Source organism: Blautia sp. DFI.1.216, from assembly GCF_020594215.1.
Lineage (GTDB): Bacteria > Bacillota > Clostridia > Lachnospirales > Lachnospiraceae > Blautia_A > Blautia_A wexlerae.
The window spans coordinates 115,344-171,802 of sequence record NZ_JAJDML010000001.1 but is presented as its reverse complement, the minus strand read 5'-3'; the positions used below and the strand labels follow the sequence as shown (position 1 = coordinate 171,802).

General features: G+C 42.4%; 66 protein-coding genes (2 of these 66 cut by a window edge). 60 read left to right on the top strand and 6 right to left on the bottom strand.

From position 1 onward, the window contains the following. Positions 1 to 1,352: the 5' portion of a tRNA(Met) cytidine acetate ligase gene (locus tag LJE11_RS00900; RefSeq protein WP_227295323.1), read on the bottom strand. Its footprint begins 16 nt before the window's first position; the window shows 1,352 of its 1,368 coding nt (coding positions 1-1,352); it begins with the start codon at positions 1,350 to 1,352; the stop codon falls past the left edge of the window. A gap of 252 nt (positions 1,353 to 1,604) precedes the next feature. Here LJE11_RS00900 and pta point away from each other — a divergent pair, with 252 nt between their 5' ends. The 7 genes from pta (at position 1,605) to LJE11_RS00865 (ending at position 10,846) form a co-directional block, all read left to right on the top strand. After that, a complete protein-coding gene (pta, locus tag LJE11_RS00895; protein ID WP_019161337.1) occupies positions 1,605 to 2,615 on the top strand; it encodes a phosphate acetyltransferase in 1,011 nt (336 codons plus the stop codon). Between the two features lie 231 nt (positions 2,616 to 2,846). Then, positions 2,847 to 4,037 (top strand): acetate/propionate family kinase, encoded by a 1,191-nt coding sequence (locus tag LJE11_RS00890; RefSeq protein WP_025576923.1) that lies wholly within the window; start codon positions 2,847 to 2,849, stop codon positions 4,035 to 4,037. Between the two features lie 330 nt (positions 4,038 to 4,367). Continuing rightward, positions 4,368 to 4,895 (top strand): YceD family protein, encoded by a 528-nt coding sequence (locus LJE11_RS00885; RefSeq protein WP_008704711.1) that lies wholly within the window; start codon positions 4,368 to 4,370, stop codon positions 4,893 to 4,895. Between the two features lie 4 nt (positions 4,896 to 4,899). Further along, positions 4,900 to 5,082: a 50S ribosomal protein L32 gene (rpmF, locus tag LJE11_RS00880; protein ID WP_008704709.1), complete on the top strand. Its 183-nt coding sequence runs from the start codon at positions 4,900 to 4,902 to the stop codon at positions 5,080 to 5,082. An 85-nt stretch (positions 5,083 to 5,167) separates the two neighbouring features. After that, positions 5,168 to 6,520, top strand: a complete 1,353-nt coding sequence (locus LJE11_RS00875; protein ID WP_227295321.1) for an MATE family efflux transporter — start codon at positions 5,168 to 5,170, stop codon at positions 6,518 to 6,520. Positions 6,521 to 6,672: 152 nt separating this feature from the next. Then, on the top strand, positions 6,673 to 8,889 hold the full coding sequence (locus tag LJE11_RS00870; RefSeq protein ID WP_227295316.1) for a hypothetical protein: 2,217 nt from the start codon (positions 6,673 to 6,675) through the stop codon (positions 8,887 to 8,889). A 52-nt stretch (positions 8,890 to 8,941) separates the two neighbouring features. Then, complete coding sequence (locus LJE11_RS00865) at positions 8,942 to 10,846, top strand: sensor histidine kinase (RefSeq protein ID WP_173697733.1); 1,905 nt, start codon at positions 8,942 to 8,944, stop codon at positions 10,844 to 10,846. Between the two features lie 44 nt (positions 10,847 to 10,890). Here LJE11_RS00865 and LJE11_RS00860 read toward each other — a convergent pair whose 3' ends face one another. Further along, positions 10,891 to 11,613 (bottom strand): LytR/AlgR family response regulator transcription factor, encoded by a 723-nt coding sequence (locus tag LJE11_RS00860; protein ID WP_008704705.1) that lies wholly within the window; start codon positions 11,611 to 11,613, stop codon positions 10,891 to 10,893. Positions 11,614 to 11,861: 248 nt separating this feature from the next. Between LJE11_RS00860 and LJE11_RS00855 the strand changes: the two genes are divergently transcribed. From LJE11_RS00855 to queA, 15 genes are all read left to right on the top strand, one after another. Then, positions 11,862 to 12,674, top strand: a complete 813-nt coding sequence (locus tag LJE11_RS00855) for a hypothetical protein (RefSeq protein ID WP_227295314.1) — start codon at positions 11,862 to 11,864, stop codon at positions 12,672 to 12,674. A 210-nt stretch (positions 12,675 to 12,884) separates the two neighbouring features. Then, positions 12,885 to 14,702, top strand: a complete 1,818-nt coding sequence (locus LJE11_RS00850) for an ABC-F family ATP-binding cassette domain-containing protein (protein WP_227295312.1) — start codon at positions 12,885 to 12,887, stop codon at positions 14,700 to 14,702. A 175-nt stretch (positions 14,703 to 14,877) separates the two neighbouring features. Further along, the gene (gene plsX / locus LJE11_RS00845; RefSeq protein WP_020993746.1) at positions 14,878 to 15,915 is read left to right on the top strand and encodes a phosphate acyltransferase PlsX; all 1,038 of its coding nucleotides are present in this window, start codon (positions 14,878 to 14,880) and stop codon (positions 15,913 to 15,915) included. A gap of 37 nt (positions 15,916 to 15,952) precedes the next feature. Further along, the gene (gene acpP / locus LJE11_RS00840) at positions 15,953 to 16,180 is read left to right on the top strand and encodes an acyl carrier protein (RefSeq protein ID WP_020993747.1); all 228 of its coding nucleotides are present in this window, start codon (positions 15,953 to 15,955) and stop codon (positions 16,178 to 16,180) included. A 125-nt stretch (positions 16,181 to 16,305) separates the two neighbouring features. Then, positions 16,306 to 16,989, top strand: coding sequence for a ribonuclease III (gene rnc, locus LJE11_RS00835; protein ID WP_008704699.1), 684 nt, complete (start codon positions 16,306 to 16,308; stop codon positions 16,987 to 16,989). A gap of 11 nt (positions 16,990 to 17,000) precedes the next feature. Beyond that, positions 17,001 to 20,561: a chromosome segregation protein SMC gene (smc, locus tag LJE11_RS00830; RefSeq protein WP_227295310.1), complete on the top strand. Its 3,561-nt coding sequence runs from the start codon at positions 17,001 to 17,003 to the stop codon at positions 20,559 to 20,561. Between the two features lie 15 nt (positions 20,562 to 20,576). Then, entirely contained in the window at positions 20,577 to 21,527 is a 951-nt protein-coding gene (ftsY, locus tag LJE11_RS00825; protein ID WP_055057848.1) for a signal recognition particle-docking protein FtsY, read from the top strand. Positions 21,528 to 21,607: 80 nt separating this feature from the next. Further along, positions 21,608 to 22,819, top strand: coding sequence for a threonine ammonia-lyase (gene ilvA, locus LJE11_RS00820; RefSeq protein WP_227295327.1), 1,212 nt, complete (start codon positions 21,608 to 21,610; stop codon positions 22,817 to 22,819). A 185-nt stretch (positions 22,820 to 23,004) separates the two neighbouring features. After that, on the top strand, positions 23,005 to 23,328 hold the full coding sequence (gene ylxM / locus LJE11_RS00815) for a YlxM family DNA-binding protein (RefSeq protein ID WP_008704687.1): 324 nt from the start codon (positions 23,005 to 23,007) through the stop codon (positions 23,326 to 23,328). Positions 23,329 to 23,331: 3 nt separating this feature from the next. After that, on the top strand, positions 23,332 to 24,687 hold the full coding sequence (gene ffh, locus LJE11_RS00810; RefSeq protein ID WP_008704686.1) for a signal recognition particle protein: 1,356 nt from the start codon (positions 23,332 to 23,334) through the stop codon (positions 24,685 to 24,687). A 113-nt stretch (positions 24,688 to 24,800) separates the two neighbouring features. Then, positions 24,801 to 25,046 (top strand): 30S ribosomal protein S16, encoded by a 246-nt coding sequence (gene rpsP / locus LJE11_RS00805; RefSeq protein ID WP_008704685.1) that lies wholly within the window; start codon positions 24,801 to 24,803, stop codon positions 25,044 to 25,046. Between the two features lie 63 nt (positions 25,047 to 25,109). After that, positions 25,110 to 25,340 carry a KH domain-containing protein gene (locus LJE11_RS00800; protein ID WP_008704683.1) on the top strand — a complete coding sequence of 77 codons (231 nt, stop codon included), beginning with the start codon at positions 25,110 to 25,112 and terminating at the stop codon, positions 25,338 to 25,340. Positions 25,341 to 25,484: 144 nt separating this feature from the next. Further along, positions 25,485 to 25,988, top strand: coding sequence for a ribosome maturation factor RimM (rimM, locus tag LJE11_RS00795; RefSeq protein WP_008704681.1), 504 nt, complete (start codon positions 25,485 to 25,487; stop codon positions 25,986 to 25,988). Next, positions 25,989 to 26,747: a tRNA (guanosine(37)-N1)-methyltransferase TrmD gene (gene trmD, locus LJE11_RS00790; protein ID WP_195480824.1), complete on the top strand. Its 759-nt coding sequence runs from the start codon at positions 25,989 to 25,991 to the stop codon at positions 26,745 to 26,747. Further along, entirely contained in the window at positions 26,744 to 27,769 is a 1,026-nt protein-coding gene (queA, locus tag LJE11_RS00785) for a tRNA preQ1(34) S-adenosylmethionine ribosyltransferase-isomerase QueA (protein WP_118568715.1), read from the top strand. Before trmD ends, queA begins: the two co-directional genes overlap by 4 nt. Positions 27,770 to 27,850: 81 nt before the next feature. Here the strand turns inward: queA and LJE11_RS00780 are convergent, their stop codons facing one another. From LJE11_RS00780 to LJE11_RS00765, 4 genes are all read right to left on the bottom strand, one after another. Next, positions 27,851 to 29,596, bottom strand: coding sequence for a recombinase family protein (locus LJE11_RS00780; protein WP_227295308.1), 1,746 nt, complete (start codon positions 29,594 to 29,596; stop codon positions 27,851 to 27,853). A gap of 319 nt (positions 29,597 to 29,915) precedes the next feature. Further along, entirely contained in the window at positions 29,916 to 30,470 is a 555-nt protein-coding gene (locus tag LJE11_RS00775) for a helix-turn-helix domain-containing protein (protein ID WP_128866035.1), read from the bottom strand. Between the two features lie 12 nt (positions 30,471 to 30,482). Then, on the bottom strand, positions 30,483 to 31,424 hold the full coding sequence (locus LJE11_RS00770) for a hypothetical protein (protein ID WP_227226179.1): 942 nt from the start codon (positions 31,422 to 31,424) through the stop codon (positions 30,483 to 30,485). A gap of 42 nt (positions 31,425 to 31,466) precedes the next feature. Beyond that, the gene (locus tag LJE11_RS00765) at positions 31,467 to 31,814 is read right to left on the bottom strand and encodes a helix-turn-helix domain-containing protein (protein WP_128866037.1); all 348 of its coding nucleotides are present in this window, start codon (positions 31,812 to 31,814) and stop codon (positions 31,467 to 31,469) included. A gap of 281 nt (positions 31,815 to 32,095) precedes the next feature. Here LJE11_RS00765 and LJE11_RS00760 point away from each other — a divergent pair, with 281 nt between their 5' ends. The 38 genes from LJE11_RS00760 to terS all read left to right on the top strand — a co-directional run. After that, on the top strand, positions 32,096 to 32,296 hold the full coding sequence (locus LJE11_RS00760) for a helix-turn-helix domain-containing protein (protein WP_118566457.1): 201 nt from the start codon (positions 32,096 to 32,098) through the stop codon (positions 32,294 to 32,296). Between the two features lie 42 nt (positions 32,297 to 32,338). Then, positions 32,339 to 32,815, top strand: coding sequence for a helix-turn-helix domain-containing protein (locus LJE11_RS00755; RefSeq protein ID WP_227226183.1), 477 nt, complete (start codon positions 32,339 to 32,341; stop codon positions 32,813 to 32,815). Between the two features lie 14 nt (positions 32,816 to 32,829). Next, positions 32,830 to 33,027, top strand: coding sequence for a helix-turn-helix domain-containing protein (locus tag LJE11_RS00750; protein ID WP_227226186.1), 198 nt, complete (start codon positions 32,830 to 32,832; stop codon positions 33,025 to 33,027). 14 nt (positions 33,028 to 33,041) lie between these two features. Then, the gene (locus tag LJE11_RS00745; RefSeq protein ID WP_020993751.1) at positions 33,042 to 33,188 is read left to right on the top strand and encodes a hypothetical protein; all 147 of its coding nucleotides are present in this window, start codon (positions 33,042 to 33,044) and stop codon (positions 33,186 to 33,188) included. A gap of 17 nt (positions 33,189 to 33,205) precedes the next feature. Next, positions 33,206 to 33,370, top strand: a complete 165-nt coding sequence (locus tag LJE11_RS00740) for a hypothetical protein (RefSeq protein ID WP_227226188.1) — start codon at positions 33,206 to 33,208, stop codon at positions 33,368 to 33,370. Next, entirely contained in the window at positions 33,370 to 33,723 is a 354-nt protein-coding gene (locus tag LJE11_RS00735; RefSeq protein ID WP_182466317.1) for a hypothetical protein, read from the top strand. The genes LJE11_RS00740 and LJE11_RS00735 overlap by 1 nt, the downstream gene beginning before the upstream one ends. A 152-nt stretch (positions 33,724 to 33,875) precedes the next feature. Then, positions 33,876 to 35,015 (top strand): hypothetical protein, encoded by a 1,140-nt coding sequence (locus LJE11_RS00730; protein WP_227226190.1) that lies wholly within the window; start codon positions 33,876 to 33,878, stop codon positions 35,013 to 35,015. Next, positions 35,012 to 38,839, top strand: coding sequence for a metallophosphoesterase (locus LJE11_RS00725; RefSeq protein WP_227226192.1), 3,828 nt, complete (start codon positions 35,012 to 35,014; stop codon positions 38,837 to 38,839). Before LJE11_RS00730 ends, LJE11_RS00725 begins: the two co-directional genes overlap by 4 nt. 12 nt (positions 38,840 to 38,851) lie before the next feature. Further along, positions 38,852 to 39,721, top strand: a complete 870-nt coding sequence (locus LJE11_RS00720; RefSeq protein WP_227295306.1) for a phage replisome organizer N-terminal domain-containing protein — start codon at positions 38,852 to 38,854, stop codon at positions 39,719 to 39,721. Continuing rightward, a complete protein-coding gene (locus LJE11_RS00715) occupies positions 39,696 to 40,319 on the top strand; it encodes a replicative helicase loader/inhibitor (RefSeq protein WP_227295305.1) in 624 nt (207 codons plus the stop codon). Before LJE11_RS00720 ends, LJE11_RS00715 begins: the two co-directional genes overlap by 26 nt. Before the next feature lie 4 nt (positions 40,320 to 40,323). Next, on the top strand, positions 40,324 to 41,151 hold the full coding sequence (locus tag LJE11_RS00710; RefSeq protein ID WP_227226198.1) for an N-6 DNA methylase: 828 nt from the start codon (positions 40,324 to 40,326) through the stop codon (positions 41,149 to 41,151). Beyond that, positions 41,136 to 41,819, top strand: coding sequence for a Cas9 inhibitor AcrIIA9 family protein (locus LJE11_RS00705; RefSeq protein ID WP_227226200.1), 684 nt, complete (start codon positions 41,136 to 41,138; stop codon positions 41,817 to 41,819). Before LJE11_RS00710 ends, LJE11_RS00705 begins: the two co-directional genes overlap by 16 nt. An 11-nt stretch (positions 41,820 to 41,830) precedes the next feature. Continuing rightward, a complete protein-coding gene (locus LJE11_RS00700) occupies positions 41,831 to 43,993 on the top strand; it encodes a PcfJ domain-containing protein (protein WP_227226201.1) in 2,163 nt (720 codons plus the stop codon). Next, complete coding sequence (locus LJE11_RS00695) at positions 43,993 to 44,187, top strand: hypothetical protein (protein WP_055200062.1); 195 nt, start codon at positions 43,993 to 43,995, stop codon at positions 44,185 to 44,187. Before LJE11_RS00700 ends, LJE11_RS00695 begins: the two co-directional genes overlap by 1 nt. Further along, positions 44,187 to 44,411, top strand: coding sequence for a hypothetical protein (locus LJE11_RS00690; RefSeq protein ID WP_118566466.1), 225 nt, complete (start codon positions 44,187 to 44,189; stop codon positions 44,409 to 44,411). The genes LJE11_RS00695 and LJE11_RS00690 overlap by 1 nt, the downstream gene beginning before the upstream one ends. Positions 44,412 to 44,424: 13 nt before the next feature. Continuing rightward, complete coding sequence (locus LJE11_RS00685; protein WP_227226204.1) at positions 44,425 to 44,697, top strand: hypothetical protein; 273 nt, start codon at positions 44,425 to 44,427, stop codon at positions 44,695 to 44,697. Further along, positions 44,684 to 45,235, top strand: a complete 552-nt coding sequence (locus tag LJE11_RS00680; protein WP_227226207.1) for a Holliday junction resolvase RecU — start codon at positions 44,684 to 44,686, stop codon at positions 45,233 to 45,235. The genes LJE11_RS00685 and LJE11_RS00680 overlap by 14 nt, the downstream gene beginning before the upstream one ends. A gap of 476 nt (positions 45,236 to 45,711) precedes the next feature. Continuing rightward, the gene (locus tag LJE11_RS00675) at positions 45,712 to 46,068 is read left to right on the top strand and encodes a hypothetical protein (protein WP_331466234.1); all 357 of its coding nucleotides are present in this window, start codon (positions 45,712 to 45,714) and stop codon (positions 46,066 to 46,068) included. 5 nt (positions 46,069 to 46,073) lie between these two features. Continuing rightward, complete coding sequence (locus tag LJE11_RS00670) at positions 46,074 to 46,277, top strand: hypothetical protein (protein ID WP_195382647.1); 204 nt, start codon at positions 46,074 to 46,076, stop codon at positions 46,275 to 46,277. 13 nt (positions 46,278 to 46,290) lie between these two features. After that, complete coding sequence (locus LJE11_RS00665; RefSeq protein ID WP_195382646.1) at positions 46,291 to 46,542, top strand: hypothetical protein; 252 nt, start codon at positions 46,291 to 46,293, stop codon at positions 46,540 to 46,542. Beyond that, entirely contained in the window at positions 46,539 to 46,763 is a 225-nt protein-coding gene (locus LJE11_RS00660; protein WP_195382645.1) for a hypothetical protein, read from the top strand. Before LJE11_RS00665 ends, LJE11_RS00660 begins: the two co-directional genes overlap by 4 nt. Beyond that, positions 46,744 to 47,181 (top strand): hypothetical protein, encoded by a 438-nt coding sequence (locus LJE11_RS00655; RefSeq protein ID WP_195382644.1) that lies wholly within the window; start codon positions 46,744 to 46,746, stop codon positions 47,179 to 47,181. Before LJE11_RS00660 ends, LJE11_RS00655 begins: the two co-directional genes overlap by 20 nt. Further along, the gene (locus LJE11_RS00650; RefSeq protein ID WP_195382643.1) at positions 47,178 to 47,570 is read left to right on the top strand and encodes a DUF551 domain-containing protein; all 393 of its coding nucleotides are present in this window, start codon (positions 47,178 to 47,180) and stop codon (positions 47,568 to 47,570) included. Before LJE11_RS00655 ends, LJE11_RS00650 begins: the two co-directional genes overlap by 4 nt. Beyond that, entirely contained in the window at positions 47,567 to 48,049 is a 483-nt protein-coding gene (locus LJE11_RS00645) for a YopX family protein (RefSeq protein WP_195382642.1), read from the top strand. The genes LJE11_RS00650 and LJE11_RS00645 overlap by 4 nt, the downstream gene beginning before the upstream one ends. Before the next feature lie 238 nt (positions 48,050 to 48,287). After that, positions 48,288 to 48,623 carry a hypothetical protein gene (locus LJE11_RS00640; protein ID WP_195382641.1) on the top strand — a complete coding sequence of 112 codons (336 nt, stop codon included), beginning with the start codon at positions 48,288 to 48,290 and terminating at the stop codon, positions 48,621 to 48,623. Between the two features lie 2 nt (positions 48,624 to 48,625). After that, positions 48,626 to 49,177, top strand: coding sequence for a hypothetical protein (locus tag LJE11_RS00635; protein WP_055149948.1), 552 nt, complete (start codon positions 48,626 to 48,628; stop codon positions 49,175 to 49,177). Positions 49,178 to 49,190: 13 nt separating this feature from the next. Continuing rightward, on the top strand, positions 49,191 to 49,505 hold the full coding sequence (locus LJE11_RS00630; RefSeq protein WP_008704633.1) for a hypothetical protein: 315 nt from the start codon (positions 49,191 to 49,193) through the stop codon (positions 49,503 to 49,505). A 75-nt stretch (positions 49,506 to 49,580) separates the two neighbouring features. Then, positions 49,581 to 49,934, top strand: coding sequence for a hypothetical protein (locus tag LJE11_RS00625; RefSeq protein ID WP_195382640.1), 354 nt, complete (start codon positions 49,581 to 49,583; stop codon positions 49,932 to 49,934). Next, a complete protein-coding gene (locus LJE11_RS20715) occupies positions 49,879 to 50,082 on the top strand; it encodes a DUF6011 domain-containing protein (protein WP_227226220.1) in 204 nt (67 codons plus the stop codon). The genes LJE11_RS00625 and LJE11_RS20715 overlap by 56 nt, the downstream gene beginning before the upstream one ends. Beyond that, positions 50,057 to 50,275, top strand: a complete 219-nt coding sequence (locus LJE11_RS00615) for a hypothetical protein (RefSeq protein WP_195382639.1) — start codon at positions 50,057 to 50,059, stop codon at positions 50,273 to 50,275. Before LJE11_RS20715 ends, LJE11_RS00615 begins: the two co-directional genes overlap by 26 nt. A gap of 1 nt (position 50,276) precedes the next feature. Beyond that, the gene (locus tag LJE11_RS00610) at positions 50,277 to 50,507 is read left to right on the top strand and encodes a hypothetical protein (protein WP_118566484.1); all 231 of its coding nucleotides are present in this window, start codon (positions 50,277 to 50,279) and stop codon (positions 50,505 to 50,507) included. A gap of 8 nt (positions 50,508 to 50,515) precedes the next feature. Beyond that, a complete protein-coding gene (locus tag LJE11_RS00605) occupies positions 50,516 to 51,091 on the top strand; it encodes an HTH domain-containing protein (RefSeq protein ID WP_118570985.1) in 576 nt (191 codons plus the stop codon). 198 nt (positions 51,092 to 51,289) lie between these two features. Beyond that, entirely contained in the window at positions 51,290 to 52,669 is a 1,380-nt protein-coding gene (locus tag LJE11_RS00600; protein ID WP_227295300.1) for a sodium:solute symporter family transporter, read from the top strand. Next, the gene (locus tag LJE11_RS00595; RefSeq protein WP_227295298.1) at positions 52,659 to 53,435 is read left to right on the top strand and encodes a phosphoadenosine phosphosulfate reductase domain-containing protein; all 777 of its coding nucleotides are present in this window, start codon (positions 52,659 to 52,661) and stop codon (positions 53,433 to 53,435) included. Before LJE11_RS00600 ends, LJE11_RS00595 begins: the two co-directional genes overlap by 11 nt. Before the next feature lie 49 nt (positions 53,436 to 53,484). Continuing rightward, complete coding sequence (locus LJE11_RS00590) at positions 53,485 to 54,138, top strand: ParB/Srx family N-terminal domain-containing protein (RefSeq protein WP_195277620.1); 654 nt, start codon at positions 53,485 to 53,487, stop codon at positions 54,136 to 54,138. Continuing rightward, a complete protein-coding gene (locus LJE11_RS00585) occupies positions 54,129 to 55,271 on the top strand; it encodes a phosphoadenosine phosphosulfate reductase domain-containing protein (RefSeq protein WP_195277619.1) in 1,143 nt (380 codons plus the stop codon). Before LJE11_RS00590 ends, LJE11_RS00585 begins: the two co-directional genes overlap by 10 nt. Beyond that, positions 55,264 to 55,785 carry a ParB N-terminal domain-containing protein gene (locus tag LJE11_RS00580; protein ID WP_118566490.1) on the top strand — a complete coding sequence of 174 codons (522 nt, stop codon included), beginning with the start codon at positions 55,264 to 55,266 and terminating at the stop codon, positions 55,783 to 55,785. Before LJE11_RS00585 ends, LJE11_RS00580 begins: the two co-directional genes overlap by 8 nt. A gap of 99 nt (positions 55,786 to 55,884) precedes the next feature. Further along, a protein-coding gene (terS, locus tag LJE11_RS00575) for a phage terminase small subunit (RefSeq protein ID WP_055149981.1) crosses the window boundary here: on the top strand, positions 55,885 to 56,459 show its 5' portion. 226 nt of this gene lie beyond the right edge of the window; the window shows 575 of its 801 coding nt (coding positions 1-575); its start codon is at positions 55,885 to 55,887; the stop codon falls past the right edge of the window.

The window sequence follows — 56,459 nt, the reverse complement described above, 5'->3', positions numbered from 1 at the left end:
TGTTTCTGGGACTCGTGGCAGAATTTTCTGCCGGTTTTCAGACACAGAAGTTTTTCATATAAATTGGAAGAAAAAACAGTTTCAGATAAAATCTGATTACCTTCACTGTCCAAAAGATTTTGGGCGTCCGCAAGCTTGGTGATAAGAGGAATTTGGCTGTGCTGCTTGATCTGGCTTAGCAGTTCACTGCTTTCCCTGCGGAAACCAAGAACCCTGGCAAAGGGAATCTGAGTGGGTGCAGTGTGGATATTTAATATAATATGAAGCAATGCCCTCTGTATCCTTGTCTGAGTCAATTCTCTGGTTTTTAAAACAGATACAGATTGGGAAAAGGACAACAGAAGATTCTGCTGATTTATGATTCGCCGGGCGAGATCCTCGGAAACATCCATATAGGAAGAAAGGCTTTCTACATTTTCTTTCATAAGGCAGTAAGAAAGAATAGAGTCCAGAGAATTTTCTGTGAGAAATTCACCGGAGTCCAGCGCCTTTTTGAAAACGTAAAAAGCATCTGGTGGAATCTGGGATGATAATATATTGGCAGTTTTGGTATCCGGATTCCTGACTGGATTATTTATGTCTGAGCTTGCCTCTGAATGGCCATCTCCTGGATTCTGAATAAGACTGCGTATAGCAGTTGCAGATGCAAAGAAATCAGTAGATGACTGTAAATCAGGGGAGGAGCTTGCTGAATCTCCTTCAGGGACAGTGGTTTCATGATAACCCATTCCTTCCCTGCGGATGGTAACAGGGCGGATCTGGCTGTTCAGGCGGAGAAGTGCCTTGCAGTATTCGATCCCCAGAATATTATTCGGTGTATTCAGGATCTGTGTAACTTCATTTAACAGAGGAGTAAGTACCCCGTCAAAATCGTCACCACTGAAGTTGCGCGGATTTTTAAAATATTCTGTCAATGCCTGGCTTCTGGCAGCCGGAAAAGTCAGCCCTTCGCTTAAAAAGCTTTTCAACAGTTTCTTATATTCTTCAGGTTCTTCTACAAGGATCTCAGCCAGTTCTTTCAGTGCACTGATCTCCCCTGACTCACTTCCAAAGCAGAGCATATCAACAACACCAAGGCTGTCTAACAGGGAAACACCGCCCATTGCGAAGGCTTCCGCACTTGCAGTAGAGACAGATACCGGCATTTCAAGCACAAGGTCAGCGCCGCATCGCAGAGCCATTTCTGCACGTGCGTGTTTGGAGATGAGAGCAGGAGTGCCGCGCTGCACATAATCTCCGCTCATGGCAACGATAACGTAGTCTGCTTTTAGCTTTTCTTTTGTATACCGGATCTGATATTCATGTCCTTTGTGAAAAGGATTATATTCTGCAATAATTCCTGCTGTTTTCATAAATTTACACAGATGCTCCTTTCTGAAATTCTGTAGAGTTCTCTCTTTTTTACCATATTGCATCTTAAAAAATACTTTTTTATGTCATATTCTACCATTCAGATGCTTGAAATACAAGGCTTCAGGAGGTATAATGAAGACAGCGCAGAAAACAGATTACTGTTCACTGTATATATTCGGTGAATGGTAATGACATCTGGTATACAGATATTGTGATATCAGAACTGCTATATGAAAGGAGCCATTTTAATCATGGGATTTATTGACACACTCAAAGAGAGAGCAAAAGCAAACGTAAAAACAATCGTACTTCCGGAGACAGAAGATAAGAGAACTCTGGCAGCTACAGAGAAAATCTTAAAAGAAGGAATTGCAAAGGTTATCCTTGTTGGTAACGAAGAAGCTGTTAAAAAGAGTGCAGCTGAAGACGGATATGACATTTCCGGCGCACAGATCGTAGATCCTGCTACATCAGAGAAAACACAGGGATACATTGACAAGTTAGTAGAATTAAGACAGAAAAAAGGCATGACACCGGATCAGGCTAAAGAGATTCTTCTTAACCAGTATCTGTACTATGGTGTAATGATGGTAAAAATGGGCGATGCAGACGGTATGGTATCCGGTGCATGTCACTCTACAGCTGATACATTAAGACCATGTCTTCAGATCCTGAAAACAAAACCAGGTACAAAACTTGTATCCGCATTCTTCTTAATGGTAGTTCCGAACTGCGAATATGGCGCAAACGGCGCATTTGTATTTGCTGATTCCGGTCTGAACCAGAACCCGACTTCAGAAGAGCTTGCAGCAATCGCAGCATCTTCTGCAGAATCCTTCGAACTTCTTGTTCAGGAGAAACCAATCGTTGCAATGCTTTCACACTCCACTAAAGGCAGTGCAAAACATGCTGACGTAGATAAAGTAGTAGAAGCTACAAAGATTGCAAAAGAGCAGAACCCGGAACTTGCACTTGACGGAGAATTCCAGCTTGATGCAGCTATCGTTCCAAGCGTAGGCGCTTCTAAAGCTCCTGGAAGCGAAGTAGCTGGTAAAGCTAACGTACTTGTATTCCCAGACCTTGATGCAGGTAACATCGGATACAAACTTGTACAGCGTCTTGCAAAAGCAGAAGCTTACGGACCTGTAACCCAGGGTATCGCTAAACCTGTAAATGACCTGTCCCGTGGATGCTCTGCAGACGATATCGTTGGTGTGGTAGCTATCACAGCAGTACAGTGCCAGGCTGACGACAACAAATAAGATTTCAGTCAGACCGTAAAACGGACTGAGAATTATTTCATTGACTACATAATGTTAAAGGCATCGGAGGAGATATTTCTGATTCTGATGCCTTTGATATCATTACTCATATTTCCCTGGAAATGATGAGAATAATATTATAATATGAAAGGAAAAGCTGACAGAAATATTCGAAGACTTGTGTCAGGATTATGGACAGTATTCGAAATTTGCTGCCGGCAGAATATGAAAATGAACGTATTAGTAATCAACTGTGGAAGTTCATCCCTTAAATATCAGCTGATCAACTCTGATTCAGAAGCAGTTCTTGCAAAAGGTCTCTGCGAGAGAATTGGTATCGATGGAAGATTAGTATATCAGAAAACAGGCTGTGACAAAGAGATCACAGAAGCTGCAATGCCTACACATAAAGAAGCAATCCAGATGGTACTGGATGCCCTCACAAATGATAAAACAGGCGCAATCGGAAGCCTGAAAGAAGTAAATGCTGTTGGACATCGTGTTGTACATGGTGGTGAGAAATTTGCCAAATCTGTAGTGATCACAGATGAAGTAATCTCAGCAGTAGAAGAATGCAATGACCTTGCACCACTTCATAACCCTGCAAACCTGATCGGTATCCGTGTATGCTCCGAGCTTATGCCGGGTGTACCTCAGGTAGCAGTATTCGATACAGCTTTCCATCAGACAATGCCTGCAAAAGCATATCTCTATGGTCTTCCGATCGAATATTACAAGAACTACAAAGTAAGAAGATATGGCTTCCACGGAACATCCCACAGCTTCGTTTCCAAACGTGCTGTTGAATTCCTTGGTCTTGACAAAGACAACTCCAAAGTTATCGTCTGCCACCTTGGAAACGGTTCTTCCATCAGTGCTGTAGTAAACGGACAGTGTGTAGACACAACAATGGGTCTTACTCCACTTGAAGGTGTTGTTATGGGAACACGTTCCGGTAACATCGACCCGGCTATCATGGAATTCATCGCTAAGAAAGAAAACCTTGATATCGCAGGTATGATGAACGTTCTTAATAAGAAATCCGGTCTTCTTGGATTATCCGGCGGATTATCCAGTGACTTCCGTGACCTGAACGATGCAGCTCAGAGCGGAAACGAAGATGCAGCTAACGCAATCGACGTTCTCTGCTATGGTATCGCTAAATTCGTTGGCGGATATGTTGCAGCTATGAACGGTGTAGATGCCATCGTATTTACAGCAGGTATCGGCGAGAATGCTATTCCTGTACGTGAGAAAGTTGTAAGCTATCTTGGATACCTTGGAGTTACACTTGACAAAGAAGCTAACGGAGTTCGCGGAGAAGAGATCGTTATCTCTACACCGGATTCCAAAGTTAAAGTTGCTGTAATTCCTACAAACGAAGAACTTGCAATCTGCAGAGAGACAGTAGCTCTGGTTTAATTTTCACAGATAATAAAGTGTCTGTTTTGTGTCCAAACGAGAGAAATATAACTGGATAAAAGTTATATTTATATAGAAGGGAAGGGTGCATCTGTCAGGAGCACCCTTCTTTGTGCCCGTAAGGCATGTGGAAATTACCTGATAATAATGCCGCCGGATGATGAAATAGGGTTAAGCGGATATTCGCAACCTCCGCAGGGTGCTTACTTGATTCGGTTAAAATACTTCGTAAAGGAATATTACTTGACAAAATGTGAAATTTTTCTAATTTATCGTTGACAAAAGCAGAGGCGGTATGTATAATAAAACAAGTGTGGATAGGAGAAAAGTATGCAGATACATTTATCAGATATTTCATCCAGTGAAGGAATGCGTATTCAGAAGACTGCAGAGTTTGGAATGGATACGATCACCTTTCAGTCAGGAAGCTTTCCGGTACTTGCAAAAGAACCCATAGAGCTTACGATCACGAATACAGGTGACAGAAATCTTGAGATCAGAGGAACAGGTAAGATTACCGTAGGTATTCCCTGTGACAGATGTCTGGAAGAGGTTTCAACAGAGATTCCTTTGGAGATTGAGCGAAAACTTGATATGAAGCTTACGGATGAAGACCGTGTGAATGATCTGGACGAAAGTTCTTATCTCACAGGTATGGACCTGGATGTGGACCAGCTGGTCTATCTTGAGGTACTGATGAGCTGGCCTTTGAAGGTTTTATGTAGAGAAGACTGCAAAGGAATCTGTAGCCAGTGCGGGAAAAACCTCAATGACGGTCCCTGTGGATGCGTCGAGGAACCTAAGGATCCCCGTATGGCAGCTATCAGTGATATATTTAGTAAATTTAAGGAGGTGTAACATAATGTCCATCTGTCCGAAGAATAAATCTTCCAAAGCAAGACGCGATAAGAGAAGAGCAAACTGGAAAATGAGCGCTCCGAACCTTGTAAAATGCAGCAAATGTGGCGAACTGATGATGCCGCACAGAGTATGCAAAGCTTGCGGAAGCTACAACAAAAAGGAAATCATTAAAGTTGAAGACTAATTTTTAATGGTTGCAAAGTATGGCAGGTTCTCCCGTTTGGGATGCCTGCTTTTTTGTGTATTATTTTATGGATGAGGAAAAAGTAATGAATGAGAAGGAGAAGGTAAATCAGATCACAGAAGGTGTAATCTGGAAACAGCTGCTGTTATTTTTCTTTCCTATTGTATTTGGAACATTTTTTCAGCAGATTTATAATACGGCAGATACTATTGTTGTCGGCCGTTTCGTAGGAAAACAGGCACTTGCTGCAGTTGGAGGTTCTGCCAGTCAGATCGCCAATCTGATCGTTGGCTTTTTTGTAGGGCTTTCCTCAGGGGCGGCAGTTGTGATCTCGCAGTTTTATGGGGCAAAAGATAAGAAGAATCTGAGTAAGGCACTGCATACAGCATTTGCATTCTCCATTGCAGCGGGAATTGTTCTTACTGTAGTGGGGATTTTTCTGACCAGACCTGCATTGCTGCTTATGAAGACACCTGCAGATGTAGTAGAGGACTCTGCAGTGTATCTTCATATTTATTTTGGCGGAATGGTTTTTAACCTGGTTTATAATATGGGAGCAGCCATCCTGCGTGCAGTAGGAGACTCCAAAAGACCACTGTATGTTCTGATCATTACCTGTGTGCTGAACATTATTCTTGATCTGCTGTTTGTGGTTGCGTTTGGCATGGGTGTGACAGGAGTAGCTGTTGCTACAGTTACTTCTCAGGTGATCAGTGCGCTGATCGTAACAGCAATGCTTCTGAAAACCAGAGAGATATATGTGCTGAAGATCAATCAGATCCGTTTTGACAGAAGAATGCTGTTTTCAATTCTGAGAATCGGTATTCCGGCAGGTCTGGAATCTGTAATGTATAATATTTCCAATATTGTGATACAGGTATTTGTAAATAATCTGGGAACTGACACAGTGGCGGCATGGGGAACTCTTGGGAAAATCGATGCTCTTTTCTGGATGGTGATCAATGCGTTTGCAATTTCCATTACTACCTTTGTGGGACAGAATTTCGGAGCCGGCAAATATCACCGTATGCGAAAGAGTGTGAGTGTCTGCATGGTCATGAGTATGGTCAGTTCTGCGGTGATGATCATTTTGATGTATTCATTTGCTCCCTTGATTTATCGTCTGTTTACCACAGACAGTGCAGTGATTGTCCATGGTGTTCATATGAGTCGTTTTTTACTGCCGTCCTATTTCATTTATGTGATCATAGGGATTCTGTCCGGGGCACTGAGGGGTACCGGGAAGGTTCTGGTGCCTATGCTCCTTACCTGCGGCGGTGTGTGTTCCCTGAGAATCCTGTGGCTTTTTACAGCCGGACAAATGTACCCGGGAATTAATACGATCATGCTCAGTTATCCGGTTTCATGGAGCATTACGGCAGTATTGTTTATTGTATATTATTTTATGAAATTTCCAGGAAAGAAAAAGGAGAATTAATCATTTTTCGGTACACCATTTTTCATGAAATAATGCAGTTTATCCTATGTCTGTTGCCGAAATTCACCAGATAAGGTAAGCTAAGAACAAAGGAAATTGAGAATAAAGATAACGGATCGAGTAGTAATGTAAAATGAAAGTATGAAAAAAGCATGAGAAAACAGAAAATAACAGTTCTGATTTTAATGATAACTCTGTGCCTGACTGGCATATGGGGAATGAAAAAAAATACCACAGTATGGGGCGCGGTGATCCGGGTAAATGATGTGATCGTACCGAAGGATATTCCTGCAGTAGCTGTAGAAATAAATAAAAGCAGCGAACTGATCGCTGAGAAACTGTCTCGGGTTTTCTATACAGTTTATACAGACACAGATACACTGCATATTCCGGTGTTCTGGGATGTTTCGTCTGTAAATATGAAACTGGCAGGCGTTTACACAATGAAAGGTGTACTGAAGCTTCCGCCTGAGTATGCTTTTGATGAGAGTAAAAGTCTGCAGGTACAGACAACTGTTTCTGTGCAGTACCCGGACAAACCGGATATTAATATATATTACAGGCTGACTGCGGCAGGAATCTATATATTTCCCTGGTTGAAGCAGGAAAATTTTGACTCTATGGAAGCTTATCTGAAGAAAGAAAGCGGACAGTGGATCAACCTCACTGAGGAGGGCTTTGCTCTCTGTGAAGAGGAGGGGCTGTATGTATCTAACCAGAGTATGGTTGTGGGTAATACCTATTCCCTGCTGGTAACCTATGATAATGGAAAGAAGCAGACCAATACTCTGCGGTTTCAATACCAAAAAGACGGCAGTCTTAAAATTTACGGTTATCAGCACAATCTGCTTGGAAATACACAGAAGCCTGGAAAAATCATCTGTTCTTATGATACCGGAGATGAGAAATATCTCAGCAGATGTGCTGCCTATGCAGTAAAAACGGGGGGAAGCCTGAAGCAGATTGAGAAAGAATTGAAGGAGAATGTCAGACTGAGGGTCAGTACTGCTGAAACATTTGAAAATACAGCCGAGAATCCGGAACTGATTCTGGAATCTTCCTGGGATCTGAGCCGGGTGAATAGGGAAAAACAAGGCGTGTACAAGGTAACCGGATCATTTGTGATCCCAGAGGGATATGAAGTATCTGACAGCCTGACGCTGCCAGAGGCATATGCATATCTTTCTGTACAGAAAAAAGGAGAACCACAGATTAATACCTACAGCATGCCGATGGTAGACCTGCTGGAATTTCCTATGCTGCTGGATGGATTTTCTGCAGAAGAACGCCGGAACATACAGGTTTACCTCTCTGAGAATGAGGGAAATTACCGGAAAATTGATGATGACTTGGTGGAAGTGACTTCTGATGGAATTCAGATTTATTACAGAGAGATATTAAAGAAAGGACAGAACTACCAGATCTGTGCTGTCTATGAGAAAGGGAGCACAGGAATTTATTCTTTTTCCTATAATGATGCGTTTATTGTCAATGAATACTGGCATGAGCGAAATTTTTCGGACAGAGAGGAAAAAGATCTTCCTGACATTGTGCAGAAAGCACCTGCTTCGTCAGAAGTAGTACAGGAAGAAAAGAAAGAGAATCTGAATACGGGAAGTGCCGGATATCATTATGGTGACTCTTACGGAACAGACAATAATACAGACGGACAGAATAGCAGCAGTAACAAAGCTTCTGATGCAAAATCTGCTGAAATATCGGATACAGAGAATTCCGTGACAGAGTTAAGCACCGACACCATTACTGCAGTCAGTGGAAAGAGAATACTTCTTATGATCCAACAGAATGGAAGTGCAAGGTTTGAGAAACAGGGAATCTCTGTGACATTTTCTCCGGATACAGTGAACGGATGGAAGATCAATGCAGAGGATGAAATCCAGATAGGAATCGAGAAAACGTCAGAAACTGCATTTTCTCTGCGGATTTTTGTCAGAGGTGAGGAGGTAACAGAAGTTCCGGGAACAGTGGTGGAATTTCAGGCATCTGTGTTTGGCGGAATCCAGTTACCTGAAACAGTAAAAGCGGAGGATGTGCAGGGAAATCAATATGCAGTGAATTATCAGGAAAAACAAAATGTTCTCCGTATGGAGATCAACCAGACAGGGGATTATTTTTTGACAGATGGAAAGTCAGAAAGTATAGGAAATCAGACGGATGAAGAAAGCGTGGAAGCTGTTTCAGATGGAGAAGACACAGGATTTACAGAAGAAGAGTCGGTGTCGGAAGAGAAAACAGAACAGAAAGCAGAAGCTTCCGCCAAACAGTTTCTGATGATAATACTTACATTACCGGCAGTATGTATCCTGGTGGCTGCCATTATTTTTGCAATTCGTAAAAAACGCAGATAAGCGACAGTGGAAAGGCAAACAAAGCACCTGAAAACAGAAGGAGGTGTCAGCAATGAAGAAGAACTGGAAATATTCATTACTACTTATAGTAGCTGTATTTGCATTGACTATGGGCATATTCTTTCTGTTTTACCGCTTTGATAACAAATATACGGCCAGGGGGGACCAGGCCATTCAGGGAATCCTCTATGTGCCTGATGATGATTCTGTGCATTATCTTGCCAGGGAATGGGAATATTATCCGGATGTATTGCTGACACCGCAGGAAATAAAGGAACAGAAGGAGGACTACTACAGCCGTTATGTTTCCATTGGCGAGTACGGTGGAATGGACCTGGGCGACAAAAATAAATCTCCTTTTGGAAGTGGTACCTATCGGATGACCCTGGTGCTTCCTGAAAAAGAAAAACAATATGCTATTGGCCTGACAGAGATTTTTTCTGCTTACAAGCTGTATATTAATGGGGAATTGATGGGGCAGATGGGAAATCCGGATCCGGACAATTACCAGGAGCAGATTCAGAACAGGGTATTTACCTTTGAGGGAAAAGGAACTGCAGAGATTGTGATCGCAGTGACAGACAAACATTCGGTGTCATCGGGAATTCAGTATGTGCCGGTTTTGGCTTCTCCTTTTAAAGTGAATATTATCCGCGGGTTGTCACTTATGATTGCTGTGGTATTTATGGCTTTTACATTTTTTGTCCTGATTTTTTCAGTGTATATGTATATGCGAACTAAAAAAGTGGAGTTTGGACTTTTTGCCCTGCTTTGTATCTGTGTGCTGGGATATGGTTCTTATCCGATCCTGCATTCCTTTGTTGCAGTAAAAGTACAGCCTTGTTATGGAATGGAGGCATTGTTCTATTATCTGATGTTTGCCGGTGTTATGCTGGTACAACAGAAGATCCTGGGAGGTGAGGAAAGGATTCCGGAAATTCTTGCAGGTGTGGCCGCAGCAGCCGGAGTGATGGTTTTTGTGGCAGAAATGCTGTGCAGCAGAGCCCAGTCTGCAACAGGGCTGTATCTGATCTCTAAGCTTACAGAGATTTTGAAGTGGGCAGCAGCCGGTTATCTGCTTTTCAGAAGTGTAAAGGAGATAAAACAGAAGTACAGTAATGTACTTTTAGTGGGAATTGTTGTTTATGCAGCGTCTCTGGCAGCAGACCGGATATGGAGATTATATGAGCCGATCATTGGCGGGTGGTTTATGGAAATTGGTGCAGCAGTGCTTGTAGCCAGTGTGGGACTGACTCTGTGGATGGAGCTTGCCAATGCTTACAGATTTCAGCTTACCTATGGAGAATACAGCCGTCAGATGGAACAGAAACTGCAGATACAGAAACAGAATTATGAGGAACTTACAGAAAAGATGGATGAGATCAGCAGGATGCGCCATGATATGAGACACCATCTGCGCACCATCATGTCTTACACCCAGCAGGGAAAATATCAGGAGATGATGGAATATCTGCAGGAGTATGCATCCGTTATAACAGAAGAGGAAAAGCTAATCTGTTATTGCAGAAACATGGCCGTAGATGCAGTGATCCATTTTTATGCAGGAGAACTGAGGAAGAAAGGGATTCCTTTTGAATGTGATATGATGCTGCCACAGAATATTGGCATTTCAGATACAGATCTGTGCAAAATATATGGAAATCTTCTGGAAAATGCCGTAGATGCAGTAAAAGATCTGCTACCGGAAAATAAGCCTTATGTAAAGATGCTTACAAAGGTTAAGAACAGGAAGCTTCTGATAGAGATTTCAAATCCATATTCCAATGAAATCCAGCGAAGAGAAAAAGTTTTTTATTCAACAAAGCATGAAGGCTTTGGAATCGGAACAGCGTCTGTAGCAGAAGTGGTACAACGAATGGGCGGATATGTAGTTTTTAATACAGAAGAGGGTATTTTTAAAGTAAATATCTTTCTGCCGGTGAAAACAGTACAGTAAATAAATAGTTACTGCCCGGAGGGGAAGAGGCATATCGGAAATACTTATTTATCAGAGTCTGAAGAGAATAAGTATTCCAGATATGCTTTTTTTATTGCGTTGGAGCCACGCTTGCGTACAGTAACAAGCTCCTGATTGTCCATAACAAAGCCTTCATCTGTGGATTTCTCGATGTGATCCATATTTACGATACAGCCTCTGTAACAGGAGAGAAAACATTTCATTCCCTCCAGAAGCTCTTCGAATTTCTGGAAGGTTATGTAGGAGCGTATAATGCCTGCATCTGTGGTATGTACCTGAACTGCATTGCGGTAGGTATCCACGTACAGGATGCTCCTGACAGGGATCTTTACAGGGGTACGGTCGGAGATCAGCTCTATATATCTGGAATTCTGCGACTGCCTGAACTGGATTGTTGAGAGGATCCGGCAAAGCTTCTCCGGGTCAAAGGGCTTCAGCAGATAGTAGGATGCCTGTACATCATAGCTTTCCACAGCAAAGGAATCACTGCTTGAAATAAAAATCAGAGCAGCTGTATCCCTGGCTTCGCGGAGCTTTCTGGCTGCATCCATACCGGTCATACTGCCCATATAAATATCCATAATGATCAGGTCGTAAAATCCGGGTATGTATTTAGTAAAAAAAGCTTCTGCGCTGGAATACAAATGGATGTCTGCGGATGTATTCTGGGATTCATAATAAGAAGAAATGACAGATTTTACCTGACGCAGATCTTCCTTTGAATCGTCAAGGATTGCAATATTCAAAAGGAGTACCTCCTAAATTAACTTAAACATAATTTGTATTTTAGCGTATTTTCATGAGTTATTCAAGTACGGATTCCTTACTGAAAGCAAGTAATACCATAAGTATTTATTCATTTTTCCATATTTCATGAAAAATGTCATTTAATCCCATGTATCTTGAAAATAAGACTGAAATTTTTTATAGTAAGAACATAGAAATTCAGTTTAGAAATATGTACACACATTTTAAGAAAGGATGGTAAAAAAATATGAAAAACTGGAAAAAAATAATGGCAGGTCTTTGTGCTGCTGCAATGGTAAGCTCTATGGTTGTTCCGGTATGGGCAGCAGAGGAGACTACAGAAGAAGCATCAGATGACGGAGATGTCGCAGATGTATCAGAGGCAATGTTAGGACTCTGGAAGGACAGCGCAGGAGATATCTACGGATTCTACAAAGATAATTCGTTTTTTGGTCAGTGGAAGGATGAAGAGCAGGATGTTCTTGGTGTATATGCCCTGAGTTCAGACGGAGAATATACAGCTCTGGTAATGCAGTTCGCAAATGACGACGGCACGTATGATGATGAAAATATGGTAACTTATCTGGTGCAGGCAAATGAGGAAGAGAATCTTCTGGAACTTTATGATCCGGACAGTCTGGACCTGACTGCAACCCTGGAGCCTTATGAGGCAGACGGTGATGAGTCGGATTACAATCAGACTTATCAGGATATGGGTGATATCCTGACAGAGTGTTATTCCGGCGAAACAGAAGCGGGTGAGACTTTTATTTATGCAGCTAATGAGGATGGAACTTTCTGCTCAGTACTTGTGATCGATCAGGATGATAACTATGTAAGCTTTGTTGGTGAAGGTACTTTTGATGAAGAGAATGGTACTGTGACGATTACTGATGAAGTTTCTGAGATGGCACTTACTTTTGGCGTGGCAGTGAATGATGATGATACACTGACACTGGATATGGGTGATCTTGGAAGTGCCACTGTACAGGAAGCTACGCTGGCAGTTGCCGTTCAGGGACTGAAGTATGCAGTTGAGAATGGAACTGAGATGAACTAAGCAATTCTTTTTCAGGAACAAAAATATGTGATTTTGAGGATACTCCTCTTCGGATAGATTTATTCGGAGGGGAGTGTTTTTTCTGTGCCGGGGGTTTTAGAATGGCTGGGAAGATGGTATAATGAGGAGCGAATTCTATAGTTTTTGTGGAAGTGTTACAGATGAGCAGAAACAGACAGGAAGCGAAAATTACGAGAGAGGTTTGAATTTATGAATATTCTGAATATAGAGCATGTTTCCAAGGTGTTTGGTGAGAAGGTGGTGCTGGATGATGTTTCCTACGGGGTGCATCAGGGAGATAAGATTGGGATCATCGGGATTAATGGGACCGGGAAGTCTACGATTCTGAAGATCATCGGCGGTCTGGAGGAGCCGGATGAGGGGCAGGTGATCACTCAAAATGGCCTGAGAATCACGTATCTTCCGCAGATGCCGGAGTTTCCGCAGGGAGCTTCTGTCCTGGATTATGTGGCAGAAGGAAAGTGGCAGAAGGACTGGAGTACTGAGAGCGAGGCAAGGAATGTTCTAAATAAGCTGGGAATTACAGACCATGAGGAGAAGATCGATCATTTATCCGGGGGACAGAAGAAAAGGGTGGCACTGGCAAGGACTCTGGTGAATCCCTGTGATGTGCTGCTTCTGGACGAGCCTACCAACCATCTGGATAATGAGATGGTGACCTGGCTGGAGGACTTTCTGAGAAGTTTTAAGGGCGTTGTGATTATGGTTACTCATGACAGATATTTCCTCGACAGGGTTACTAATAAGATTCTGGAGACTTCCCATGGCGGCCTTTATGCTTATGAGGCTAATTACTCGAAGTTTCTGGAACTGAAGGCAGAGCGTGAGGAGATGGAGCTTGCCAGTGAGAGGAAGAGACAGAGCGTACTCCGCATGGAACTGGAGTGGGCAAAGCGTGGATGCAGAGCCAGAAGTACCAAGCAGCGGGCACGTCTGGAACGCCTGGAGGCACTGAAGAACGGAAAGGCTCCGGTGCGTGATGCGAATGTGGAGCTGGATTCTGTTGAGACACGTATGGGAAAGAAGACGATCGAACTTCACCATATCAGCAAGAGTTTTGGTGAGAAGAAGATCCTGGATGATTTTAATTATATTGTGCTGCGCAATCAGCGTCTTGGGATTATTGGTCCTAATGGGTGCGGAAAGTCAACACTCATCAAGATTATTGATGGGATGATACAGCCGGATGCAGGAGAAGTGGAAATTGGAGAAACCATCCGCATAGGGTATTTTGCACAGGAAGTGCCGGATATGGATACCAATCAGCGTGTGATCGATTATATCCGTGACGTGGCAGAGTATATTCCGACCAGAGACGGGAAGATTTCCGCAACAATGATGCTGGAGAGGTTTCTCTTTGATTCTGCCATGCAGTATGCACCCATTGCCAAATTGTCAGGTGGTGAGAAGAGGCGTCTGTATTTGCTGAAGGTTCTGATGGAGGCGCCGAATGTGCTTCTTCTGGATGAGCCAAGTAATGATCTGGATATTCCTACACTGACCATTCTGGAGGATTATCTGGATTCTTTTGCAGGGATTGTGATCGCAGTGTCTCATGACAGGTATTTTCTGGATAATATTGTGGACAGGATTTTTGCTTTTGAGGGGAATGGACATCTGACCCAGTATGAGGGCGGATATACGGATTATACAGAGACGCTGGCGAGAAAAGGCGGGGCAGTATCTGAAGGACAGAGCACTGCAGTTGGTGCGGAAAAGAAGAAGTCGGCTCAGGCAGACTGGAAGCAGAATCGTCCCCAGAAGCTGAAATTTACCTATAAAGAGCAGAGGGAATTTGAAACTATCGATGATGATATTGCAGCGCTGGAGGAACTGCTGGAGAAGCTGGATAAGGATATGGAGGCCAATGCCACCAATTCTGTGAAGCTTCGTGAGATCATGGAGCAGAAGGAGAAGACACAGGCAGATCTGGATGAGAAGATGGACAGGTGGGTTTATCTGAATGATCTGGCGGAGCGAATCGAGGCACAAAAAAGTGAAAAGTGATTTTTTTCAGATGCTATTGACTTTGCAGAGGGTTCTTTAGTATGATACAGATTATGGAAGATTGCAGGAGCTGCTTTGCAGCGGGGCAATTTGCGGATGCCGGGTCAGTAACAGAAAATATCTTTTGATTCTGACATCTGTAAGTGAACAGTAAGTGAACAGGAGATATAAAAATATGGCAGAACAGGTCAGAGTTGTAGTGGACGCAATGGGCGGGGATAATGCCCCGGCAGAACCTGTCAGAGCTGCAGTGGAAGCTGTAACAGAGAGACAGGACATAAAAGTAATTCTTACAGGAAAACAGGAAGTGATAGATAAGGAACTGGCGAAATATTCCGGATATCCGAAGAACCAGATCCAGGTTGTCAATGCATCCCAGGTGATCGAGACAGCAGAACCCCCTGTTTTTGCAATCCGTAAGAAAAAAGATTCATCAATCGTAGTAGGTTTGAATATGGTTAAGAAACAGGAGGCAGATGCCTTTGTTTCATCAGGAAGTACAGGAGCTGTTCTTGTTGGCGGACAGGTACTGGTAGGCAGAAGTAAAGGTGTGGAGAGGCCGCCTCTTGCACCGTTGATCCCTACCACGAAGGGTGTTTCCCTTCTGATCGACTGTGGTGCCAATGTGGATGCACGTCCATCGCATCTGGTGCAGTTTGCGAAGATGGGCTCTATTTATATGGAGAACGTAGTTGGTATTAAAAATCCAAAAGTTGCCATTGTAAATAACGGGGCGGAAGAGGAGAAGGGAAATGCACTTGTAAAAGAAACTTTCCCCCTTCTAAAAGAATGCAAAAGCATTAATTTCATCGGAAGTATAGAAGCCAGAGATATCCCGGCAGGATATGCGGATGTGGTCGTATGCGAAGCATTTGTGGGAAATGTGATCCTTAAATTATATGAGGGAGTTGGTTCTGCCCTGGTCCAGAAGATCAAAGAAGGAATGATGACCAGCACAAGAAGTAAGATCGGTGCACTTCTGGTAAAGCCTGCACTGAAAGAAACTCTGAAATCCTTTGATGCAACGGAATATGGCGGAGCACCGCTTCTGGGGCTTAAAGGACTTGTGGTAAAGACGCATGGAAGTGCCAAAGCCATTGAGATCAAACATGGTATTTTCCAGTGTGTACAGTTTAAACAGGAGAAGATCAACGAGAAGATCGCAGAGCGTATCCTGGAGGATCAGGAAGTACTGAAGTCCGGAGCAGAATAGAGCAGGACAGGAACAGAAACAGGAAGGAGGGTTGAAGATGGAACTGGAGAAAATAAAAGCTATCATAGCAGAGGTTCTGAATATTGATGCAGATTCGATTACAGAAGACACTACATTTGTAGATGATCTTGGTGCAGACTCTCTTGATATTTTTCAGATTATTATGGGGATTGAAGAGGAGTATGACATTGAGCTGGATAATGAATCTGTCGAACAGATTCAGACAGTCGGTGATGCTGTTGAAGCAATTCGGACAATTAAATAAAAATGTAACTGTCCGGCAGTCTGAAATTTGACAGGAGCATAATACAGGCGCACTGAGCAGTTGCAAAAAATGATGTCGCAGGGTTGTCAGATGACAGCCCTGCGCATATGGAGAGGGTTAGAGGAATGAATAGAAAGACAGAAGAATTAGAAGAAATCATAGGATATCATTTTAAAAATAAACATTATCTTACACAGGCACTGACTCACAGTTCCTATGCAAATGAGAAGAAGCTGGGGAAGCTGGGCAGCAATGAGAGACTGGAGTTTCTGGGAGATGCTGTGCTGGAGCTGATCAGCAGTGATTATCTGTATGCAAGATTTACCCAGATACCGGAGGGAGAGCTGACAAAGAAGAGAGCCAGCCTGGTGTGTGAGCCAAGCCTTGCCTATTGTGCAAGAGAATTCGGACTGCCACAGTTTCTGTTGCTTGGAAAGGGCGAGGATATGACAGGCGGAAGAAACAGGGATTCTATCGTCTCTGATGCAACAGAGGCTTTACTGGGAGCTATCTATCTGGATGGTGGTTTTGCTAATGCAAAGGAGTTTGTGCTGAATTTTATCCTGAATGATATTGAACATAAACAGCTCTTTTATGATAGCAAGACCATCCTGCAGGAAATCGTGCAGGAAAACGGAACACAGCCGGTGGAATATATTCTGACAAAAGAAGAAGGCCCGGATCATAACAAAAACTTTACTGTGGAGGCAAGAGTAAACGGAAAAGTGATGGGACAGGGAAGCGGTCATACAAAGAAAGCAGCAGAACAGGCCGCAGCATACCAGGCGATTCGTGTACTCAGAAAATAAACAGGAGAATTATGTATTTAAAGAATATAGAGGTACAGGGATTTAAGTCTTTCGCCCAGAAGATCAATTTTGAATTTCATAACGGGATCACCGGTATTGTAGGTCCGAACGGAAGTGGAAAGAGCAATGTCGGTGATGCGGTGAGATGGGTGCTGGGTGAACAGAGTGCCAGGTCTCTGCGAGGAGGAAATATGCAGGATGTTATTTTCTCCGGTACAGAGACAAGAAAACCCCTGGGTTATGCATCGGTGGCGATCACACTGGATAATTCAGACCATAAGCTTCCGGTTGATTTTAACGAGGTTACGGTTACCAGAAGGCTTTACCGTTCAGGAGAGAGTGAATATAAGATCAACGGAAGTGCCTGCAGACTGAAAGATATCAATGAGATGTTTTATGATACAGGTATCGGTAAAGAAGGATATTCCATTATCGGACAGGGACAGATCGACAGGATCCTAAGCGGTAAACCGGAAGAGAGAAGAGAGCTTTTTGATGAGGCAGCAGGTATTGTTAAATTTAAGAGAAGAAAGAATACCACTATCAAAAAACTGGAGGAAGAACGCCAGAACCTGATCAGAGTGACAGATATCCTCTCGGAGCTTACCAGACAGCTGGAACCACTGGAGAAACAGTCAGAGACAGCAAGAGTTTATCTTTCCAAAAGAGAGACTCTTAAGGAACTGGATGTGAATATGTTCCTGATGGAGTATGCTGCTGCAGCCAAAGAACTCAAGGAACTGGAAGAGAAGAACATAATTGCGCAGAATCAGCTGAAGGATACCCAGAGTTCCTATGACCGGACCAAGGTGGAATATGAACGTCTGGAACAGGAACTGGAAGATTTAAATTCCAAAATGGATGCACTTCGCATTTCCGGTCAGGAGCAGGCAATCCGTAAACAACAGCTGGAAGGCCAGATCAATGTATTAAATGAGCAGATACTGGCAGGGGCACAGAATGAAGAGCATTATAAGGGACGTATCCAGACTATTGAGGCTGAACTTTCAGTAAGAACAGATTCAAAGAAGAAACTTGAAGAAGAAAAAACGGATATTTATGCACAGTTAAAGGCTGTCCGTAAGAAACTTTCTGAGGAAGAAGATAAATTAAGGACAGCGCAGGAGAATATGGAAGCCTGTACTCTCGAAGTGGAGAATGGCAAAAATGAGATCATTGAAATTCTGAACAGCCGCGCCAATGTCAAGGGTAAAGCCCAGAGATTTGATGCAATGATGGAACAGGCAGAAATCCGTAAGGCAGAGATCAGCCAGCGTATTCTCAGACTGAAGAGTGAAGAGGAAGAGCAGCAGACCATTCTGACTACAGCCCGGAAACAGTATGATGAGATTACATCCCAGATTGAAAATGCCAATGAGGAATGTGAACATCTGAATCTGAGTGTGATGAAGATTCAGGAAAAGCTGAAGGAACAGAACACAAAGCTGGAAGCAGAACAGACAGCTTATCACAGAGAGGCATCCCGGCTGGATTCTCTCAGAAATATCGCGGAGCGCTATGATGGATACGGAAACAGTATCCGGAGAGTTATGGAACAAAAAGAACGTGTTCCGGGAATCCAGGGTGTTGTCGCAGATCTGATCCAGGTAAACAAAGATTATGAGATCGCTATTGAGACAGCTCTTGGTGGGAGCATTCAGAATATTGTTACAGATAATGAGCAGACTGCCAAAACCATGATCGAATTTCTGAAAAAGAATCGTTATGGACGTGCGACCTTTCTTCCCATGAGCAGCATAAGTCCCAGAGGTGAGTTTACACCGAAAGAAGCACTGAAAGAGCCGGGCGTTGTGGGGATTGCCAGCGAACTGGTGTCCGTAGCTTCTCAGTATCAGCAGATCACGAAATTCCTTCTTGGAAGAGTGCTGGTAGTTGATAACATTGATCATGCCATTGCAATAGGAAAAAAATACAGACACAGTCTGAGAATGGTCACAACAGAGGGTGAATCCTTAAACCCGGGAGGTTCCATGACCGGCGGTGCCTTCAGAAACAACAGCAATCTGCTTGGAAGACGGCGTGAAATAGAGGAACTGGAAACAAAAGTAAATCAGCTGAAGCAGAATCTGACCGAAATGCAGAATGCTGTTGAGGAAAATAAAAATCAGAGAAACAGGCTTCGTGATGCCATTGCAGGATTTCAGGAAAAACTCCGTCAGAAATATATAGAACAGAATACTGCCAGAATGAATATCAAACAGCAGGAAAAGAAAGCTGAGGAGATCCGAAGCGGATATGCGCAGATCAACAGAGATCAGGCAGAGATCAAACGCCAGGTCATGGAAATCCGGCAGGATCATGACCGGATTGCCAGGGAACTGGAGAATTCAAAGCAGGATGAGAAAGAACTGGAGAGTTTTATTGAGGCAAAGCAGTCAGAACTGGATGAATGGAAAGAAGAAGAGAAGAAAATCACCCGGAAGTTAGAAGAAATCCGTCTTCAGTCATCCGCTCTTGAACAGAAAGAGAAATTTGACCAGGAAAATCTGAGCCGTCTGAAAGCAGAAATCACAGCTTTTATGACTGAGAAAGAGGATATTTATCAGTCTCTTGCTCACAGCAGTGAAGAGATGGAAAAGAAGCAGGAGATGATTACTCAGCTGAAAAAAGAGTCGGAAGAGTCTGTCCTTCATGAAGAACAGGCACAGATGCAGCTGAAAAATCTGCAGAAGGAGAAAGAGAGCAGAACTTCTCAGCATAAAGATTTTTTTGAGAAAAGAGATTATCTGTCCGGTCAGATCGGACTTCTGGATAAGGAATGTTACCGTCTGCAGGGACAGATGGACAAGCTAGAGGAGAACAGGGAAGAGCGGATTGCCTATATGTGGTCCGAGTATGAGATCACTCCCAATAATGCCGTTTCCTACAGAAAAGAGGAACTTACTGATCTTTCGCAGATGAAGCGACAGGCAGCTCAGATTAAAGATGATATCAGAAAGTTGGGACCTGTAAATGTAAATGCTATTGAGGATTATAAGGAACTTCTGGAAAGACACACCTTTCTGTCCGGCCAGTATGAGGATCTGGTCACAGCGGAGAAAACTCTGGAACAGATCATTCAGGAGCTGGATGAGGGAATGCGGAAACAGTTTTCTGAGAAATTCGGCGAGATCCAGAAGGAATTTGACAAGGCATTTAAGGAATTGTTCGGAGGCGGAAAAGGAACTCTGGAGCTGGATGAAGAGGCAGATATCCTGGAGGCAGGAATTAAGATCATTTCCCAGCCGCCGGGAAAGAAACTGCAGAATATGATGCAGCTTTCCGGCGGGGAAAAAGCTCTGACAGCTATCGCACTTCTTTTCGCGATCCAGAATCTGAAGCCGTCACCGTTCTGTCTGCTGGATGAGATCGAGGCAGCGCTGGACGATTCCAATGTTGGGCGATTTGCCGGATATTTACAGAAGTTGACGAAAAACACACAATTTATTATAATAACCCATAGACGTGGAACTATGAACGCCGCAGACCGGCTTTATGGTATTACCATGCAGGAAAAAGGGGTATCCACACTGGTTTCCGTCGATCTGGTGGAGAATCAGCTTACCCAGTAACAGGAGGAGTTTCACATGGCAGAAGAAAAGAAAGGTTTTTTTAAACGATTAGTCAGTGGACTGGCAAAGACCAGAGACAATATCGTAGCCGGATTTGACAATATTTTCAGTGGTTTTTCCAGTATTGATGAAGATTTTTATGAAGAGCTGGAAGAGATTCTGATCATGGGTGATATCGGGATCAATGCGACCACTTCTATTATTGAGAATTTAAAGAAAGAAGTTTCCGAACGTCATATTAAGGAACCGATGGAATGTAAACAGCTTCTGATCAATGAGATCAAGGATCAGATGCGTGTGGACAGCACAGAGTATGAATTTGAGAACCGCAGATCCGTAGTCTTGGTGATCGGTGTCAATGGTGTCGGAAAAACCACTTCAGTAGGAAAGCTTGCAGGAAAATTAAAAGACCAGGGCAAGAAGGTTATCCTTGCAGCAGCCGATACTTTCCGCGCAGCAGCAGGAGAGCAGCTTACTGAGTGGGCGAACCGTGCAGGTGTGGAGATCATCGGCGGACAGGCGGGAGCAGATCCTGCATCTGTTATCTATGATGCGGTGGCTGCAGCCAAAGCAAGAAATGCAGACGTACTTCTCTGTGATACAGCAGGACGTCTTCATAATAAAAAGAACCTTATGGAAGAACTCCGCAAGATTTACAGGATCCTGGAGAGGGAGTATCCGGATGCATATCTGGAGACACTGGTAGTGCTGGATGGTACCACCGGACAGAATGCCCTTGCACAGGCGAGACAATTTGCGGAGGTCGCAAATGTCAGCGGTATTATCCTTACCAAGTTGGACGGAACTGCCAAGGGAGGTATTGCAGTTGCCATCCAGTCTGAACTGGATATTCCGGTGAAGTACATTGGCGTAGGAGAAAGTATTGACGATCTTCAGAAATTCGATGCAGATGCATTTGTAAATGCGTTGTTTGATGTAGACCATAAAGAAAACCCGGACGCTTAAGATTAGGATGTACTTTCGGAGTCAAATCAAGTACAAAAAGATTCCAGGAGTACATTTAGGACAAAATGGAGGAAAAAACAATGCTTACTTTAGAGAGTTTTGAACAGGCATCAGAGATCGTAAAACAGGTCACACAGGAAACAAAGCTGATCAAGAGCAGCTATTTCAGTGAACTTACAGGAAATAAGGTTTATTTAAAACCGGAGAATATGCAGCGTACAGGTGCATATAAGGTTCGTGGTGCCTATTATAAGATCAGCACTCTTTCCGATGAAGAGAGAAATAAAGGTCTGATCACAGCATCCGCCGGAAATCATGCACAGGGTGTTGCCTATGCTGCGCATAAATATGGTGTGAAGGCAGTGATCGTTATGCCTACCACAACTCCGCTGATCAAGGTTGAGAGAACAAAGAGTTACGGTGCAGAGGTTATCCTGTATGGTGATGTATATGATGAGGCATGTGCACATGCACTGGAACTTGCTGAGAAAGAGGGATATACCTTTATCCATCCTTTCGATGATCCGGCAGTTGCCACAGGACAGGGTACCATTGCAATGGAGATCGTTCAGGAGCTTCCGCTTGTTGATTATATTCTGGTTCCGATCGGTGGAGGCGGACTTGCAACAGGTGTTTCCACACTTGCGAAGCTGTTAAATCCACATATCAAAGTCATCGGTGTGGAACCGGCAGGGGCTGCCTGCATGAAAGCTTCTCTGAAGAAGGGTGAGGTTGTGACTCTTCCGCACGTAAATACGATTGCTGACGGTACTGCAGTACAGACACCCGGAAAGAAAATCTTCCCGTATATCCAGAAGAATCTGGACGATATCATCACTATCGAGGATGATGAACTGATCGTTGCTTTCCTTGACATGGTTGAGAACCATAAGATGATCGTAGAGAATTCCGGTCTTCTGACAGTGGCAGCGCTTCGTCATCTGGATGTGAAGGGAAAGAAGATTGTTTCTATCTTAAGCGGTGGAAACATGGATGTTATTACCATGTCTTCTGTTGTTCAGCATGGTCTGATCCAGAGAGACAGAATCTTCACAGTATCTGTGCTCATTCCGGATAAGCCGGGCGAACTGGTACGCGTGGCAAGCGTGATCGCCAGGGCTCAGGGCAATGTTATCAAGCTGGATCATAACCAGTTTGTAAGCACGAACAGAAATGCGGCAGTGGAACTTAAGATCACATTGGAGGCTTTTGGCACAGATCATAAGAATGAGATTGTTAAAGCTCTCGAAGATGCAGGATGCAGACCAAAGGTGATCCGCCCAAGTCTGTGATTGTCTCAGAGTAGCATCTGCCATGTAAATAAATGAAATGGGAGCCCTGGTGTTCAGTATATGGATGCCGGGGCTTTTTTGATGAGATTTTTAAGAAGTGTATCGGAAAAAATAAATTTGTGCTGTCAAGAGAAAATGCTTGACAGCACATTGGAAATAGGTTAATATAGTCAAGGTGATTACAGATGGAGAAGTTTGTAGAGCAAGGTTATTTATATGATTTTTATGGAGAACTTCTGACAGAGAGACAGCAGCAGGTTTATGAGAGCGTGGTGCTGGAGGATTACTCGCTGAGTGAAGTCGCAGAGGATCTGGGCATCAGCAGACAGGGTGTGCATGATATGATCAAGAGATGCAACAAGACCCTTGAAGAGTATGAACAGAAGCTTCATCTTGTAGAGAAATTCCTGAATATACGGGCACAGGTAAAGCAGATCCGTGTACTTGCCCGGGAATATCATTCCGATGAAATTGTAAATATTTCCAATGAGATTTTAGAGGAGTTATAACATATGGCATTTGAAAGCTTGACAGATAAACTGCAGAATGTATTTAAGAAGTTGCGAAGCAAGGGCCGCCTGACAGAGGAGGACGTTAAGCTTGCCCTTAAGGAAGTAAAGATGGCTCTGTTAGAGGCAGACGTAAACTTTAAGGTTGTGAAGCAGTTTACTAAATCTGTACAGGAGCAGGCAATCGGACAGGACGTTATGAGCGGTCTGAATCCGGGTCAGATGGTGATCAAGATTGTTAATGATGAACTTGTGAAATTAATGGGAAGTGAGACAACAGATCTGCCTCTTCGCCCGGGAAATGAGATCACAGTGTTCATGATGGCAGGTCTGCAGGGTGCAGGTAAGACCACCACAGTTGCGAAGCTTGCAGGTAAGCTGAAATCCAAAGGTAAGAAACCTCTTTTAGTAGCCTGCGATGTTTACCGTCCGGCGGCTATCACACAGCTGCAGGTCAACGGCGAGAAACAGGGCGTGGAAGTATTTTCCATGGGAGATAAGCAGAAGCCTGTGGATATTGCGAAAGCAGCCATAGAGCATGCGAAGGCAAATCAGCAGAATGTCGTACTTATCGATACAGCCGGTCGTCTTCATGTTGATGAAGATATGATGCAGGAACTTGCAGATATCAAGGCGAACATTCAGGTAGATGCAACCATCCTCATTGTAGATGCGATGACCGGACAGGATGCGGTAAATGTGGCAAGCACATTTGCTGATAAAGTAGGAATCGACGGTGTCATTCTTACCAAGATGGATGGTGATACCCGAGGCGGTGCAGCCCTTTCTATCAAGGCAGTAACCGGTAAGCCTATTCTGTATGTAGGTATGGGCGAGAAACTTTCTGATCTGGAGCAGTTCTATCCGGAACGTATGGCTTCCAGAATCCTTGGTATGGGTGATGTCATGAGCCTGATCGAGAAAGCAGAAGCTTCCATCGATAAAGAACAGGCGCAGGACATGCAGAAGAAGTTAAAGAAAATGGACTTTGACTTCAACGATTACCTTACCAGTATGGAACAGATGAACAAGATGGGCGGTATCGGCAGTATCCTGAATATGCTTCCAGGTATGGGCGGTAAGATGAAGGATATTGAGGGAATGATCGATGAGAAAGCCATGGACAGAACCAAGTCAATTATCCTTTCCATGACACCTCAGGAGAGAAGTAATCCGTCAATCCTGAACATTTCCAGAAAGAACCGTATTGCCAGAGGTGCAGGAGTAGATGTCTCTGAAGTAAACCGTCTGGTGAAACAGTTTGAGCAGAGCAAGAAGATGATGAAACAGATGCCTGGTCTTATGGGCGGAAAAGCCGGTAAGCGCGGCGGTGGATTTAAACTTCCGTTCGGACTGTAATTGAGAAGTTAGCGAAGCGGATAACGCTTTGACATAAAAGTTACTGTTTCATAGCTGAACAGTAATATAACATAAGAAAACAATATATTTTATTTAATGGAGGAAAAGAAACAATGGCAGTTAAAATCAGATTAAGAAGAATGGGACAGAAGAAAGCACCTTTTTATAGAATCGTAGTTGCAGATTCCCGTTGCAAACGTGATGGAAGATGTATCGAAGAAATCGGAACATACGATCCAAACCTTGAGCCAAGCGCTGTAACAGTTGATGAAGAAGCAGCTAAAAAATGGCTTGCAGCAGGAGCTCAGCCTACAGACGTTGTAGCAAAAATCCTCAAAGATGCCGGAATCGAAAAATAATTCAGATTTACCATGTAAGGTATTTCTGCAGCGTCCACAGGGGACGGGTCAGGGAGGTATGTAATGAAAGAATTAGTGGAAGTAATTGCAAAATCTCTTGTTGAAAATCCGGATGAAGTAGTTGTTACTGAGACAGAAAAGGAAGACGCGATCATCGTTGAACTGAAAGTCGGACCTGCTGACATGGGCAAGGTTATCGGACGGCAGGGAAGAATTGCGAAAGCGATCCGAACTGTGGTAAAAGCAGCTTCTTCAAAAAGCAGCAAAAAAGTGATTGTAGATATTCTGCAATGAAAATAAGGGTCAGGAGCTGTGGAACATCCCATGGCTCCTGATTTGGGTTTAAGCGGATTTGGAATATGGATCAGCATTCGCTGTGAGCAGGCATAAAAGCAGAATGCAAATGACGTATGATATGAAAATTATAGGAGTCAGCAGATGGAAGATTTATTAAAAGTTGGTGTGATCACTACGACACACGGAATACGCGGGGAAGTAAAAGTATATCCTACCACAGATGCAGACAGATTTCTGGATCTGGAATATGTTCTGCTTGACACAGGCAGAGAGAAAAGAAAGCTTGAAATAGAGAATGTTAAGTATTTCAAGAACCTTGTAATCCTGAAATTCAGGGGAATTGATAATATTAATGATATAGAGATGTATAAAAAAAGAGAACTCTGGATCCCGAGAGAAGAAGCACAGGAGCTGGAAGAAGATGAATATTACATTGCAGACCTGATCGGTATGGATGTAGTTCTCGAAGACGGAAGCAAATTTGGAACTCTGAAAGATGTAATGGAAACAGGCGCTAATGATGTCTATGTAGTAGAGGATGCCAAAGGCGAAGAAATTCTGCTCCCTGCTATCAGGGAATGTATCCTTGATGTGGATGTGGAGAAGAATGTAATGACCATTCATCTGATGAAAGGATTAATATAAATGAATTTTCATGTTTTAACCCTGTTTCCGGAGATGATTGAACATGGCATGAATACCAGCATTACCGGACGTGCGATCACAAAAGGTCTCCTCACACTGGAGGCAGTGAACATTCGTGATTATGCATTCAATAAGCACCAGAAAGTGGATGATTATACCTATGGCGGCGGTGCCGGAATGCTGATGCAGGCAGAACCGGTTTACCTTGCTTATGAGGCGATTGCAAACCGTACGGCAAAAAAGCCAAGAGTTGTATATCTGACTCCTCAGGGGCATGTATTTAACCAGGCTATGGCCAGAGAAATGGCGCAGGAAGAGGATCTGGTATTCCTTTGTGGACACTATGAGGGAATTGATGAGCGTGTTCTGGAGGAAATCGTCACAGATTACGTATCTATCGGAGATTACGTGCTTACAGGCGGCGAACTTCCTGCAATGGTCATGATGGATTCCATTTCAAGAATGGTTCCGGGTGTACTGAACAATCAGGAGTCCGGTGAGACAGAATCCTTTGCAGGAAACCTTCTGGAGTATCCGCAGTACAGCCGTCCGGAAGAGTGGCATGGCAAAAAAGTACCGGAGGTTCTTATGTCCGGTCATCACGCAAACATAGAAAAGTGGCGCAGAGAGCAGTCAATTTACCGCACGGCAAAAAGACGCCCGGATCTTCTTAAGAAAGCTGATCTGACAAACAAAGAATGGAACTATGTGCGCCAGTTAAGGAAACAGTGGAAGGAAGAAGAGGAGCAGATAAAATGAAAACATCAGATTTTTATTATGACCTTCCTCAGGAACTGATCGCTCAGGATCCTCTGGAGGACAGAAGTTCATCCAGACTGATGCATCTGTCTTTAAAAGATGGCAGCATTGAGCATCGCCATTTCACAGATGTTCTGGATTATATGGAAGAGGGAGACTGCCTGGTCATCAACGATACAAAGGTAATCCCTGCCCGGTTATACGGACATAAAGAAGAGACAGGAGCACTAATCGAAATCCTGCTTCTGAAGCGAAGAGAGAATGATATCTGGGAGTGTCTGGTAAAACCCGGAAAGAAGGCACGCCCGGGTGCTAAGATCACATTTGGAAATGGTATTTTAAAAGGTGAGATTATTGATGTGGTGGACGAGGGAAACCGTCTGATCCAGTTCCATTATGAAGGAATCTTTGAGGAAATCCTGGATCAGCTTGGCGAAATGCCTCTGCCGCCTTATATTACACATAAACTGAAAGATAAGAACCGTTATCAGACAGTTTATGCAAAGAACGAAGGCTCCGCAGCAGCACCGACAGCAGGATTGCACTTTACTAAAGAGCTTCTTGAAAAAGTAAAGGAAAAAGGCGTCAATATCGCTCATGTGACTCTTCATGTAGGTCTCGGAACTTTCCGCCCTGTCAAAGTAGATGACGTGGAAAGCCACCATATGCATTCCGAATTCTACATAGTAGAGGAGGATCAGGCAAAGCTGATCAATGACACAAAGAAGGCAGGTAAACGTGTAATAGCAGTAGGAACCACAAGCTGCAGAACACTGGAATCTGCAACAGGAGAAGATGGAATTCTGAAATCCGGAAGCGGATGGACAGAAATCTTTATCTATCCGGGCTATCATTTTAAAATGATCGATGCCCTGATCACAAACTTCCACCTGCCGGAATCCACACTTGTGATGTTGGTGTCTGCGCTGGCAGGCAAGGAGAATATCATGCATGCCTATGAGACTGCAGTGCAGGAAAAGTACAGATTTTTCTCTTTTGGAGATGCCATGATTCTGATATGACACCGTTTTCTAACATTTGTTAGATACCATAAAACATAGAAAGCCGGGAGCGATTTCCCGGCTTTTGGCATTTAGAACCAATTACTTGTCTTTGTATATGAATCTATGAGTTAGCCCATTTTTGAATGTAATAGCAGTAATCTTTCCGTCGGCTGTGTAGATGGAGTCGAGAATAGTTTCCATATATGCTTTTAAAATGTCTGGATCCACAGTGCTGACCAGTTTTTTGAAATAGATATATTTTTTATTTTTTAATTCTTTTTGAATCAGTAAATGACTGGCTTGTTTAATAAATTCCTCATCTGAAAGGAAGGAGGCTTGATCTTGCGTCATAAGCCCCAATTGCCTGTTGATATTATCTAAATGAGATGAGATTTCACTTTTCCGAATGATAAAATCTTTTTCCGACATGGAAGTCTCAGAATATAAATAAAGGTTCTGTAAACGCTGGAGTGCTCGCTCCTGCTTTTCTTTTTCTTTTCTGAGTTTTGAAAGTTCCGGATCAACAGCTGCCTTTTTCTTTCGTGGGCTCTTGACTGAAAAAATATAAGATCTGTCAGAACCATATCTTGACAGGAGATTAAAAAAGCTATTAAGCCCATTTTCTTCAACAGAAGATACTTCGGAGAAAACAGATCCGGATAAAAGAGCAGCGTTCAATTCATCTGGTGTATTTATTGTAGAAAATGTTTTCTTGGCGTTGAGCATATTCAGAATGTAATTGATAACGAATTCACCTATGACGATATCATTTACAGTAGGATTATTACATTTTTTAGTGTTGCGTCTTAAAGGACAACCGTAGTTTGAAGTACGATATCCATCAACATGAAGTCTGCCAGGGGTAGACACCATCTTACTGCCGCATTTATCACAATACATAATTCCTTGGAAGATATGTGTTTTTGTAGAAAGATGAACCCTTCCTGGAAGATTGTCCATATTTCGTTTGTTAGATTTCATAATACTTCTCATTGCTTGATGCTCTTCCAGTGTAAATATTGCCGGATGGTGATTTTGAATCATAACCCATTCTTCTTCCGGGTTGATTGTTCTGCTTTCTACTCCTTTGTATCGATTATATCGGTAGATTCCTGCATAAAAAGGGCTTGAGGCGATGATCCATACTGAATGAGGGGACCAGCTTACCCCAGCTCGTGTTTTATATCCTTTTTCGTTCAAAGCTCTGCTGACATAAGCAAGTGACCGATTAAGCAGATAAAGATCTTTTAATTCACGGCAAATGGAGGCTTCGTCTTCACGTATGAAAAAGACTTTTTCTTTAGGATCATAACTATATCCAAAAGGAATGCGTCCACCGTTCCATTGGCCACTGTTAGCTCTTGATATCATAGTTGCTGTTACTCGCTCAGATGTCATGTTTCTTTCCAGCTCGGCAAAAACCAATATGATTTTCAACATGGCTTCTCCGATTGCAGTTGAGGTATCAAATTGTTCGTTCTTACTTACAAAGGTTACACGTAGCGAACGCAGCTCCTCATACATTTCCGCAAAGTCCAATAGATTTCTGGATACCCTGTCTATTTTCCAAACCAGAACATGAGTGAATTCGCCCTTTCGGATTCTCCCCATCATATTCTGAAATGCTGGTCTGTCTGTATTTTTTCCAGAATACCCTGCATCTTCAAAAATTTCATAATTATCGGTTCCGAGGATGAGCTGGCAGTATGCAATTAAATCCTTTTTCTGCATGGGGATAGAGTCTTTGTCTACCTGATGAATGGTAGAAACTCGAATATATATAGCGACTTTTGTTTCGCGTACAGACGGAGTGTTGCCGATTAGATTAGTTCTCTTTCGTGCCATATGGATGCTCCTTTGTTGAAATATATGTAATATCTGTTTGACAAAAAGTATATGAATAGATATAATGTACTTAACAAGAGAACCGTTGGTCAGTGCACACCTGACCGCCGGATAGAGTAGTAACTAAAAAATAGCGCCTTACTTTACCAGAGCAGGGGCGCTATTTTTTATGCATTAAATTGATAACAAGAGTTACAACTGCACAAAGCATAATTACAAAGGTAAAAAGATCTCCATATGTAACCATCAGCACCAGCCTCCTTTCACATAAGTGTCCGGCGGCTGACATAACACCCCAACGGTTCCCCAGTTAAATATACTATTCTGTTTTTTCTTCTTCCATCTTCTCCATCATTCCCAAAAAGATACGTTTTCCCTTCTTGGATAACTGACGGTACCGCAGGATGATATCCTGTTCGTCTTCTGAAGCAATGGCACAGCTGTATTCAGAATTCCCTACTAAATAATCTATGGAAGTATCAAGGGCTTTAGAGAGCCTGCCGGCAACATCTATCCCTGGGATAACTGTTCCTGTCATGATATCCTCAAAGGAATCTTCGGGAATTTCTGATTTAGTGATCAGATCGGACGGGTTCAGCTGCAACTGATCCATCCGGTCTTTTATTTTTGCAGAAAGAGCAGGAGCTTCTTTTTGCTCTGTTGTAGAATATTTTTCAGTGGTCCGGCCAAGAAGATAATCTGCCGGCACACCGAAATATTTTGCGCACCGATTAACCAGTTCGGTGGATGGCTTGGTATAGCCTCTCTCAATATTCGAGATTACCTGGGCAGAAACTCCTACGGCTTTTCCCAACTCAGACTGGTGTAGACCTGATTCAGTGCGGAGAGATTTGATTCGTTTTTGAATGTTCATTCTTCAAAACCTCTAGTATTTGCTCTTTAATTGGACTCCTATATCAGAAATTTTTCCTGCATCAATCAAAAATCCAAAGGTGGCTGTTTTATTATAAGATATTTTGTCTCCAATTTGCGGAAGAGGGATAATTTCTCCACAAAATTCAGCACCCTCGAATATAACACCAAGAGTTACCATGTTGGTATCTATAGATGAAAGAAGAGATTCTATATCATCGGAATCGGTAGCCTCTATTTGAGAATTGTACATTTGAATTATTTTATCTTCTTTTTCAGTATCGACGCCATCTTTATAACCTACTTGTACAGAAAAATCTTCTTTGTTATAAACAGAAAATATTTTTGAAACATCATCTCCTATTTTTAAACCTCGAAAAGATGTACTGCCAGGATAATCGGAAGAACTCATGTAATCGTCAGAATTAACATAATTAATTTTATTACCCTGACTATCGTACAAATAGAAGTCGTCTTCTGAAAACCAGCCTTTTTTATTGACATATTGAGAAAGTACATTCTGGGAAGCGCCCTCTATTATGTATTCTCCGGTCTTATAGTCAATTATTTCATAAGCGTTTTCCTTGGAATATTTTGGGCTTACCCAGTAATAAATCATATCTTCAACACTATTGTAAACATTGGTTACATATGAGCATTCCCAAGTGTTTTCTTTGGAAAAAAAGCAAGTTGCTTCAATAAGCACTCCGTCCGCAGACATAATCAAACCAATAGCGGCTTGATTTGGCTCATCACGAGATAACTCGTAAGAAGTGACCTCTTTTACACCCATATCCGTTAAAGCCTGAGAAATTACATCACATAATTGAATAGAATCCCCAGTCACATATTCGCTAGAAATACTGATTTGATAATCTGGAGCAGCGGATACAGGGATAGAAGACACAAATAATTGAGAAAGTGCAATTAAGGATATCAATATTTTCTTTTTCATATTTTTATTTTCCTTTCCTGCTTCGGTACCACTCGAAGCTTATTATTTTGCTTGTTTAAGTTTCTTATTTGAAGCCTCTTGATCAAGATGCTTCAAATATCCTTTTAGTTCACCTTTAAATTCTAATTGAGCATCTCTTGGAAGTTGATGAAATAAGGAAAGAATTTCCATATCGAATTCCGTATACTCTGGGGTCTGTTCTTTTCCAGTGAGAAGAAATTCACAAGAAGTATTTAGCATATTTGCTACTTTTAATAACTTGTCAGCAGCTGGCGGGCTATTATCCCATCTACGAATTGTTCCATTACCAAAACCAGCAGACTCCTCTAAAAGCTTTAAATTTAAGTTATTTTCTTTAGCGAGCTCTTTAATACGAGAAACTAGGGTCATGACACAAAAAATCCTCCAAAATAGCAAAAATGCGAAAATAACTATTGACATTTAGCATATCTGCTATTATTATTAAAACTGTAATAAACAAATGTTTAAAACGAAATAAAAAATGTAGCAGAAATAATTGCAAATAAAAATATTTCCTCGAGTATGGCCGCCACAGCTATTAAGAGGTTGCATCATTTTGATTCACAATATTTTTCTGCCATTACAATTTTATAGCAATTTTAAACAAATGTAAATAACAAATGTTTACTGTAACGACTGGAGGTGATTTTGTGAAACGAAAATTATCCCCTTGGTGCAAAGAAGTAAAGAAGACATTGATCGACAGGGATATGACAGTAACAGATTTGTGTGATCAGGTTGGTATGTGTCGAAATTATGTGAGCCGGACTATCAATGGCGCTTCATATGCACCAGCTTTAGCTGAGACAATCAGTAAAGCATTGGATATCAATACAGAGTACACAATTTAATAGGTTGTAACTACATCATAGCATTAAAGAAAGGATAGAAAAATGTCGAAGTATGCCACGAAAGCGGCTGGCAATATGTTTTGCCAGGCACGGTACGAAGCGGCAAAGTTCAATGAGCGGTTAGGTAGCCGCGAAGGAGCTGCTGAGGAACTTGGTGTTGACCGGACAAGGCTTGCACGGATAGAACTTGGGAGTGTTACTCCTTATCCAGAGGAAGTGCTTCTGATGGCGGATATCTATAGAGCTCCTGAATTAAAAGGTAATTATTGCCGGGAAATGTGCCCTCTGGGAAAAGGAATGCCAAAGATCGAGAATCAGGATATTGATAGGATTGCACTCAGGGCGTTGTGCTCATTCCGGAAGATCAACGAAGCCAAAGAACTCCTGCTGGATATTACGGCAGATGGAGTTATTACAGAGGATGAAAAGCCAGATTTAGAGAAAATCATAAACACCTTGAATGAGGTTAATGAGGTAACTCAAAATTTGAAAAACTGGATTGAAAAATCTTTGAAATGAGGGGAGGAGGTTTAATGCAGAAGAAATTATCTCCCTGGTGCAAGAAAGCCAAGATAGCAATGATTCAGAATGATATCTCTGTTAATGATCTGGCCGAAGAACTTGGCTGTTCCAGATGCTATCTTTCGTCAACTTTAAATGGAAAGAATACCAGCATAGAAATCAGAAGAAGAATCAGCGATTATCTTAATATTTCGGATTCAGATAATTAAAAGGAAGTGTTTTGATGGACCTTAAAGAAAAATTAAAAGAAATATTAAAAAAGAACTATGGAATTACATCAGACGCAGAGCTTCTGGAGGAACTGAACAATATGGAAAGTGTTGATCTTGGAATTTTTGTAACCCAGATTGATACAGAGAAGACAGCATAGATGAAGGAGGTGCGAAATTGCTTACAACAGAAGATATGAAGAAATATCATACAACAGCTGAGAGAATTTTAAATGCGCTGGATAACAGTTCGGTACCGATCAGCTGGCATGAAATGGACAGATGCGCATTACAGAGCGTTATCGCCAAAGAATTGATCTTAATTGATAAGGAGGCAAGATAATGGATGTACGCAAAGTGCAAGATATGCGAAAGAATGTGGAACATCAGTACATTACAGAAGATTCCAAAACACGGATATATCTGTCCGTGGTGCGAGAATTTAATGAGAAGGAGTATGAGGAATATTCCAAAAAAAAGAAAAGAGCGAAAATAAAAAAGAGAATTCGCTTCTTGAAAAGGTCGATGGTTTACATCGTTCCTACAGCAGTCAGCCTTATCTTCTTCGGATATCTGAGCGATATGCTTTGCGCAATAAGGGGAAGCGCAGAACTCGGATCCGAATGGATAGCAATTCCGCTCATGTGGGTGTGGGTATACGCATTGACCAGATTCGCTGTAGGAGATGCATATTAAAAGCCCCAGATGCTTAAAGGAGATATGAAGTGTAGACGGCACTCATAAATCCGCATCCGAGGCTTTTGGGTCAGAACTTTAAAAAACAGGTTGGGCCTCATTTTTTAAAGAACACCGTCATTTTATCACAGATTTAGGAGGTAATCAAGTACATGCAGGAAATTTCAGGAAGCTTATCAGAGGTTATAAGAGCATACAGTGATCATAATTTGCTTGTCCCTGCGGCAACAGATGTGCAACTGAATCCTTTCTATAAATATCATGTAGAGGAAGTTGCAGTTGATCTGAGCGAAAATAGTGGCGACATTTTTAAAGTTGGTTCTGTTAAAACTGGAAAAACAGATAGCAAAGGAAATGATATTTGGCAGGATACATATTCATTATCCAAACCACTTCTTAACAAATTGGCTATGGCAGCTGGTATTCAGTTTAATCCACATCAGACATACGGTAGACGAATTGATAGTATCACATATCGAGCTCAGGCACAGGGAGCAATGAGAAAAGCGGATGGGACTTACAGAGCGGAAGTCGACCAGAAAGAAATCTGTCTTGAGGATGAAGAAGATAAGTATCGTACAGAATTTTCTGATAAGGCGGTTAAGGGGATTACAGACAAGAAAGCGGCAAATGCAGCGGCAGAAATATTTAAAGGAAGCTGGGTTGATACGAAAGATAAATGGGGAAAGAAAGTTAAAGCTTATGTTATCGACGAAGCAGATAGAGAACGATATGTTGAACGTTCGGTAAAAGTAAATATGGCTTTATTAAAGAAGACATGGGCCGAAAAAGCAATGACAGGAGCAAAACTCAGAGTCATCAGAGCATTGCTTGGGACAAAAGGCTCTTACACAAAGGATGAATTAAAAAAGAATTTCGCGATTCCAACAGTAATATTCTCTCCGGATTATTCAGATCCACAGGTCCGGCAGGCAATGCTGATGCAGGGTATGAATTCTGTAAACAATATGTTCGGAATGCCTCAGATTGAGGTTAAGAATGTAGATTTTGCCACAGATAGCAATATTATCGATGAAGGTGACTTGGACAATCCGGCGTTTACTTCGGAACTTCCGGATGAAGATATGGGCGAAATTCAACAGGAAGCATTTGCCCAGCCCGAACAGGAAGAGCCGAATGAACCGGATCCGCAACCAGAGGAAGACAGAACTGCAGATTTTCAGTGCTCCAGATGCGGTACGATCATAAATGAAAAGGTTTATGAGTATTCAATCAATAAATTTGGTGAACCATTGTGTATCAAATGCCAGAGAGGAGGCGGACGCAGATGAAAATATTACATACAGCTGACTGGCATATTGGCCAGTTCAAAGGTCCTGTAGTGGACGGGGTAAATCTCCGTTCACAGGATACAGTAAATTGTCTTAATTATATGATTAAGGTTGCAGAAGAAGAGAAACCAGACATTGTTTGCGTTTCTGGTGATGTTTTCCATCAGGAGCAGATAGGTCCGGTAAGATATTCGGACGAAATGATTGTTGCAACAGACACGATCACAAAATTGGCAGGTGTTGCGAAAGCAGTAATCGTAATGAGAGGAACGCCGAATCATGATGGAGGTGGACAATTCAGAGTTTTGAGCAAGATGTTTGCAAATACTGGAAATGTACATATAGTAACATCGCCAACTGTACTCCGTACGCCATATGCTGATATAGCCTGCATTCCGGGATTTGATAAGCAGGAGTTCAGATCAAGATTCCCTGGTCTGTCTGCAGATGAAGAAAACGAAGCATGGACAAGCTATATATCCAGTATGGTAATGGGGCTTCGAGCTGAATGCCATAATACATCTATCCTGATGGCGCATTATACCGTACCTGGTTGCAACATGGAATCCGGTCAGACTTCATTCTTTACAAATTTTGAGCCGGTTATTCCGAGAGAAGCATTGGAAGCTGCTGGCTATGAAGCAGTGCTTCTGGGACACATACATAGACCACAGCAGATCAACGGATTGCATAACGTGTATTATTCTGGCGCTATTAATGCCATGAATTTTAATGACGAGTATCAGAACAGAGGATTTTATATTCATGAGTTCATGGGCGGGGAGATGACATCATCTCAGTTCCGTAAAACACCTTATCGCAGATTCAAAACCATAGATTGGGACACGAATCAGGTAAGTGATTATATCGAAAACAGGGATGCATATGCATTGGTTACGAATATCAGCAGGGATATTTCAGACATGATTGTAAGAGTGAAATATAGTTGCACCAGTGAACAGAAAAAACTGTTGAATATCCCGTTACTGCAAAAGGATTTGTATGATTGGGGAGCCTTTTATGTGTCGGATATTGAGGCAGAAAATGCTATTGATGTTACGAACAGAGGATTACTCTCAGAGGAAAGCGACCCGACTTTAAATCTCAAGAAGTATCTGGAAGAAAAATGCTTCAAGAATCCGGATAAGATCGTAGAACTGGCAGAACCGATTATTGCGGAAGCGATGAAACAGAGTACAACTGCAGAGATACACGGAGTATTCCGACCGATTTCAATAGCTGTCCGTAATTACAGAAATTATAAAGAAGAAAACTTTGATTTTTCAGACATTTCATTCTGCACGATCAATGGAGTAAACGGTGCAGGAAAGAGCAGCCTTTTCATGGATGCTATTGTGGATTGTCTGTTTGAAGAAACCCGAGAGGGAGACTGTAAGGCGTGGATCAGAGGTACAGAGGATGCAAGAAGCGGCTCCATAGAATTTATTTTCGACATCGGAGAGAAACGATTCCGGGTAGTCCGCACCAGAACAAAATCCGGAAAACCAACCCTGAACTTGTCACAGTATCAGGAAGAAAGTGCTGACTGGATGAATCTGTCCAAGGAAAGAATCATTGACACACAGGCTGAAATCGAGAAGCTTCTTGGCATGGACAGCATGACATTTCGCAGCTGCGCATTGATCATGCAGGACCAGTATGGATTATTCTTGCAGGCGAAGAAAGATGAACGTATCGCTATCCTTGGAAATCTGCTCGGGCTTGGAATTTATGGAGTAATGGAACTGGATGCCAGAAAGAAACTTGCGGATGCAAGAAAGGAGCTTGCTTCTAAAAAAGAAGCCGTTCGGATCAAGACTGACTTCATTAAGGCTCAGGGAAATCCAGAGGAAGAACTGGAGACAGTAGAAAAAGATATTCATAAAAAGCAGGAAGAACTTGAAAATCTGGATGAATCCAGAAGAAAACTGCTCGAACGTCAGGAAAAAATATCTGAGGCAGAGAAAGAAAGCGAAAAAGCGAGAAGTGAATTAAAAGAATGCTCTGAGGAATGCAGTGCCATGGAACATGACCTGGAATATTCAAAGCAGACACTGACAGCGTGCAACAATCTTTTGGAAATGGCTGATGTGATACGGGAAAAAGCAAAACAGCATTCAGAATTATCTTTGCAGCTTTCTGACGTAGAAAAGGACGTTATTAAATATAAAAATGCCAAAGAGACATTGAACGGTTACATCGAAGAGGCTGACCGTTACCAGCGACTTATTGATAAGAGCAAGTTCCGAAACGACCAGATACGCAATCAGATTTCACAGTTGGCATTTAATGTTCCGGATGATCTGGAAGAAAGACTTGATGCACTGGTAAAGGAAAGAGAAGAAATTGAGTGTCAGCAGGAAAAAAGATACCGATATTCTACGGCTCAAAACGAATTGCATGAAGTTGACTCATCCTATTCGCAGAAAATATCAGGAGCAGAAAACCGACGGGATTATCGACAGAAAAGGATTGCTGAGATAAGACAACAGGAAGAATTCATGAAGAATTCTGGGTGCCCGGATATTGAGAGTGCAAGCTGCAGATTCCTGTCGAAAGCAGTCGAAGATGTCAAAAGCCTTCCGGTTGAACTGGATAATCTGAAAAAATGCGAGGAAGAGATTGAGATATTAACATCTGAGCGTGACAAAAAAATAGCCGATAAGCAGGAAGAGATTGAAAGAATAGGATACGATCCTAAACGCCTCGCTATTCTGACCGCATCTGTAACAGAACTTTCCAAATATGAACGAATGAAGAAAGCTGTGGAGGAGAACAAACTCGAAATTGCCCGTTTAGAGACCGAAAAGGAATCGAACGATAAAAATATAGGGCAGTGTGAGGAGAATCTGCTACAGGTCAAATTAAAGGCCTCTGAGATAACGGAAACAGTTAATAAACTATCGGAATCAGTTGACAGACAGGAACAGATCAAACAGCAGATGGTTCATCTGCAGACTTATGTAGAACAGGAAAAAGAACTTCCTGTTTACGAAGAAAGAAAGCAGCATGTTCTTGAAAGGATTGAGAGCATGGAAAAAGAGAGGGAAAAACTTACTGACAGAAAATTCATTCTCTCTTCTCAGCTTACTGGTATGGATACCATGTTGGAAAAAATGAAGGAAACATTTTCGACCGATATGGTGAAAGAAACAGACAGGCAGATTCGCAGTAACAAGGAAACTCTTGGAGAACTGCAGATCCAGAAGGGAGTACTCCTTGAACGTCTGGAAAATATCGATACCATGCGAGGCGAAATCTCCACGCTGAATAATGGAATTGCAGTAGCTGCTGGCAGAGCGGACTGTTATGAAGCATTAAAGCAGGCATTTTCACAGGACGGAGTTCCGCATCAGATCATCAGGAACATCATTCCTCATATAACAGATACTACGAACAATATTCTTGGCCAGATGACCGGCGGAACGATGGGAGTGGAATTCGCGATGGAGCGCACCGTCAAAGGCAAGGACGGAGATAAGGCAACGCTGGATGTTCTGATCAACGAATATGGCAAGACAACTCTTCCATATGCTTCAAAGAGCGGAGGCGAGAAAGTTAAGGCTTCTCTTGCCGTTATCCTTGCACTGTCCGAGATCAAGGCCACAGCGGCAGGAATACAGCTTGGAATGCTCTTTATTGACGAACCGCCTTTCCTTGATGATGAGGGTGCACAGGCTTATGTAGATGCCCTAGAGACTATTCGCGATCGGTATTCCGATGTGAAGATTATGGCAATCACTCATGATGATGCCATGAAAGCGAGATTTGGCCAGGCTGTGACAGTAATTAAAACAGATGATGGTTCAAAAGTAATCTACTAACAGGAGGGAAAGATGGCAGATAAGAAAACTTATTATTACTTGAAGTTGAAAGAAGGCTTCTTTGATTCAGAAGATATGCTTCTCCTGCAAGGAATGAAAGATGGATATATCTATAGTGATATCTTACTTAAACTCTATTTAATGAGTTTAAGACAGGACGGCCGGCTTATGTATAGGGGGATTATCCCCTATACGCCGGATATGGTGGCAACAATTACACACCATCAAGTTGGAACTGTTGAAAAAGCGATGAAGGTGTTGACATCCATGGGATTCATTGAAATTTTGGATAATGGTGCAATTTATATGCTCGATATCCAGAATTTTATAGGACGGAGTTCTAATGAAGCCGACAGGAAAAGAGAGTACAGAGCAACTATAAATGCCGAAAAATCAAGGATTATTGAGGATAAAGAAGGACAAATGTCCAGACAAATGTCGGACGTTCGGGCACCAGAGAATAGAGATAAGAGAACAGAGAATAAAGATAAAGATAATAAAAACATTAGCTTGGAGCTTAAAGACTCCAAGCAGAACACTTTTATTTCTCTTCCTCTGGCTACGGGCTCAGGGAACTATGATGTGACCTTTGATTACCTCAATTCACTGAGAGAACTGTTTCCGGCACTGGATGTTGAACAGGAGTTTAGATCAATGGCGGCATGGCTTGATAGTCACCCTCGTAATCGTAAGACCCCGAGAGGAATCAAGAGTTTTATAACTAACTGGTTAGGGCGATCACAGAATTCAATGCCGGCATCCAGAACTCCTGTGACACAAGCGCCGGCCGCAACACGAAATATGTCTACCAGTCAATACATGGAGGCAACAGCTGGATGGTACAAAGGGACAGGTGATGGAAGTGACGCAACAGGAATTTGATCTTATCAGGGCTTCAATCAAAAGCGCATATCCGACATTCAATGTCATGCCAGACCAGTACAGCATCAGAATGTGGTACCGCATGCTGGGAGATCTGGACTACAAGCTTTGCGAAACAGCATTGATGGAACTGTTTGCCACTCATACATACCCGCCGCAGATTTCTGAGATACGGGAGAAATGTGCAGAATATACAGTTCCACACCTCAAAGACCAGGGAGAGGCATGGGGAGAAGTGCAGAAAGCCATTAGCCAGTATGGATATTACAGGCAGGAAGAAGCACTGGAAAGCCTGACACCGATAGTCAGAGAGGCGGTAAAGCGGCTTGGCTTCCGGGAGATATGTCTTGATGAGAACCAGGATGCTGTGCGAGCACACTTCTTCAAGATATATTCAAGCCTGATCGAGCGCAAGACGAACGATGCAAAGCTTCCTCCGAGTATTCTGGAAGCGAAAAATAAATATATTGCACAGCTTACCACGCAAGAAAATGTGGCAATAGAACAACAGCACCGGGAACAGATAGCAGAAGAACCAGAACGTGCGACACCAGAGTATATAGATATGCTGATGCGGGAACACGGATTCAAGAGGTGACAGCATGGAGCAGATAGAGAAAATACAGGGAACAGAGAAAGAGTTCATAAAAGTCTTTCAAGAGCTGTGTTACAGCCGGAGTTCATGGCAGGTGTGGGCGGATCTGATGGCGGCAATGGCATGTACACTTGCAAATGCAGTAGATAAGTCATTGCCGAGACATACGGCAAGGGAAAAAGAGTATGCAGAGTGTATCAAACGCCTTGGAGGAGTGGAGAAGCCGGCCAAGTGCTTTGCGATTGTAGTTGAAGCACTGGAACGCAATCCAGATCAGGATTTCCTTGGGAGGTTATACATGAGCCTCGAACTGGGAAATCACTGGAAAGGCCAGTTTTTCACACCGTATGATGTCTGCAGATGCATGGCAGAGTTGACGATACATGACAATATGCAGAAACTGCAGAACAAAGAATGGGTATCTGTTAACGATCCTGCCTGCGGAGCCGGAGCAACACTTATAGCAGCGGCGAATACATTTCGTCGGAAAGGGTTTAATTACCAGACTCAAGTGCTGTTTGTTGCAAATGATATTGACCGGGTAACTGCACAAATGTGTTTTGTACAGTTGTCGCTTCTTGGCTGTCCAGGATATGTAGCAGTTGCAAACACACTATCAAATCCAGTAGCAGGCAATACACTTATGCCAGAGGAAAGACCTGAACAGGAATTTTGGTATACACCGTTTTATTTCAGGCCAGAGTGGAATATGAGAAGACAACTTCAAATTCTTAGACACAGACAACGACGGCCCACCTTATTTGGAAGAGCACCGGAACAGATAACATTTCATTTTGATTTCGAGAAAGGAGAATACAAATGTCAGAACAGTTAAAACAGGAAGTGGACACTGCTGAAATCGACCGTTTAGAGACGGAAACGGACGTGGACAGTAAAACGATAGGGCAGGACGAAACAGAACTGCCAGAGAGCAAATTAGAGGACGAGAGCGGCAATGAATCGTCAGCAGAAGCAGAGACAACTGAAAATACAAAATCAATAAAGCAGAAAGCAAAAGAAAAACTGGAAGCTGAAAAGAAAAAAGCAACCCAGAAGAACTTTGCGGATCCGATCATTGCTTATCTGTTGAAAAGATGCGAAGAGGATCAGGGGCTTGCTGAAGATGTGATGCAGGAGGGAAAGACCTGGAACAAGTGCTTTAACTATATTGTCGAACAGGCTAGGAAGCAGTCGAATGGCAGAAGTACAGCAGTTGAAGACCGAGTTGTGTATGAATGGGCCGAGGATTATTACCGCAAGTATGAAAAACCGGAAACCGCCAAAAAGGAAAAAGGCAAAAAGCCTGCGACAACAAAAAAGACAGAAGCACCAGCTAAAAAAGTCACAGAAATCAAGAAAGACATTCAGGAAACAAAGGATGATTCCAAGGTTTCTGAAAAGCCAGAGAAAAAAGATGCTGCTTCCAAGCAGCAGAAAACTGAAAAAACAAGTACAAAAAGCAGCGGCCTGAACGGTCAGATGTCACTGTTCGATCTTCTATAGGAGGCCGCCACATGGAAAAGAGAAAATTAGCACAGATTCCAAGAGAAGAAGCCACAGACGAAATGGTCAGGTTTGCCGAAAGAGCTGCGGGCACGCATATTGTTACAACAAGAGACATAGAAAAAGATCTTTTGATGATGACATTCTATCCCATTGATAAACTGAAGAAAGGAGAAAAGAGCGCTCAGTTAAGAACATTTTTTTCCAAGAATGATTACATATCACAGGATCTGACTGCTGAAAGGGTGAAATGGCTGACTGCAGCTTTTGATCGGATGGAATGTATTCACCTGTATGAATATCACTGGGATAGAGATAAGGGGAACAGATATACCCCGAACATGTTTTTCTGGACGGATGCAGACATTGATCGTATGCGTGGATTTTTCAAAGAATGGAGTACAGAAAAAGATGTTAAAGACTGGACAGCTGTGACACGTTTTCAGGACATGGTCAAACAGCGGAGACTGGATGAAAAACATGCCAAGGAGACAAATCCTATTGATACAGTCATGGGAACAGTCAAGGAAATTCCGGAAGACTTCAAGAAATGGGTATCGGAAAAAGTGATGTCATTCAGCAGATATCTGGTTTACTCAACAAGATCAAAGAATGAGGCTCTGGTGCATTGCACTCATTGTAATGGGGTGACACTGGTAGACAGAACGAAAATTCGGTTAAGAAATAACGAGAAGGGGATATGCCCCCTTTGTGGAAGTCCGGTCACCATTAAAGCCAGAGGCAGGATGCCGGCACATATATGGGACAAAAGGATAGTTTCATTCATTGAACCAAGAGAAGAGGGGTTTCTGTGGCGATATTTCTCGGTCCATAGAGAGGTGAAACAGGATGGAAAAACGAATGACAGTCTGCTTGAAATCGTAAGGACGTTTTACAAATTTGCACCGAACGGAACGCCATGCACCAGCAGTTATGAATACAGAGAGTATAAACAGACTGGTATTGTGCGGTGGTGTACAGATGAAGGGTACAGAGAAAGGTCATACTGCGCCTTATATCCGGGAAACCTGCCGGAAGCATGGAAAGATACTCCAATGAAATATTCAGCACTGGAGATTTTGTCAGAGAATAGACCGAGCGAACAGATACATTATGCCAATGCTATTTACAGATATCAGGAGTTTCCACAGCTTGAATGGTTTATAAAAATGGGTCTGTATAAACTGGCTGCGCATCTGATCAATAAGATTCATGACGGGGCATTTGAATATAATAGCCGGAATGGAATCAGGGGACTCAGAAAAAACGGAAAAACAATATTTGAAATACTCGGGCTCACGAAGGAGAACACACGAATCCTGCAGTCTATTGATGGGAACATTGATGAATTGAGGCTATTGCAGGAAGCGCAAAGCTCCGGATACAACCTAAAAGCGGAAGAATTGGAACGGTTCTATAAACTCTTTGGATGCAATACAACGCTGATACGGAAAGAAAACAGACATTCAACGATTCATAAGATCTGCAGATATATCGAGCGCGAAGGTTCCGATTATCGAGTAGGAGAGCGTGGAGGGTGTTGGAGATATTCTTATATGCAGCGCAAAGAAAGACCGGATATCAGGGAAGAACGTTTGCAGAATTGCGCCAAGGACTGGTTGGATTATCTGGCTTGGTGTAAAGAACTGAAATATGACCTCACCAATATGTTCTTCTATTTCCCGAAGAATTTCAAAAAAGTTCATGACAGGACAGCTGCGGAATATCAGGCAGTACAAGATAAAAAGGCCGCAGAAAAGAAACGTCGGGAAGAAGAACGGATAAAGCGAGAGGCTGAGGTCATGAAAAAACTTCTGGAGGAAATGCTCAAAGAGAATGCCGGCATAGATAACGCTTTCCTGATAAAAGGAAAAGGATTGATATTGAGAGTGCCAAGAGATGCACAGGAAATCAAGAATGAAGGAGCTGCCCTTCACCATTGTGTTGGAACTTACGTTGATCGAGTGGCAAAAGGGCAGACACACATCTTCTTTGTGCGCAGAGTGGAAGAACCTGATACACCATATTTCACAATGGAATATAACAAAGGTCGAGTGATCCAGTGCAGGGGCAGTCACAACTGCGAGATGCCGTCATCAGTAAAAACTTTTGTAGCTGCATTCGAGAAACTGATGAAAGAACGAGAAGAAAAGATAGAAAGGAAGTGCGGGTAATGGCTAAGCAGATCATAAGGAGCATTCGTAAAGGCTCGGTACAGTGGAATGAAGAAGACAGACTGCAGATGGTTTCAATGCTGGCGAAAGCAGGATATGCGGTTCAGATCGTAAGAAAAGAGATTCCAAGCAGTGAAACTAGAAAGACAACGCAGTATGAATATGTGATCGAATATGGAGAGAGGGTGGAGTAATGATCGCTATGAAACCTGTATCAAAAACAGGAATTGTTATTCGATACAATTTCGTGAAGTTGGAACATGAATACCATTATTGCCCGGCTTGCGGTGGTGCGTTGAATGCTGGACCAGATTACTACCCTGATTTTTGTGAGAAGTGCGGACAGGCACTTGATTTTTCCGGAACAGAATGGAAAGAAGATAGACAGATAGGGTTCGTAGAACCAGAAGCCGTGTAAGAAAGGAGATAGAATGGCTAAGAAAAGTTGCAGAAGAACAATGGATGAAAATAAAATCCATGAGAAAGCAGTAAAAATGAGAAAAAAGACAGATGAACAGCTGGTTCATTATGTGGAAGACAGAGTGGAGAAAGCCAGAAGCGAAGGGTTCAACGAAGGCAAGGCTTTAGCTAAAAATACAACAAAGGAGTTTATTGTATTGCTCCAGCAGAATAAGATTCCGGGAATCGGAGCAGTAACGATCAATAAGCTGTTGAAAGTGGCAGGTGAGCATGGATACTTATAATCGTTCAATCATAGGGCTTAAAAGCAGATCAAACGGCGAATATTTTGAAAAAATGATTATGGCAGCTTCACGGTTCTATGAGGACCGGGGGATAGCTGTTATAGATAAAACCCCTGAAGCTTTTAAAGTGATTAAGCCGTATAACAGAGACAGAGGCCAGTTCATATGTTGTTTTACACAACAGGCTCAACCGGATTTTAAAGGCGCCCTGATGGACTCTACAATGGTTCTGTTTGATGCGAAACATACAGATAAAGGCCAGATCAGTCGGAATGTTGTGACAGAAGAGCAGGAGGAATGCTTTGAACGTTACATGAAGATGGGGGCCATGTGCTTCTTGGTAATATCCCTCGAATTCGAGGAGTTTTACAGGGTTCCATGGATCGTATTCAGAGACATGAAAAAAATCTACGGACATAAGTATATGAATCGTGAGGAACTGGCACCTTATAGAGTTAAATATAACAACGGAGTTGTGAAATATCTGGACGGGATAACACTCCGGGAAAGGAACGAAGATGAAAGTACAGAAGTATGAGATTTCCAGAACTATTGATAAATTGAAAAGCATTGTGCAGAAGAACGACCAGTTTCCGGCATTAGGAGGCGTTCTGGTAAAGGACGGGTATTTAATCGCATCCAATACAGAAATGACCATGCAGCTCAAATTAGAGGCCTCTAAAGGCAGTTGTTTCATCATTCCTATGAAAGCCTTTGATGTAATTAAAAATCTTCCGGATGGCGAAGTGATTATTGATGCAGACGGCAAAAACATTGTTACGATCAAGACAAAAGCTATAAAGAATAAATACCAGAGCTATCCTCCGGAAGAATTCAGTTTTGATATTACAGAAGATCTGGATGCCCCAGAAGTTGTGATCAATGGTAAGAGGATGATGGAGGCAATTGGACATGTTATCTATGCAGCTGCAGACAGCAGTTCTGCAACACAGATGATGGGTGTGTACTTCGAAGGTGGAGAAAACAAGATTAAGTTGGTCGCACTTGACGGACATGGCGGGAAAGATGAAAACGTATGTTTCCAGACCGGAATTAGTTGCGGCAATGACCAGAGCAAAGATGTGTACGGAAGAAAAGAAACCTGCAGTCTTCGAAATGAACGAAGATCAGTTAAATATTCGCATTGCCGACAGACTTACGGATTATCAGGAAGAGGTGAAGCTTCAGGATCCGCTTCCTGAACCATTGAAAATTGGCTTCGATTCGAAGCTGGTTCTTGAAACACTGAAAGCATTCACTTGTGAAAATATAGCTATGAATTTTTCAGGGCCTAAGATGCCGGCAGTTGTTGAAGCGGAAGACAGTGACATGAAAGCTATCGTGCTTCCAGTAATGATAAGAGAGGAATAAAAACTATGATTGAGATCTTGGATATGAAAGATGTAAAAGATGCAACACCAGAAGAACTGGAAGAGCTTCGTCGGAAAGGATTCCTTCCGAAAACCAGATCCAAAAGAATTTCCGGGAAACCGATTACTCCATATGAAAGAACCAGAGCACAGGTGGCTGCTACCGGGAATAGATGGGCGATGGAGAATTTTTACGCCACACACAGCTGAAAGGTGATGCATTATGGCGAATTTATATAATTTGTGCAGAAAGGACGGGACAGTGATGGAATACTCCATCACTGCATCCGACATAGCAAAGCGAATTGGATGCGATCGACAGGATATCTATTCTTCGGCAAGCTATGGGCTCCTGATCAAGAAAGAGTATTATGCAGAAATTGCAGATCGTCCGTTGAGCTGGAAGAAAGATATTAATCTGTTAACAGAATATGACAGTGTTCGGAAAAAGTTTCTTAGGAGGTGCGGAAAGTGAAAATATATAAAGCAGTGCATGAGAGAGAAAACAAGTGCAAGGAACTTCACAAGGAGATGAATCTGAATGTAGGGCCGACCAGACTGATCCAACCGGATTTTTACCTGTTGGTCGATGTGGATGACCTGCAGAAACAGGTGAATGCCTTGGAAAATGAAGTTCATCGCATGAAAAGAGTAGAAGCGAGAAGGAGATGGCGTTATGGAAGAAAAAAATATTAAGATAACAATTAATGTTGAATGCTCGGAAAAATCTAGTGTAAAAAAAGAACAGATTGCTGGATATCTGCTGAGAGCTATTGCGGGAGTAACTGCAAACAATAAATGCCTTATTACAAATTATGCATGTGAAATAAATGAGAAAAATGATGATAAGTTACAGGAGAAATATATTACAGGAAAGCCTAAACTTACAAAAGACGAAAAGAGTTTCCTTGACGGACTGGATCCTTCGTGGAGTTACATGCTGAGAAATGGAAAAGGGCAACTATATCTTGCTAAAAAAGTTGAGTCTATGTACGGAAGTACATTCAAATATTTGTATTTAGAGGGCATAACAAATGCAAAGTTTGATTTTGTTGAAGCAGAAGGCGAAAGCTGGTTGATTTCCGATTTAAAAGAATGCGAGGTGGAAGCATGAGCGATGTAATGGAAATTGTTCAGAACGAAGACGGCACATTTAGTGCATACGATGACACTTATGACATTGTAATACACTGTGAAACAGAAGCTGAACAGAAGAAAGCCATTGATCTGATGAATTCTAATAGATGGATTCCAGTTGATGAGAGATTACCAGAACCGGACAAATACATTGCCATATCACTTGATAACTGCGATATTCCGGCAATCGGAAGATATACGGTTGATAATGAAGGTGGAGGCACATTCAGAGTCGGAAACCAGGACGAAAGTTTTCTTGAAATTGGCTTATTTGTCAATGCCTGGATGCCGCTTCCAGAGCGCTATGAGGAGGACAAGATAATAGATGTAACAATTAAGTTCGTGAAAGGCAGTGGAGTTGAATGAGAGAAATTCTTTTCAAGGGAAAGAAAAAAGATAACGGTGAATGGATAGAGGGATACCTGTTGGATGGTGGAATGCCGGGAGAAAAGCGAATATTCATAGGGAAATTGGTAATAGGCAAATGGACCGTTATGGCGGATGAATTTGACGAAGTTGATCCGGATACAATATGCGAGTACACAGGATCAACAGATAAGAACAACAAGAAAATCTGGGAGAATGATATTTTGATGCGTCATGGAAATTCAGAAGACCTTGTAAAAGCGGTATTTGGAGAATTTGGTGTAAGAAATATTGAAACCGGGTCCATAGTAGATAAAGTTGTCGGATGGCATTATGAGATTATTCCGACAGATACAATCAGCAGATGTGAACCATTATGCTATTCAATGCCACTGACCAAAGATTATATCGACAGGTGCGAAATGGAAGTAGTTGGAAGCATTTTCGACAATCCAGAATTATTGCAAGGAAGTTTATGAGCCGGGATGATTATGCTTTTCACTGCACAGGATGCCGTTGTAATCATTGTGCAAACAATGTGGAAACAGGAGATAACTGTGCAGGGGAAGCGATAAAAGCCTGCTTCGTCTGTGACGAATGTAATTGGTATGATGGGAACTTGAAAAATAGAGATATGACCTGTAGGCAGTGCGAAGATTATATTGTAACAAATCAACATGCTGAGTATTTAAGAAAAAGGATAAAGGTGATAAAAAGATGAAAAAACAGTGGAATTATGTTGAAAAAGACGGAAACCCGAAAAAGGCAGGGCTGTACTGGGTGACGCTTATTTATCCAGAGAGAAAAGATGGTAAAAAGACAGGAAAATTTATGGCTGAGGTTGATACCAGATATTTCGCAGATTTGGACAAAGAGTCAGATTTAAGAGGCTTGACCATGGACGGAGAACCAGATAGCGGTTTCGCATGGACAGAAGAATGCGGAAGTATTTCAGGAGAAAGAGTGCATGCTTGGATGCCTATGGAAGATATTAGAATTGCTGAGTTGCCGGAGGGAGTTGAAAACCGAAATTTTGAATCTATGGAGGTATAAGCGTGACAAGAGCAGAAACAACCAAGTTCCTTGGACAGTTGCTTATAAGTACCCGGTTTAACGGCGCTGGGAAGCACTGGGCCAGCGAGGTAAGTATTGATCCGTGGGGAAGAGATGCGAAAAGAGTTGATTACATGCAGTTTTCACCAGCTGACCAGTGCTCTATATCCGGGATAGAAAAAGGCATATTTACATGTTATGAGGTAAAAAGCTGCAAAGAGGATGTTTATAGTGGGAACGGTCTCAACTTCCTGGGTGAGAAAAACTATATTGTAACCACTATGGAGTGTTACAAGGATATTTTACCGGACTTTCGGAGTGGGAAACTTGCTAAGCATATGCGTGATCAGTTTCCGGAATCCTCCAATTATTTTGGAGTGATGGTTGCAATACCATACTGGGCAGAAATTACAGATGAATTCGAGAATCCTACACCGATAGATGGAAACACAGAGAGGAGTTGGAAGCTGGCGGCTATTTTATCATGCAGGCAGGGACCAAGAAAGAGATCTATGTCGGAATTATTATTTTGTATGTTGCGGAGCGGTCATTAAGGAGGATGAAGAAATGAAAAAATTTAAAGAAAAACGCATGGCAAGTTATGTGCTCAGAAGCAATGAACTGATTCAGGAAGGCAAAACAAAAGAAGCTGCAGAGCTATTTGGAAAAGGCTTAGGTTATTATAGTTCAAACATTATTCATGCCATTACGCCTTATGCAACCGCGGATGCAGGACTTATATCTACTGTTTTACGTCATTTAGCATCAGAAATCGAAGAAAAGAATCCTGGGGCAAAAGAAATGCGAGAATGGGCAGAAACTCATGTCGAAAAGCCGGAACTCAAAGAGATAAAGAGAATTAAGAAACCTAATTGTAAATAAGAAAAATATTCGATTGGAGTGAAAAGATGTTTGATATCGAAAAGGCAAGAGAAAAAAAGGAGAGGAGTAAAATAAATGAAGGAAGTTATATTTTACTTATGTGGAATCTTTAGCTGTATGATCATATGGTTCTTGTGGGCTATTATAGCCTATAAAAAGGCCAAAGAAGCCCCTTTGAAAGAGTATGCAAGGATTCATATTGATATCGAGAAAGCTATCAGAGAGAATGAAGAACAGATTGCGATAGCTAAAAAATATCAGGTGATTGAAGATCAGGTGATTGACCAGATGATTCTTCAATGGAAGATAGAGTACCTGCAGAGCCAGAGAGCATGGCTATTTGCATTACTTGGCGGAAAGATGGAGGATTCGTATGTACAGCAAATGTCAGAAATGTGGAAGGAAACTGACGGATCCGGAAAGCATTGAGAGAGGATATGGACCAGAATGCTGGGGAAGTATCTTGCCTCATTATTCTATTGAACAGGAGGAACCGGAAGAATCTATTCCAGGCCAAATGACTATAGAAGATTTCTTGGGAGGTTTAAAAAATGGAGGAGAAAAGGATATGTCCTGAATGTGGGAAAGAGTATAGTTCTCGCCCGGCATTATCAAGAAAAGACAATAAAACAATGATATGTCCCAAATGTGGGATGATGGAAGCGCTTGATACAGTGCGAAATTTCTACGCTCCGGGAATGACAGATCAACAATGGAAACGGTATAAAGAGGAGTACATGCTTAAATATATAAATATAAAGGAGAATTGAAATGGATAAAAGTTTATATAATGCAAGCGGATGTAAGGACAGAACAGCACATGATGCAATCTGCGCAGCGGATAGAACCCGAACATTGGTGTACAGGGCAAGTAGAAGCAAAAAAGATGAGGACGCAGAATTGTTTGTGAAGATGGTAAAGAGACTTGCCAGAGGTTTTGGATTCAAACTCTGTGACAGAATCAAATTCGAGGATCCTGAGACTGGAAAGAAATATGTGTGAGGTGGAGCATGGATACAGAAAAACAATTCGTTGTTATGAGCAAAAAAGATGTTGAAGAAATGATTCAGCAGGCAGCAGTGGCAGGAGCACAGGTTGCGAGCGATACAATGCTGGTGGCTCAGCGCCGGGCTGAAAAAGAAAGAATAGACCGAAGACTTCACAATACAGAATTGCTCCTCAGAAACTACAGGACTCTCAAGGCATCCTGTGAAAATGCTGTATATGAATCGAGGGATTCAAAAAGAGAAGAGGTCACAGAAATACTGGAAGACATTATGGAGATGAAAGACGACAAGGTGATCGTGGAATCTATCAAGGCGTCGGCAAAGAGAACGGCTTTAATGGTACAGCATATTGATAAAATGCTGGACGTATACAGAATTTATTGTAGCAAGCTTTCAGAGAAAGACAAGAGAAGATACAAAGTAATCAAGTTATTGTACATATCAAAGCAGTCAATGAATATTACGGAAATTTCAAAAAAATTTTCCGTTAGTAAAGTCACTATTTACGAGGATCTCAAAATTGCGAAAGAGCGCTTATCTTCGCTGTTTTTCGGGATTGACGGACTGAGATTTTTTTGAAAAATAGAAAATATCGAAAAGCGTTAACTTAACATTGACTTAATAACGAAAATGGTGTATGATAATCGGGTAAAATTTTATCATGAGCCATGAGCCATCAGAGTGAAATCTGGTGGCTTTTTTAATGTAAACCTTTGGACGGGAGGGATATAAATGTAAAGGTAAAATGCTCCTTTAGAAAAATAAAGGAGATCATACATGAATGGAATAATTATGCTGTTTGTCTACGCAGCGATCATGATACTGGCGACAGTGACCATGACTAAAAAAGAGAAAAATGTAGTAAATTTTTGTGTTGGAAGCCGGTCTGAGAACTGGATCCTGTCCGCACTGAGTATTGCGGCGACGTGGATCTGGGCGCCGGCTTTGTTTGTTTCAACAGAAAAAGCATATTCGGCCGGATGGATTGGGCTTTTCTGGTTCTTAGTGCCAAATGCTTTATGCTTGGTGATATTTATTCCTTTTGCAAAGAGAATCCGGAAGGAAATGCCGGAAGGAATGACACTGTCTGGTTACATGAAAGAAAAATACAAATCCGATGGAGTGAAAAGAGTTTACCTCTTTCAGCTGATCGGGCTGTCTGTTCTGTCAACGGGAGTTCAGCTTCTTGCAGGAAGTCAGATCCTTAGTGCAGTAACAGGAATTTCGTTCAAAGCCATGACTATTTTGCTTGCTTGCATAGCAATTTCATATTCCCTGTTCTCCGGAATCAAAGCATCTATGCTTACAGATGCTATTCAAATGGTATTCATGCTTGTTGCATGTAGCCTATTTGTAATATTCGGAGTAAGAAATACAGGAACACAGGGCATTATACAGGGACTGAGCGGTATATCAGGAGACTACACAACACTATTCTCTGGAAAAGGAGTAGAGATTTTCTTAGCCTTTGGGCTTCCGACAACGATTGGACTTTTATCCGGGCCGTTTGGAGATCAGAGCTTCTGGCAGAGAGCGTTTGCAGTAAAAAAAGAGAAGCTGGGAAGAGCGTTTCTTCTTGGAGCAGTTCTTTTTGCGGTGGTTCCGCTGTCAATGGGAATTCTTGGATTTATGGGAGCCGGTGCAGGATATCAGGCACAGAACCTTGGAATCATCAATTTTGAATTGATCCGCCACTTTTTCCCGCCCTGGGCAGTATTGCCGTTCCTTTTCATGATTGTTTCCGGCTTACTGTCTACAGTGGATAGCAACCTGTGCGCAGTATCTTCGCTTACGACAGATATTGCAGGAGGAAAAGACATCAGGAAGACCAGAGCTGCAATGGCAGTGCTTCTGATCGCTGGCATTCTGATTGCAAATATCCCGGGAATTACAGTGACACATCTATTTTTGTTCTATGGCACACTGAGGGCGTCAACATTACTTCCAACAGTCATGACATTGAAAAGGGTAAGACTGAATGCAAAAGGGATTATCACAGGTGTGGTTGCTGCACTGGCTGTAGGGCTTTCTGTATTTGCCTACGGCAGCGTTTTGAATAGTGGACCATATAAAACACTGGGAAGCTTGCTTACAGTCCTGTTGAGCGGAATTATTGCCTTGGCCGCTTCCGGAAAGGAGAGACGCTATGCTCGGTAGAAAACAATCCGTTCGAAATAATGAAGACTGGAAGAATGCGCTTGAACACATTGAAGAGACGGTGTCAAAGAAAGAACTGGATTCCCTTGTGAAAAAGACAGTGAAAGACATCAAAGAGAAATGCAAGGGGAAAAAGGCAGCCTATGCATGGAGTGCGGGAAAAGACTCCCTGGTACTTGGAGAGATATGCGAGAAAGCTGGCATCGATCAGAGCGTCCTTGTGAGATGCAATCTGGAATATCCGGCATTTATTGCATGGATAGAGCAGAATAAACCTTCTAACCTTGAGATTATCAATACCGGACAGGACATGGAATGGCTGAAAAAGCATCCGGATATGTTGTTTCCGGATAAAAGCAATAAGGCAGCACAGTGGTTCCATATCGTACAGCACAGGGGACAAGCACGATATTATAAAGAGCATCAGTTAGAAATACTCCTGCTCGGACGCAGAAAGGCAGACGGCAATTATGTTGGAAAAGATAATATCTACACTAATTCATCCGGAATCACCAGATACAGCCCTCTCGCAGAGTGGAGACACGAAGATGTCCTTGCGTATATTCACTATTATGATGTGAAACTCCCGCCCATATATGACTGGGAGAAAGGATATTTATGCGGTACACATCCATGGCCTGCCAGACAGTACATGGAGACAGAACAGCAAGGTTGGAAAGAAGTTTACGAAATTGATAAGACCATAGTTGAAAATGCAGCACAGCATTTCGATGGAGCTAGAGAATTTTTAAAAGCTATCAAATAGCCGGTTGCAGCCGGAAGCCATTGCCCTTCAGAAATGGAGGACAAGCAAGATGAAAGTAACAATCAAAAAATTGAGTGTTCTGAAGCATCCTGAGAAAAATGTCAGGATTCATTCAGAACAGCAGATCAGGGAACTGAAGAGATCACTTGAAAAGTTTGGTCAGACACGAGCACTGGTCATTGATGAAAACAATATCATTCTGATTGGTAACGGTTTGTATGAAGCTATGGTGAGTCTTGGCTATCAGGAAGCAACTGTATATGTAAAAGCAGGGCTTTCTGAGAACGATAAAAAGAAACTCATGATAGCTGATAATAAGACCTATGCTCTTGGAATCGACAATCTGGAAACCCTGAATGAGTTCCTTGAGGAACTGCAGGGGGATCTGGATATCCCTGGATATGATGAAGAAATTTTACAGCAGATGGTCGCTGATGCGGATGAAGTTACCGAAAAACTCTCCGAGTATGGAACTTTAGATGATTCCGAAATCCAGAAGATTAAAGAAGCAAATGAAAAGAGAGAACAGAAAGCCGCAGTGGATACACAATCAGCTGATAATGGAGAGAGTAGCCCGGAAAAGCCGAACCCGCAGAACGAACAGCCAGCAGAAGAGCAGAATGCCGCTGAAACCGAACCTGAGATCACAGAGACCAGAAGGTTTGTTGTCTGCCCTAAATGCGGTGAGAAAATATGGCTGTAAAACGCTGTGAATCAAACATTGATGTTGTGAAGGCTGCGGAAATCCGAATAAAAAATGTATTTGGAAATGGTCTGCCAGTGTTCTTTTCCTTCAGTGGCGGAAAAGACAGCTTGTGCGTGGCACAGTTGGTGGTAAATCTAGCCAACCGGGGCGAGATCGATATGAAGCAGCTTACAGTGCAGTTCATAGATGAAGAGGCAATATTTCCTTGCATGGAAGATATGACAAAGAAATGGCGGCGTATCTTTATGATGATGGGAGCAAAGTTTGAATGGTATTGCGTGGAGGTAAAGCATTTTAACTGCTTCAATGAACTGTCAAATGACGAAACATTTATCTGCTGGGATTCTACGAAGCAAGATGTCTGGGTAAGACAGCCACCTTCATTCGCAATAAGGAACCATAAACTGTTACGCCCAAGGATTGATGCTTATCAGGATTTCCTGCCGAGAACAACCGTATCCGGAATTACAATGGTTGGCATCAGGACAGCGGAATCCGTACAGAGACTTCAGAATATTGCGTCCATGACAAAAGCAGGAAATAAAATGACCGCAAAGAAACAGGTGTTCCCAATCTACGACTGGACAGACAATGATGTATGGCTGTTTCTTCTGAGAAACCATGTCGATATCCCGGAAATATATCTGTTTCTCTGGCAGTCTGGATCAAGCAAGAGACAGATGAGGGTATCTCAGTTCTTTTCTGTTGATACGGCCAGAAGCCTCGTGAAGATGAATGAATATTATCCAGATCTCATGGAACGGATCATCAGAAGGGAACCGAATGCTTATCTGGCTGCCCTGTATTGGGATAGCGAGATGTTCGGCAGAAGTTCCAGAAAAAGGAAAGAGGCGGAAGCAGGACAGGAGCAGAAAGATTATCGGCAGGAGCTGATATATCTTTTTAATCACATGGACGTTTTCTTCGACACTCCGCATAAAAGGCATGTGGCAGAACGATACCGTAATTTCTTTATGGCGGTATCAGCAATAGCAACGCCGACTGATTACAAGCATATATACGAAGGTCTGATTTCGGGAGATCCCAAAATGAGGGCATTCCGGGCACTATACCAGAGAATATATGGACGATATATTAATGATGCGAAGAAAGGAGAACACCATGGATAATAAGCTGTCAGCACCGTTATCTACCCTACGATGGGTAAACAGGGACTCATTGAAACCGAATGATTACAACCCGAACAAAGTTTCGAAGGAGAATTTGAAACTGCTTATCCAGTCTATTCTCACGAATGGTTGGACACTTCCGATTGTTGTTCGCCCAGACATGACGATCATCGATGGATTCCACAGATGGACAGTTGCCGGAATGGAACCGTTATGTTCTAAACTGGATGGGAAAGTTCCTGTTGTTATTGTAGAACATAAAGAGCATTCAGAAGATATTTACGGTACCGTTACCCACAACAGGGCAAGAGGTACTCATTTGCTGGAACCTATGAAGAAAATTGTAAAAGAGCTCATGGACGAAGGCAAAACGGTTGAAGAAATCGGAAAACAGCTTGGAATGAGACCGGAAGAAATCTTCCGATTGTCTGATTTTTCAAAAGAAGACTTCTTGAAGATGATGACAAAAGGGGTGACGGGATATTCAAAAGCTGAATTTATCACAAAAATTTAATACTGTTCTATTGCGTATAGAACAAAAAGCGGGGAGAGGGAGTGTAACCTCTCCCTTTTGCATATGCCGAAATAAGATGATGGAAGGGAGGGGTGTCCATTGGCAAGGGCAAGAAGTCCCAACAGCATTGAAGCTGAGGAAATGTATAAGAACGGGATGAAACTTGTTGACATTGCCAAGAAGTTGGACGTCCCGGCCAGTACAGTTCGACGCTGGAAATCAACCCAGAATTGGGATGGGGATGCAAAAAAGAAAAAAAACGAGCGCTCGCAAAAGAAAAAAACGAGCGCTCGCCATAAAGGTGGACAACTTGGAAACAAAAATGCTGTAGGAAACAAAGGCGGTCCATTGAAACCGGGAGATAAGATTGCAGAGAAACACGGAGCGTACTCTTCCGTATATTGGGATGTCCTTGATGAATCTGAAAAAGATATGATCGAAGATATTCCGATGGATGAAGAAATGCTCCTGATCGAACAGATTCAGCTCTTTGCCGTGAGGGAAAGACGAATCATGGCGGCAATCAATAAATACCGGAATATGAATGGAGAAGTATCTTTGTTCGGCTTCGCCAGAACTGAAGACAAGCGAGCTTTCAAATCAGATGAAGATAAACAGCTCTATGAAGAACGCATTGAAGAAAAGGTTGCTTCTGGAGATCGTCTTCCGGGTAA

What these genes read in the sequence shown, in the direction of transcription:
- pta (WP_019161337.1), top strand. Translation starts at nt 1,605, where the DNA reads ATGGGATTTATTGACACACTCAAAGAGAGAGCAAAAGCAAACGTAAAA.
- LJE11_RS00890 (WP_025576923.1), top strand. Translation starts at nt 2,847, where the DNA reads ATGAACGTATTAGTAATCAACTGTGGAAGTTCATCCCTTAAATATCAG.
- LJE11_RS00885 (WP_008704711.1), top strand. Translation starts at nt 4,368, where the DNA reads ATGCAGATACATTTATCAGATATTTCATCCAGTGAAGGAATGCGTATT.
- rpmF (WP_008704709.1), top strand. Translation starts at nt 4,900, where the DNA reads ATGTCCATCTGTCCGAAGAATAAATCTTCCAAAGCAAGACGCGATAAG.
- LJE11_RS00875 (WP_227295321.1), top strand. Translation starts at nt 5,168, where the DNA reads ATGAATGAGAAGGAGAAGGTAAATCAGATCACAGAAGGTGTAATCTGG.
- LJE11_RS00870 (WP_227295316.1), top strand. Translation starts at nt 6,673, where the DNA reads ATGAGAAAACAGAAAATAACAGTTCTGATTTTAATGATAACTCTGTGC.
- LJE11_RS00865 (WP_173697733.1), top strand. Translation starts at nt 8,942, where the DNA reads ATGAAGAAGAACTGGAAATATTCATTACTACTTATAGTAGCTGTATTT.
- LJE11_RS00855 (WP_227295314.1), top strand. Translation starts at nt 11,862, where the DNA reads ATGAAAAACTGGAAAAAAATAATGGCAGGTCTTTGTGCTGCTGCAATG.
- LJE11_RS00850 (WP_227295312.1), top strand. Translation starts at nt 12,885, where the DNA reads ATGAATATTCTGAATATAGAGCATGTTTCCAAGGTGTTTGGTGAGAAG.
- plsX (WP_020993746.1), top strand. Translation starts at nt 14,878, where the DNA reads ATGGCAGAACAGGTCAGAGTTGTAGTGGACGCAATGGGCGGGGATAAT.
- acpP (WP_020993747.1), top strand. Translation starts at nt 15,953, where the DNA reads ATGGAACTGGAGAAAATAAAAGCTATCATAGCAGAGGTTCTGAATATT.
- rnc (WP_008704699.1), top strand. Translation starts at nt 16,306, where the DNA reads ATGAATAGAAAGACAGAAGAATTAGAAGAAATCATAGGATATCATTTT.
- smc (WP_227295310.1), top strand. Translation starts at nt 17,001, where the DNA reads ATGTATTTAAAGAATATAGAGGTACAGGGATTTAAGTCTTTCGCCCAG.
- ftsY (WP_055057848.1), top strand. Translation starts at nt 20,577, where the DNA reads ATGGCAGAAGAAAAGAAAGGTTTTTTTAAACGATTAGTCAGTGGACTG.
- ilvA (WP_227295327.1), top strand. Translation starts at nt 21,608, where the DNA reads ATGCTTACTTTAGAGAGTTTTGAACAGGCATCAGAGATCGTAAAACAG.
- ylxM (WP_008704687.1), top strand. Translation starts at nt 23,005, where the DNA reads ATGGAGAAGTTTGTAGAGCAAGGTTATTTATATGATTTTTATGGAGAA.
- ffh (WP_008704686.1), top strand. Translation starts at nt 23,332, where the DNA reads ATGGCATTTGAAAGCTTGACAGATAAACTGCAGAATGTATTTAAGAAG.
- rpsP (WP_008704685.1), top strand. Translation starts at nt 24,801, where the DNA reads ATGGCAGTTAAAATCAGATTAAGAAGAATGGGACAGAAGAAAGCACCT.
- LJE11_RS00800 (WP_008704683.1), top strand. Translation starts at nt 25,110, where the DNA reads ATGAAAGAATTAGTGGAAGTAATTGCAAAATCTCTTGTTGAAAATCCG.
- rimM (WP_008704681.1), top strand. Translation starts at nt 25,485, where the DNA reads ATGGAAGATTTATTAAAAGTTGGTGTGATCACTACGACACACGGAATA.
- trmD (WP_195480824.1), top strand. Translation starts at nt 25,989, where the DNA reads ATGAATTTTCATGTTTTAACCCTGTTTCCGGAGATGATTGAACATGGC.
- queA (WP_118568715.1), top strand. Translation starts at nt 26,744, where the DNA reads ATGAAAACATCAGATTTTTATTATGACCTTCCTCAGGAACTGATCGCT.
- LJE11_RS00780 (WP_227295308.1), bottom strand. Translation starts at nt 29,596, where the DNA reads ATGGCACGAAAGAGAACTAATCTAATCGGCAACACTCCGTCTGTACGC.
- LJE11_RS00775 (WP_128866035.1), bottom strand. Translation starts at nt 30,470, where the DNA reads ATGAACATTCAAAAACGAATCAAATCTCTCCGCACTGAATCAGGTCTA.
- LJE11_RS00770 (WP_227226179.1), bottom strand. Translation starts at nt 31,424, where the DNA reads ATGAAAAAGAAAATATTGATATCCTTAATTGCACTTTCTCAATTATTT.
- LJE11_RS00765 (WP_128866037.1), bottom strand. Translation starts at nt 31,814, where the DNA reads ATGACCCTAGTTTCTCGTATTAAAGAGCTCGCTAAAGAAAATAACTTA.
- LJE11_RS00755 (WP_227226183.1), top strand. Translation starts at nt 32,339, where the DNA reads ATGTCGAAGTATGCCACGAAAGCGGCTGGCAATATGTTTTGCCAGGCA.
- LJE11_RS00750 (WP_227226186.1), top strand. Translation starts at nt 32,830, where the DNA reads ATGCAGAAGAAATTATCTCCCTGGTGCAAGAAAGCCAAGATAGCAATG.
- LJE11_RS00745 (WP_020993751.1), top strand. Translation starts at nt 33,042, where the DNA reads ATGGACCTTAAAGAAAAATTAAAAGAAATATTAAAAAAGAACTATGGA.
- LJE11_RS00735 (WP_182466317.1), top strand. Translation starts at nt 33,370, where the DNA reads ATGGATGTACGCAAAGTGCAAGATATGCGAAAGAATGTGGAACATCAG.
- LJE11_RS00730 (WP_227226190.1), top strand. Translation starts at nt 33,876, where the DNA reads ATGCAGGAAATTTCAGGAAGCTTATCAGAGGTTATAAGAGCATACAGT.
- LJE11_RS00725 (WP_227226192.1), top strand. Translation starts at nt 35,012, where the DNA reads ATGAAAATATTACATACAGCTGACTGGCATATTGGCCAGTTCAAAGGT.
- LJE11_RS00720 (WP_227295306.1), top strand. Translation starts at nt 38,852, where the DNA reads ATGGCAGATAAGAAAACTTATTATTACTTGAAGTTGAAAGAAGGCTTC.
- LJE11_RS00715 (WP_227295305.1), top strand. Translation starts at nt 39,696, where the DNA reads ATGGAAGTGACGCAACAGGAATTTGATCTTATCAGGGCTTCAATCAAA.
- LJE11_RS00710 (WP_227226198.1), top strand. Translation starts at nt 40,324, where the DNA reads ATGGAGCAGATAGAGAAAATACAGGGAACAGAGAAAGAGTTCATAAAA.
- LJE11_RS00705 (WP_227226200.1), top strand. Translation starts at nt 41,136, where the DNA reads ATGTCAGAACAGTTAAAACAGGAAGTGGACACTGCTGAAATCGACCGT.
- LJE11_RS00700 (WP_227226201.1), top strand. Translation starts at nt 41,831, where the DNA reads ATGGAAAAGAGAAAATTAGCACAGATTCCAAGAGAAGAAGCCACAGAC.
- LJE11_RS00695 (WP_055200062.1), top strand. Translation starts at nt 43,993, where the DNA reads ATGGCTAAGCAGATCATAAGGAGCATTCGTAAAGGCTCGGTACAGTGG.
- LJE11_RS00690 (WP_118566466.1), top strand. Translation starts at nt 44,187, where the DNA reads ATGATCGCTATGAAACCTGTATCAAAAACAGGAATTGTTATTCGATAC.
- LJE11_RS00685 (WP_227226204.1), top strand. Translation starts at nt 44,425, where the DNA reads ATGGCTAAGAAAAGTTGCAGAAGAACAATGGATGAAAATAAAATCCAT.
- LJE11_RS00680 (WP_227226207.1), top strand. Translation starts at nt 44,684, where the DNA reads ATGGATACTTATAATCGTTCAATCATAGGGCTTAAAAGCAGATCAAAC.
- LJE11_RS00675 (WP_331466234.1), top strand. Translation starts at nt 45,712, where the DNA reads ATGGCGGGAAAGATGAAAACGTATGTTTCCAGACCGGAATTAGTTGCG.
- LJE11_RS00670 (WP_195382647.1), top strand. Translation starts at nt 46,074, where the DNA reads ATGATTGAGATCTTGGATATGAAAGATGTAAAAGATGCAACACCAGAA.
- LJE11_RS00665 (WP_195382646.1), top strand. Translation starts at nt 46,291, where the DNA reads ATGGCGAATTTATATAATTTGTGCAGAAAGGACGGGACAGTGATGGAA.
- LJE11_RS00655 (WP_195382644.1), top strand. Translation starts at nt 46,744, where the DNA reads ATGGAAGAAAAAAATATTAAGATAACAATTAATGTTGAATGCTCGGAA.
- LJE11_RS00650 (WP_195382643.1), top strand. Translation starts at nt 47,178, where the DNA reads ATGAGCGATGTAATGGAAATTGTTCAGAACGAAGACGGCACATTTAGT.
- LJE11_RS00645 (WP_195382642.1), top strand. Translation starts at nt 47,567, where the DNA reads ATGAGAGAAATTCTTTTCAAGGGAAAGAAAAAAGATAACGGTGAATGG.
- LJE11_RS00640 (WP_195382641.1), top strand. Translation starts at nt 48,288, where the DNA reads ATGAAAAAACAGTGGAATTATGTTGAAAAAGACGGAAACCCGAAAAAG.
- LJE11_RS00630 (WP_008704633.1), top strand. Translation starts at nt 49,191, where the DNA reads ATGAAAAAATTTAAAGAAAAACGCATGGCAAGTTATGTGCTCAGAAGC.
- LJE11_RS00625 (WP_195382640.1), top strand. Translation starts at nt 49,581, where the DNA reads ATGAAGGAAGTTATATTTTACTTATGTGGAATCTTTAGCTGTATGATC.
- LJE11_RS20715 (WP_227226220.1), top strand. Translation starts at nt 49,879, where the DNA reads ATGTACAGCAAATGTCAGAAATGTGGAAGGAAACTGACGGATCCGGAA.
- LJE11_RS00615 (WP_195382639.1), top strand. Translation starts at nt 50,057, where the DNA reads ATGGAGGAGAAAAGGATATGTCCTGAATGTGGGAAAGAGTATAGTTCT.
- LJE11_RS00610 (WP_118566484.1), top strand. Translation starts at nt 50,277, where the DNA reads ATGGATAAAAGTTTATATAATGCAAGCGGATGTAAGGACAGAACAGCA.
- LJE11_RS00605 (WP_118570985.1), top strand. Translation starts at nt 50,516, where the DNA reads ATGGATACAGAAAAACAATTCGTTGTTATGAGCAAAAAAGATGTTGAA.
- LJE11_RS00600 (WP_227295300.1), top strand. Translation starts at nt 51,290, where the DNA reads ATGAATGGAATAATTATGCTGTTTGTCTACGCAGCGATCATGATACTG.
- LJE11_RS00595 (WP_227295298.1), top strand. Translation starts at nt 52,659, where the DNA reads ATGCTCGGTAGAAAACAATCCGTTCGAAATAATGAAGACTGGAAGAAT.
- LJE11_RS00590 (WP_195277620.1), top strand. Translation starts at nt 53,485, where the DNA reads ATGAAAGTAACAATCAAAAAATTGAGTGTTCTGAAGCATCCTGAGAAA.
- LJE11_RS00585 (WP_195277619.1), top strand. Translation starts at nt 54,129, where the DNA reads ATGGCTGTAAAACGCTGTGAATCAAACATTGATGTTGTGAAGGCTGCG.
- LJE11_RS00580 (WP_118566490.1), top strand. Translation starts at nt 55,264, where the DNA reads ATGGATAATAAGCTGTCAGCACCGTTATCTACCCTACGATGGGTAAAC.